Source organism: Streptomyces sp. NPDC004065, assembly GCF_044903565.1.
GTDB lineage: Bacteria > Actinomycetota > Actinomycetes > Streptomycetales > Streptomycetaceae > Streptomyces.
This window is the reverse complement of record NZ_JBJDQT010000037.1, coordinates 20267-75815: the sequence shown is the minus strand read 5'-3', so window position 1 is coordinate 75815 and position 55549 is coordinate 20267. Positions and strand designations below refer to the sequence as shown.

The 55549-nt window shown below is 73.6% G+C and carries 59 protein-coding genes (1 of these 59 only partly in view); 17 read left to right on the top strand and 42 right to left on the bottom strand.

The window, feature by feature from the left end; genetic code table 11:
• From galE to ACI2LW_RS30145, 19 genes are all read right to left on the bottom strand, one after another.
• Window positions 1-200: the start of a UDP-glucose 4-epimerase GalE gene (gene galE / locus ACI2LW_RS30235; RefSeq protein WP_404734437.1), read on the bottom strand. It extends 802 nt beyond the left edge of the window; the window shows 200 of its 1002 coding nt (coding positions 1-200); its start codon is at window positions 198-200; its stop codon lies off the left edge, out of view.
• Between the two features lie 43 nt (window positions 201-243).
• Window positions 244-1266 (bottom strand): zinc-binding dehydrogenase, encoded by a 1023-nt coding sequence (locus ACI2LW_RS30230; protein WP_404734436.1) that lies wholly within the window; start codon window positions 1264-1266, stop codon window positions 244-246.
• A gap of 32 nt (window positions 1267-1298) precedes the next feature.
• The gene (locus ACI2LW_RS30225) at window positions 1299-2213 is read right to left on the bottom strand and encodes an inositol monophosphatase family protein (protein WP_404734435.1); all 915 of its coding nucleotides are present in this window, start codon (window positions 2211-2213) and stop codon (window positions 1299-1301) included.
• Entirely contained in the window at window positions 2210-3475 is a 1266-nt protein-coding gene (locus tag ACI2LW_RS30220; RefSeq protein WP_404734434.1) for an aspartate aminotransferase family protein, read from the bottom strand. The genes ACI2LW_RS30225 and ACI2LW_RS30220 overlap by 4 nt, the downstream gene beginning before the upstream one ends.
• A gap of 2 nt (window positions 3476-3477) precedes the next feature.
• Window positions 3478-4752: an MFS transporter gene (locus tag ACI2LW_RS30215; protein ID WP_404734433.1), complete on the bottom strand. Its 1275-nt coding sequence runs from the start codon at window positions 4750-4752 to the stop codon at window positions 3478-3480.
• A gap of 71 nt (window positions 4753-4823) precedes the next feature.
• Window positions 4824-5657: a hypothetical protein gene (locus ACI2LW_RS30210; RefSeq protein WP_404734432.1), complete on the bottom strand. Its 834-nt coding sequence runs from the start codon at window positions 5655-5657 to the stop codon at window positions 4824-4826.
• Window positions 5654-6961: a sugar efflux transporter gene (locus tag ACI2LW_RS30205; protein WP_404734431.1), complete on the bottom strand. Its 1308-nt coding sequence runs from the start codon at window positions 6959-6961 to the stop codon at window positions 5654-5656. Before ACI2LW_RS30205 ends, ACI2LW_RS30210 begins: the two co-directional genes overlap by 4 nt.
• Window positions 6958-7782, bottom strand: a complete 825-nt coding sequence (locus tag ACI2LW_RS30200; RefSeq protein WP_404734430.1) for an HAD family hydrolase — start codon at window positions 7780-7782, stop codon at window positions 6958-6960. The genes ACI2LW_RS30205 and ACI2LW_RS30200 overlap by 4 nt, the downstream gene beginning before the upstream one ends.
• Window positions 7779-8663 carry a glycosyltransferase family 2 protein gene (locus ACI2LW_RS30195; RefSeq protein WP_404734429.1) on the bottom strand — a complete coding sequence of 295 codons (885 nt, stop codon included), beginning with the start codon at window positions 8661-8663 and terminating at the stop codon, window positions 7779-7781. Before ACI2LW_RS30195 ends, ACI2LW_RS30200 begins: the two co-directional genes overlap by 4 nt.
• Window positions 8660-9622, bottom strand: coding sequence for a nucleoside hydrolase (locus ACI2LW_RS30190; RefSeq protein WP_404734428.1), 963 nt, complete (start codon window positions 9620-9622; stop codon window positions 8660-8662). Before ACI2LW_RS30190 ends, ACI2LW_RS30195 begins: the two co-directional genes overlap by 4 nt.
• Complete coding sequence (locus ACI2LW_RS30185; RefSeq protein ID WP_404734427.1) at window positions 9612-10124, bottom strand: NUDIX domain-containing protein; 513 nt, start codon at window positions 10122-10124, stop codon at window positions 9612-9614. The genes ACI2LW_RS30190 and ACI2LW_RS30185 overlap by 11 nt, the downstream gene beginning before the upstream one ends.
• Window positions 10109-10849 carry a PIG-L deacetylase family protein gene (locus ACI2LW_RS30180; RefSeq protein WP_404734426.1) on the bottom strand — a complete coding sequence of 247 codons (741 nt, stop codon included), beginning with the start codon at window positions 10847-10849 and terminating at the stop codon, window positions 10109-10111. The genes ACI2LW_RS30185 and ACI2LW_RS30180 overlap by 16 nt, the downstream gene beginning before the upstream one ends.
• A 2-nt stretch (window positions 10850-10851) precedes the next feature.
• Entirely contained in the window at window positions 10852-12012 is a 1161-nt protein-coding gene (locus ACI2LW_RS30175; RefSeq protein ID WP_404734425.1) for an ATP-grasp domain-containing protein, read from the bottom strand.
• A 75-nt stretch (window positions 12013-12087) separates the two neighbouring features.
• Window positions 12088-12630, bottom strand: a complete 543-nt coding sequence (locus tag ACI2LW_RS30170; RefSeq protein WP_404734424.1) for a hypothetical protein — start codon at window positions 12628-12630, stop codon at window positions 12088-12090.
• 988 nt (window positions 12631-13618) lie between these two features.
• The gene (locus tag ACI2LW_RS30165) at window positions 13619-14305 is read right to left on the bottom strand and encodes a hypothetical protein (RefSeq protein WP_404734423.1); all 687 of its coding nucleotides are present in this window, start codon (window positions 14303-14305) and stop codon (window positions 13619-13621) included.
• Window positions 14306-14385: 80 nt separating this feature from the next.
• Window positions 14386-16284: a hypothetical protein gene (locus ACI2LW_RS30160; protein ID WP_404734422.1), complete on the bottom strand. Its 1899-nt coding sequence runs from the start codon at window positions 16282-16284 to the stop codon at window positions 14386-14388.
• Window positions 16285-16574: 290 nt separating this feature from the next.
• On the bottom strand, window positions 16575-16787 hold the full coding sequence (locus ACI2LW_RS30155; protein ID WP_404734421.1) for a hypothetical protein: 213 nt from the start codon (window positions 16785-16787) through the stop codon (window positions 16575-16577).
• A 600-nt stretch (window positions 16788-17387) separates the two neighbouring features.
• On the bottom strand, window positions 17388-17627 hold the full coding sequence (locus ACI2LW_RS30150) for a hypothetical protein (protein WP_404734420.1): 240 nt from the start codon (window positions 17625-17627) through the stop codon (window positions 17388-17390).
• A 552-nt stretch (window positions 17628-18179) separates the two neighbouring features.
• A complete protein-coding gene (locus ACI2LW_RS30145) occupies window positions 18180-18680 on the bottom strand; it encodes a transcriptional regulator (protein ID WP_404734419.1) in 501 nt (166 codons plus the stop codon).
• Window positions 18681-18916: 236 nt separating this feature from the next.
• Between ACI2LW_RS30145 and ACI2LW_RS30140 the strand changes: the two genes are divergently transcribed.
• From ACI2LW_RS30140 to ACI2LW_RS30125, 4 genes are all read left to right on the top strand, one after another.
• Window positions 18917-19198: a helix-turn-helix domain-containing protein gene (locus ACI2LW_RS30140; protein ID WP_404734418.1), complete on the top strand. Its 282-nt coding sequence runs from the start codon at window positions 18917-18919 to the stop codon at window positions 19196-19198.
• A 150-nt stretch (window positions 19199-19348) separates the two neighbouring features.
• Entirely contained in the window at window positions 19349-19948 is a 600-nt protein-coding gene (locus tag ACI2LW_RS30135; RefSeq protein WP_404734417.1) for a sigma-70 family RNA polymerase sigma factor, read from the top strand.
• Window positions 19945-21057, top strand: a complete 1113-nt coding sequence (locus tag ACI2LW_RS30130; protein WP_404734416.1) for a BN159_2729 family protein — start codon at window positions 19945-19947, stop codon at window positions 21055-21057. The genes ACI2LW_RS30135 and ACI2LW_RS30130 overlap by 4 nt, the downstream gene beginning before the upstream one ends.
• 250 nt (window positions 21058-21307) lie before the next feature.
• Window positions 21308-21679, top strand: a complete 372-nt coding sequence (locus ACI2LW_RS30125) for a helix-turn-helix domain-containing protein (protein ID WP_404734415.1) — start codon at window positions 21308-21310, stop codon at window positions 21677-21679.
• A 24-nt stretch (window positions 21680-21703) separates the two neighbouring features.
• Here ACI2LW_RS30125 and ACI2LW_RS30120 read toward each other — a convergent pair whose 3' ends face one another.
• Genes ACI2LW_RS30120 through ACI2LW_RS30110 form a run of 3 tightly spaced genes read right to left on the bottom strand, consistent with a single transcriptional unit; the run spans window position 21704 to window position 22880 of the window.
• Window positions 21704-21961 (bottom strand): hypothetical protein, encoded by a 258-nt coding sequence (locus ACI2LW_RS30120; RefSeq protein ID WP_404734414.1) that lies wholly within the window; start codon window positions 21959-21961, stop codon window positions 21704-21706.
• 11 nt (window positions 21962-21972) lie between these two features.
• On the bottom strand, window positions 21973-22629 hold the full coding sequence (locus tag ACI2LW_RS30115; RefSeq protein WP_404734413.1) for an IS3 family transposase: 657 nt from the start codon (window positions 22627-22629) through the stop codon (window positions 21973-21975).
• Window positions 22626-22880 (bottom strand): transposase, encoded by a 255-nt coding sequence (locus ACI2LW_RS30110; protein ID WP_404734412.1) that lies wholly within the window; start codon window positions 22878-22880, stop codon window positions 22626-22628. Before ACI2LW_RS30110 ends, ACI2LW_RS30115 begins: the two co-directional genes overlap by 4 nt.
• A gap of 992 nt (window positions 22881-23872) precedes the next feature.
• On the opposite strand from ACI2LW_RS30110, the gene ACI2LW_RS30105 reads away from it, so the two are divergent.
• The 3 genes from ACI2LW_RS30105 to ACI2LW_RS30095 all read left to right on the top strand — a co-directional run bounded on the left by ACI2LW_RS30105 (window position 23873) and on the right by ACI2LW_RS30095 (window position 26288).
• Window positions 23873-24142, top strand: a complete 270-nt coding sequence (locus tag ACI2LW_RS30105; RefSeq protein WP_404734411.1) for a hypothetical protein — start codon at window positions 23873-23875, stop codon at window positions 24140-24142.
• 119 nt (window positions 24143-24261) lie between these two features.
• The gene (locus ACI2LW_RS30100; protein WP_404734410.1) at window positions 24262-25395 is read left to right on the top strand and encodes a hypothetical protein; all 1134 of its coding nucleotides are present in this window, start codon (window positions 24262-24264) and stop codon (window positions 25393-25395) included.
• Window positions 25396-25670: 275 nt separating this feature from the next.
• Window positions 25671-26288: a TOPRIM nucleotidyl transferase/hydrolase domain-containing protein gene (locus ACI2LW_RS30095; RefSeq protein WP_404734409.1), complete on the top strand. Its 618-nt coding sequence runs from the start codon at window positions 25671-25673 to the stop codon at window positions 26286-26288.
• A gap of 101 nt (window positions 26289-26389) precedes the next feature.
• On the opposite strand, the gene ACI2LW_RS30090 is transcribed toward ACI2LW_RS30095, so the two are convergent.
• A complete protein-coding gene (locus ACI2LW_RS30090; RefSeq protein ID WP_404734408.1) occupies window positions 26390-26521 on the bottom strand; it encodes a hypothetical protein in 132 nt (43 codons plus the stop codon).
• 409 nt (window positions 26522-26930) lie between these two features.
• Between ACI2LW_RS30090 and ACI2LW_RS30085 the strand changes: the two genes are divergently transcribed.
• Window positions 26931-27989 (top strand): PucR family transcriptional regulator, encoded by a 1059-nt coding sequence (locus tag ACI2LW_RS30085; protein ID WP_404734407.1) that lies wholly within the window; start codon window positions 26931-26933, stop codon window positions 27987-27989.
• Window positions 27990-28090: 101 nt separating this feature from the next.
• Entirely contained in the window at window positions 28091-28378 is a 288-nt protein-coding gene (locus ACI2LW_RS30080; RefSeq protein ID WP_404734406.1) for a metal-sensitive transcriptional regulator, read from the top strand.
• 148 nt (window positions 28379-28526) lie between these two features.
• On the opposite strand, the gene ACI2LW_RS30075 is transcribed toward ACI2LW_RS30080, so the two are convergent.
• Window positions 28527-28739: a hypothetical protein gene (locus ACI2LW_RS30075; RefSeq protein ID WP_404734405.1), complete on the bottom strand. Its 213-nt coding sequence runs from the start codon at window positions 28737-28739 to the stop codon at window positions 28527-28529.
• A gap of 53 nt (window positions 28740-28792) precedes the next feature.
• Window positions 28793-29716: a Ku protein gene (locus tag ACI2LW_RS30070; RefSeq protein ID WP_404734404.1), complete on the bottom strand. Its 924-nt coding sequence runs from the start codon at window positions 29714-29716 to the stop codon at window positions 28793-28795.
• Window positions 29717-29997: 281 nt separating this feature from the next.
• Between ACI2LW_RS30070 and ACI2LW_RS30065 the strand changes: the two genes are divergently transcribed.
• The 5 genes from ACI2LW_RS30065 to ACI2LW_RS30045 all read left to right on the top strand — a co-directional run bounded on the left by ACI2LW_RS30065 (window position 29998) and on the right by ACI2LW_RS30045 (window position 34187).
• Entirely contained in the window at window positions 29998-31356 is a 1359-nt protein-coding gene (locus tag ACI2LW_RS30065; protein WP_404734403.1) for a rhodanese-like domain-containing protein, read from the top strand.
• 270 nt (window positions 31357-31626) lie between these two features.
• Window positions 31627-31992 (top strand): rhodanese-like domain-containing protein, encoded by a 366-nt coding sequence (locus ACI2LW_RS30060; protein WP_404734402.1) that lies wholly within the window; start codon window positions 31627-31629, stop codon window positions 31990-31992.
• Window positions 31989-32732, top strand: coding sequence for a sulfite exporter TauE/SafE family protein (locus ACI2LW_RS30055; RefSeq protein ID WP_404734401.1), 744 nt, complete (start codon window positions 31989-31991; stop codon window positions 32730-32732). Before ACI2LW_RS30060 ends, ACI2LW_RS30055 begins: the two co-directional genes overlap by 4 nt.
• Window positions 32733-32850: 118 nt before the next feature.
• Window positions 32851-33435 carry a rhodanese-like domain-containing protein gene (locus ACI2LW_RS30050; protein WP_404734400.1) on the top strand — a complete coding sequence of 195 codons (585 nt, stop codon included), beginning with the start codon at window positions 32851-32853 and terminating at the stop codon, window positions 33433-33435.
• 125 nt (window positions 33436-33560) lie between these two features.
• Entirely contained in the window at window positions 33561-34187 is a 627-nt protein-coding gene (locus ACI2LW_RS30045; RefSeq protein WP_404734399.1) for an RraA family protein, read from the top strand.
• 70 nt (window positions 34188-34257) lie between these two features.
• On the opposite strand, the gene ACI2LW_RS30040 is transcribed toward ACI2LW_RS30045, so the two are convergent.
• From ACI2LW_RS30040 to ACI2LW_RS29960, 17 genes are all read right to left on the bottom strand, one after another.
• The gene (locus tag ACI2LW_RS30040; RefSeq protein ID WP_404734398.1) at window positions 34258-36186 is read right to left on the bottom strand and encodes a glycoside hydrolase family 5 protein; all 1929 of its coding nucleotides are present in this window, start codon (window positions 36184-36186) and stop codon (window positions 34258-34260) included.
• 165 nt (window positions 36187-36351) lie between these two features.
• On the bottom strand, window positions 36352-36729 hold the full coding sequence (locus ACI2LW_RS30035) for a fic family toxin-antitoxin system, toxin component (RefSeq protein WP_404734397.1): 378 nt from the start codon (window positions 36727-36729) through the stop codon (window positions 36352-36354).
• Complete coding sequence (locus ACI2LW_RS30030; RefSeq protein WP_404734396.1) at window positions 36729-36968, bottom strand: hypothetical protein; 240 nt, start codon at window positions 36966-36968, stop codon at window positions 36729-36731. Before ACI2LW_RS30030 ends, ACI2LW_RS30035 begins: the two co-directional genes overlap by 1 nt.
• Before the next feature lie 121 nt (window positions 36969-37089).
• Window positions 37090-37902: a hypothetical protein gene (locus ACI2LW_RS30025; RefSeq protein WP_404734395.1), complete on the bottom strand. Its 813-nt coding sequence runs from the start codon at window positions 37900-37902 to the stop codon at window positions 37090-37092.
• Window positions 37903-37929: 27 nt separating this feature from the next.
• On the bottom strand, window positions 37930-38307 hold the full coding sequence (locus ACI2LW_RS30020; RefSeq protein ID WP_404734394.1) for a PIN domain-containing protein: 378 nt from the start codon (window positions 38305-38307) through the stop codon (window positions 37930-37932).
• Window positions 38304-38567 (bottom strand): hypothetical protein, encoded by a 264-nt coding sequence (locus ACI2LW_RS30015; RefSeq protein WP_404734393.1) that lies wholly within the window; start codon window positions 38565-38567, stop codon window positions 38304-38306. Before ACI2LW_RS30015 ends, ACI2LW_RS30020 begins: the two co-directional genes overlap by 4 nt.
• Window positions 38568-38816: 249 nt before the next feature.
• Window positions 38817-39110 (bottom strand): DUF6087 family protein, encoded by a 294-nt coding sequence (locus ACI2LW_RS30010; protein WP_404734392.1) that lies wholly within the window; start codon window positions 39108-39110, stop codon window positions 38817-38819.
• 12 nt (window positions 39111-39122) lie between these two features.
• Window positions 39123-39275 carry a hypothetical protein gene (locus ACI2LW_RS30005; protein WP_404734391.1) on the bottom strand — a complete coding sequence of 51 codons (153 nt, stop codon included), beginning with the start codon at window positions 39273-39275 and terminating at the stop codon, window positions 39123-39125.
• Entirely contained in the window at window positions 39245-39706 is a 462-nt protein-coding gene (locus ACI2LW_RS30000; protein ID WP_404734390.1) for a hypothetical protein, read from the bottom strand. The genes ACI2LW_RS30005 and ACI2LW_RS30000 overlap by 31 nt, the downstream gene beginning before the upstream one ends.
• Window positions 39707-39778: 72 nt before the next feature.
• Window positions 39779-41296, bottom strand: a complete 1518-nt coding sequence (locus ACI2LW_RS29995; protein WP_404734389.1) for an FAD-binding oxidoreductase — start codon at window positions 41294-41296, stop codon at window positions 39779-39781.
• A gap of 175 nt (window positions 41297-41471) precedes the next feature.
• Entirely contained in the window at window positions 41472-42209 is a 738-nt protein-coding gene (epsC, locus tag ACI2LW_RS29990; protein WP_404734388.1) for a serine O-acetyltransferase EpsC, read from the bottom strand.
• Window positions 42206-43165: an isopenicillin N synthase family dioxygenase gene (locus ACI2LW_RS29985; protein ID WP_404734387.1), complete on the bottom strand. Its 960-nt coding sequence runs from the start codon at window positions 43163-43165 to the stop codon at window positions 42206-42208. Before ACI2LW_RS29985 ends, epsC begins: the two co-directional genes overlap by 4 nt.
• Window positions 43166-43185: 20 nt before the next feature.
• Window positions 43186-44121 (bottom strand): class I SAM-dependent methyltransferase, encoded by a 936-nt coding sequence (locus tag ACI2LW_RS29980; RefSeq protein ID WP_404734386.1) that lies wholly within the window; start codon window positions 44119-44121, stop codon window positions 43186-43188.
• The gene (locus ACI2LW_RS29975; RefSeq protein ID WP_404734385.1) at window positions 44105-45181 is read right to left on the bottom strand and encodes a pyridoxal-phosphate dependent enzyme; all 1077 of its coding nucleotides are present in this window, start codon (window positions 45179-45181) and stop codon (window positions 44105-44107) included. The genes ACI2LW_RS29980 and ACI2LW_RS29975 overlap by 17 nt, the downstream gene beginning before the upstream one ends.
• Window positions 45178-46365 (bottom strand): SUMF1/EgtB/PvdO family nonheme iron enzyme, encoded by a 1188-nt coding sequence (locus ACI2LW_RS29970; protein WP_404734384.1) that lies wholly within the window; start codon window positions 46363-46365, stop codon window positions 45178-45180. Before ACI2LW_RS29970 ends, ACI2LW_RS29975 begins: the two co-directional genes overlap by 4 nt.
• Window positions 46362-46994: a GTP cyclohydrolase II RibA gene (ribA, locus tag ACI2LW_RS29965; protein ID WP_404734383.1), complete on the bottom strand. Its 633-nt coding sequence runs from the start codon at window positions 46992-46994 to the stop codon at window positions 46362-46364. The genes ACI2LW_RS29970 and ribA overlap by 4 nt, the downstream gene beginning before the upstream one ends.
• Window positions 46991-49054, bottom strand: coding sequence for a repetative protein (locus ACI2LW_RS29960; RefSeq protein WP_404734382.1), 2064 nt, complete (start codon window positions 49052-49054; stop codon window positions 46991-46993). Before ACI2LW_RS29960 ends, ribA begins: the two co-directional genes overlap by 4 nt.
• A 378-nt stretch (window positions 49055-49432) precedes the next feature.
• Between ACI2LW_RS29960 and ACI2LW_RS29955 the strand changes: the two genes are divergently transcribed.
• From ACI2LW_RS29955 to ACI2LW_RS29945, 3 genes are read left to right on the top strand one after another with little or no spacing between them, the layout of a single operon-like run.
• Window positions 49433-53269, top strand: coding sequence for an ATP-grasp domain-containing protein (locus tag ACI2LW_RS29955; RefSeq protein ID WP_404734381.1), 3837 nt, complete (start codon window positions 49433-49435; stop codon window positions 53267-53269).
• Window positions 53266-53961, top strand: coding sequence for an NADPH-dependent FMN reductase (locus tag ACI2LW_RS29950; protein WP_404734380.1), 696 nt, complete (start codon window positions 53266-53268; stop codon window positions 53959-53961). The genes ACI2LW_RS29955 and ACI2LW_RS29950 overlap by 4 nt, the downstream gene beginning before the upstream one ends.
• A 23-nt stretch (window positions 53962-53984) precedes the next feature.
• Entirely contained in the window at window positions 53985-55280 is a 1296-nt protein-coding gene (locus tag ACI2LW_RS29945; protein WP_404734379.1) for an acetyl-CoA carboxylase biotin carboxylase subunit family protein, read from the top strand.
• Window positions 55281-55549: the final 269 nt, after the last annotated feature.

The window sequence follows — 55549 nt, the reverse complement described above, 5'->3', positions numbered from 1 at the left end:
ATGTCGGGGTGCTCGGTGAAGATCTGGTCGAGCAGGGCGCCGTCGGCGATGTCGCCTTCGTAGAAGGCGCGCCCCTCGGTGAACTCCCTTCGCCCGGTGACCAGGTTGTCGAGCAGGATGGGGGTGATGCCGGCGTCCGAGCAGGCCGAGGCGACGGTGCTGCCGATGTAGCCGGCGCCGCCGGAGATCAGTACTTTCACTGGCGGGACCTCTCTGTTCGCGGTGCGTGGGAGCTGTGGACGGTCAGTGGTCGTCGTCGCTGACGATGACGACCTTGGCTCCCTGGTAGCCGTGGCCGGTGACGCCGATGAGTTCCAGGGCCCGCTGGTGTTCGTCGAGCGGGATGTGGTGGGTGATGACGCGTTCCAGCGGCAGGTGCTCGGCCAGTGCGAGGGCGCGGGGGAAGGACGGCGCGTTGTAGTCGCCGGCGCCGACGATGCGCAGGCCGCGGCGGAGGATGTCCAGTGGCTGTACCGTCACGCGGGCCCGGTCGTCGAAGCCCATGATCACGACGGTTCCCGCGGTGTCCACGAGTCGCAGCGCCGTGTCGAGCAGGCTGCCGACGGTGTCGATGACCGTGCGGGAGCGGGGCGCCGGCCCGGCGGCGCCGGGCGTGGTGACGGTGAGGGGCGCGCGGGCCGGCAGGTCGTGCAGGAGCTTGGCCGCGAGTTCGCGCCGGAAGGGGTCCGTTTCGACGAGGAGGACGCCGCTGCCCAGGTGGAGCGCCGTCATCGCGGTGACCAGGCCGATGGGGCCCGCGCCGAGGACGGTCACGGTTTCACCGGGCACGATGGACGCCGCGTCGAGGTTGTTGAGGACGCAGGCCAGCGGCTCCACGACCACCGCGCGGTCCCAGCTCATGCCGTCCGGCAGCCGGTGCACGAACTTGTCGGGCAGGACGATGTAGTCGGCGTAGGATCCGTCGCGGTCCAGGCCCACTTCGGTCCCGGTCTTGTTCTCGCAGTGCTGGAACCGTGCCGCGGCGCACTGGGGGCAGGCCGAGCAGTACAGCGTGGGGTTGATCACGACACGGTCGCCCGGGGTGAACCGGCTCGCCGGGCCCGCGCTGTCGACCCGGCCGACGGCCTCGTGTCCCATGACCACGCCCGTCCTGGCCGGGAACTTGCCTGTCAGCACACCGCGGTCGGTGCCGCAGATGCCGGTCTGCACGACGCGGATGCGCACGTCGTCGGGTTCGGTGAGCCGGGGATCGGGCCGCTCGGTGCGGACGAGAGTGCCGTTCTCGCCGAGGGTGAGGGCACGCATACAACCTCCGTGTGGAGCAAGGGATCGGGGTGTCACCAGCGGATGGTGTCGAGCAGGTGGGCGTGCAGTTCCGCGGTCGAGGCGGCGACGCACGAGCGCTGGTTGAGCGGGGAGAGGTCGAGCAGGGCCGTTCCTTCCAGGCCCTGGCCGTAGGCGTCGGTGATCACCACGCCGGCCTTTTGGGCCAGGACCACCGCGGCGGCGATGTCGTAGGGGAACAGGTGGAGGACGTCGCCGCCGCCGACTCTGCGGAACTCGGGCTCTGTTCCGGGCCGGTCGCGCAGGATGCGGTTGCCGATGTCGACGTACGCGTCCAGTTGGCCGGTCACGATGCGGCTGATGGAGTAGCAGGCGCTGTTGAAGACGAAGACGCCGCCGGTGTTGGCGGAGGCGTCGACCAGGTGCGCGTACGCGTCCGTCATGAGCCGCATGGGGTGGCCGTTGAACTCCAGCGACCAGAACATGTGGCGTGGGGAGACGGTGGCGCTCAGGGAGGGGACGGGCGCGGGGAAGCCGTCGGCTTCGACGCCCTCGGTGCCGGGGCCGGTGTACATCCAGGCGCCGGTTGCCAGTTCCATGAGGAGTGCGTGGGTGACGTCGCCGATGGTGGGGTCCGGCTGGTCCAGTGGGGCGACCGCGAGGGAGACCATGGCCATCTCCAGGCCCGCCGACGCCGGCCGGGTGCCGTCGATGGGGTCGACGACGAGGAGGTGGCGTGGGTCGTCCCCGGTGTCGCGGCGGTGGTTGTCCTCGGTCTGCACGGCCAGGGGGACGCCGGCGTGGGCCGACAGGTGCTTCCACAGGGCCGCCTCGGCGACCGCGTCGATGTCGAACTGGGCGTCACCGCCCGGGGAGACGCCCAGCACCCGCCGGGTGAGCGGGGCCGGGCCGGCCGCCCGCAGGCTGTCGCGGATGGCCTCGGCCGCGCCGATCAGCAGGTCTTTCACGTCAGGATCTCCGTGAGCAGGGTGTCGAGGCGGTCGCACATGAGGGCGGCCTCCTGGAGCGTCATCGTGAGCGGGGGCCGGATCTTGAAGACGTTGCCGAAGCCGTAGCGGGAGCTGCGGATGATCAGGCCGTGGTCCATGGCCCGTCGCGCGACCGTGTTGGCGAGGTCGGCGGAGGGTTCGCCGGCGTCGTCCACCATCTCGACGCCGATCATCAGGCCGACGCCGCGCACGTCGCCGAGCTGGGGGAACCGTGTCTGCAGGGCGCGCAGGCGCCGCATGACGTACTCCCCGACGGCGGTGACGTTCTCGAGGAAGCCGGGGCGGCCGATGATCTCCAGGGTGGCGTTCGCCGCCGCGGCCGCCATGACGTTGGCCCCGTAGGTGAAGGAGTGGTGGTGTGCGTCCAGGCCGGCCAGTCGGTCGTTGGTGAGGATCGCCGCGACCTGGGCGCCGGAACCGCCGAGGCCCTTGGCCACGGTGATGGCGTCCGGTTCGACCTCGAAGTGGTCGGCGGCGAACATGTGGCCGGTGCGGCCGATGCCGGTCTGTATCTCGTCGAAGATCAGCACGATTCCGCGTTCGTCGCAGAATTCGCGCAGTCGCTGGAAGTATCCCGGCGGGGGGACGATGTTGCCGCCGTTGCCGGATATCGGCTCCACCATCACCGCGGCGATCTGGCCGGTGCTGGCGTATTCGATGAAGTCGTCGATCCTGTCGACGCACATCATGGCGCAGCTCGCCGGGGTCTGGCCGTAGAAGCAGCGGTAGCAGTACGGGTCGGGGACCTGGAGGCCCGCGGGCAGCAGGGCGGGGAAGGGTTCCTTGCGGAAGGCGTTCCCGGAGAGGGACGCCATCATCATGGTCTGGCCGAGGTGGCTGCGGAAGAGGGTGATGACGTCCCGCTTGCCGGTCGCCACCTGGGCCATTTTGATCGCGCCCTCGTTTGCGGCGGAGCCGCTGGAGACCTTCAGGTGGACCTTGGTCAGGTTCTTCGGCGACACGGAGACCAGGCGGTCGACGAGTTCGTTGACGGGTTCGCTCTGGAAGGCCGAGGTGACGTGGACCAGTTGGCCGGCCTGCTTCTGGATCGCCGCCACGACGTCGGGGTGGCTGTAGCCGAGGCTGAGGTTGAACGTGGCGGCCGCGCAGTCGATGTAGTCGCGGCCCTGGTCGTCGTAGAGGTAGACGCCCTCCCCGCGGGTCATCCTGTGTTCGGAGACCGGGTAGTACAGGCCTTGCGGTGCCTGCCTGTCGGGCATGGTCATTTCTCTCCCGAGGGTTCGGTCGTGCGGTGTGTCGCGGGGGGCGGGCCGCCGGTGGCCGCTGCCGGCGTGTCGGGGTGTGCGGCGGGGCCGGCCGGCGCGGGGGTGGGCGCGCTCGCGCCGGCGCGCCGGATCAGGGGGCCGCTCAGCGCGACGGTGACGGCGAGCAGGAGCGGGGTGAGCAGGGCGGTGGACAGGCTGGTGCGGTCCGCCAGTGAGCCGACGAGCGGCGGGCCCGCGAGGAAGCCGAAGTAGCCCAGTGTCGCGGCGCGGGCGAGGGCTGCCCCGGACTGGTCGGTGCTGAGGTTGCCGGCGGCCGTGAAGATCTGCGGTACGACGGTCGACACGCCCGCGCCGGCCAGCAGCCAGCCCAGCAGGATGGGCACCAGGTGCCCGGACCACACCACCAGGGCGAGGCCCGCGGCGGCCGTCGTGCCGCCCCAGCGGACGACCATGACCGATCCGTGCCGGGCGACGATACGGTCGCCGAGCGCCCGGCCGGTGGTCATGGCTCCGGCGAAGGCGGCGTAGGCGAGGGCGGCCACGCCGTTGTCCGCGTCCACCGTCTCCTGGAGGTGGACCCCGCCCCAGTCCGCGGCCGCTCCTTCGACGACCATGCTGCTGAAGGCGACGCAGCCCAGGAGTGTGGCGAGCAGCGGCAGCCGTCCCTTGGCGCGGGTCTTGTCCTCGTCGGCGTCGTCGGTGTCCGAGGGGGCCGGTTTCGGCAGCAGCCTGCTCCTGAGTGCCACGGCTGCCGAGCCCAGTATCAGGGCCGCCGCCGGCAGGGAGATCTCCCGGGGGACGTCCAGGCCGAGCAGCAGGGCGCCCGCTCCCGCGCCCGCCACCCCGCCGACGCTGAACACGGCGTGGAAGGCGGACATGATGGGTCTGCCGTAGCGCCGTTCGACCTCGACGGCCTGCCCGTTCATCGAGACGTCCATCAGGCCGTTGGCCGCGCCGAGCAGGGCGAGTGAGAGCACCAGCCAGGGCAGTGAGGGGGCGAAGGCGGGGCCCAGCAGGGTCAGCGGGAGCGCTGTGCCGCCGGCCCGGGTGACGGCGGCCGAGCCGGCGCGGTCGATGAGCCGGCCGGCGATCTGCATGGCGGCCAGGGCTCCGCCGGCCACCACGAGCAGCGCCGCTCCCAGTTGCAGGGAGCTGAGGTCCAAATCCCGCTTGATGTCGGGGATGTGAGCCACCCACAGGGCGAGCGCCGTGCCGTTGATGCCGAAGTATCCGAAGACCGCGGCGCGGGCAGCCGCAGCTGTGGGTTCCATGCGGTTTTCTCCTGTCTGGTGGGTGTGGGCCGCCCTGCGGTGCTGTGCCGGGAGCCGGGAGCCGGTGTGCGCTATCGGATGGTCTTGAGCAGGGGGACGAGTTCCGGCCACGGGCGGTAGTCGGTGTAGGCGCTGCCGCAGCGGTGCAGCCGGAGTTCCTGTGCGGTGACGTCGATCCGTCCGCCGTTGGCGTCGAGGTGCTGGAGCATACGGCGTGACTCGTCCACGGTGTCGGGGTAGGTCAGGTGCCAGTCGCCGGACGAGTACGCCTGTTCCCGCTGGACGAGCCGGGCCAGCACCGTGTCGTTCCATTTGAAGTGGTGGACCTGGGGGAAGGCCTCCTCGGCGGGCATGGGGCGTCCCGTCTCGGCGCCGTGCTGGCCGAGGTGCAGTCGTACCTCGCCGCGGGCGAGGGTCACCTTGGAGGAGCCGGCGCCCGGCAGGCGCAGCGTCACGAGTCCGGCGAGGGGGTACTGCGCCCAGATGGACTCGTGCGGTTTCAGCGGCGTCAGACTGCCGTCGGCGGACACCCGGTCCAGCAGGGCGCCCTTGACGTAGTCGTACCCGCCGGCTTCGCACGCGGCGATGATGTCGGTCAGGGGCCGGTCGTAGACATGGAACTCGTCGAGGTCCGCGACGACCCACCAGTCCTTGGGGTGGCGTCGCATCTGTGCCCGGATCAGATATCCGTTGAGGTCCTCGTCCCAGGGCCCCTGATGCACCGCGGCGAAGGAGATGCCGTGCTGGGCGGCCACCTCCTGGGAACGGCGGAAGTCGGGGTCGTCGAACGTCTCGATGTGCCGGGCGATGTGGAAGGACTCGACGCCGAGGGCGCGGTAGTGGGTGAGGGCGGCGTCCAGCAGGCCGGTGTCGGCGCCGACGACGGATACGAAGCGGATCGTCACGTCAGGTCTCTCTCGTTGTCGTCTGGTTCGTCCGGGCGGTCCGGCCGCCCCTGGCCGGCGGGGACCAGGGGGGCGGCGCGGCGCCGGAGGAGGAGGAGTACGGCGGCGAGCGCGCAGAGTCCGGCGCAGATCCAGAAGACGCTGCGGTAGCCGGCCTGCGCGGCGACCACCCCGGTGATGGCCCCGGCCAGCAGCTGGGCGACCGGGAAGGTGGACGAGTAGAGCGCGGACACCGTGCCGGTCCCGCCGGGTACCTCCTGTTGCACCACCACCATCGGGATACTCGTGATCACCGCGATCCACATGGCGTTCGGCAGCTGGAGGGCGAGCAGTGCGGGTGCCGAGCGGGCCATCGGCAGCAGGCAGAAGAAGACGACGGCGAGGGCCACGGCGGCGGCCATGATCCGTACTTTCCCGACGCGGTCGGCCAGACGGCCCACGGTGATCATCAGGGGGATCTCCAGGGCCGCGCAGGCTCCGGCCATCAGGCCGACCAGGGAGGCCGGCAGCCGCAGGTCCTTGGTGACGTGCAGCGCGATGGTGATGAGGTACATCTGGTTCGCCACGTTGACCGCCGTGACCGAGCCGAGCAGGAGCCAGGAGCGGGGCGGCACCGTGGTGAGGGCGCGGCGCAGGGCCGGACGGCGGTTGCCTGTCCTGTCGTCGGGCTCCGGCCGGGGCGGCGGCTGCAGGGCCGGCAGGAACCAGCGGCCGAGGACCACGGTCGGCACCAGCAGGGCGGCCGCGACCGCGTACATGCGGGCGAACCCGGCGTGGGTCAGCAGGAAGAGGCCGACGGGCGGACCGACCACCCACCCGGCGGAGAAGACGGACCGCACCGCGGAACTGAACGGGGTCACCTCCCTGCCGGTCGTGTCGGCGAACTCCTTGACGTACGCGAACAGCTGGGAGATGTACGCCTCGTTGAGGCCGAGGAGTACGGCTCCGGTGGCGAACACCACCGCGTAGGTGCGGGCGCCCGTGAGGATCAGCGCGCCGGCGCTTCCCGCGAGCGCGGTCGAGGCGAGGGCGATCCTGCGGTCGGGCAGCCGGTCGGACAGACGGCCCATGGCCAGGTTGATGCCGATGCCGGCGACGGCACAGCCGGTGAAGTACAGGCCGATGAGTCCGGGTCCCGCGCCCACGGCGTCCGCGAGGAACAGGCTGAGCGTGGTGCCGAACACCGACATCGCCAGGGCGTGGCATCCGGCGGCGACGCCCAGGGACGTCGCCGTCCTGCCGAACCGGCGTCCCTGAGGGGCGCCCTGCGTGTGGACGGGGGGCGTGGGACGCGCGAGCTTCACGTCGTTCCCCCGTCGGCCGGGTGCCGTGCGGGCCGGTGCTCGCCGTGCGCTACCGCCAGCCAGGTGCCCACGGAAGCCGCGGAGGGGAAGACGGAGAGGCCGGGTTCGGTCGGGTCGCCGATCACGACGGCCTCGCCGACGGATTGGAGCATCGGTATGTCGTTGGCCCGGTCCCCGAACGCGAGGGCCTCGGCCGGCGTCAGGCCCGTGTCCCGGAGGATCCTGCGGACCGCGTGTCCTTTGGAGGCGAGGGGTGAGAGCACTTCGACCGGTCCGCCTTCCTCGGGCCGGCAGGAGTAGGTGACGGTGACGGCATGCCCCAGGGCCTGCGCCGTACGGGCCAGGTCCCCGGCGTTCAGGGCGGCGCTGCGGCACAGGAGTTTGGTGACGGGCAGGGTGCTGCCGGTCAGGTCCGCGAGGTCCGCGCAGAAGCCGTCGGCGCCCGTGTCCGTGGCCGGCCACCAGGCGTATCCCGGCTCGTAGCCGAACGCGGACTCGAACTCCGTGGCGAAGCTGACCTTGGGGTCGGCTGTGCGGAGCGCGTCGGAGAATTCCCGTGCCCGCTGTCCGGCCAGGGGCGCGAGGATCCGCGTCCGGCCGTCCACGACCTCCGAGGCCCCGTTCGAGGTGACGATGTGGCGGGAGAGCCCCACGACGGCTGCCGGCAGATCGGACAGACAGCGTGCGGGGCGTCCGGTCACGAAGACCAGACGGGCTCCGCCGGCGGTCGTCCGCCGCAGCTGGTCGATGTCCTCGTCGAGGACGTGTCCGCCGGGGCGCACGAGGGTCCCGTCGAGGTCGCAGAAGACGATCCTGATCACGTCGCCTCCCCTCGGCGCCGTAACGCGGCGGCGCGGCTCGCGACCACCAGGAGGTTCCTGAGCGCGGCGTAGGCCCCCGCGCCGGGTTCGCCGCGCCGCACGCCTCTCCACGCCACTGCGCACGCCTTCCTGAACTCGTGGTGCAGGGACATGGCGGGCAGCACCTTCAGCGCTTCGCCGTGCGCCTGGCCCGCTCCGTAGGCCCGGACGCTTCTGAGGTCCTCCCGTACGCTCAGGGGCTTGTGCCGGATGACCGCCTGGGGGACGAGCCGCACCGGCAGGTTCGACCTGCGCCGGCGCAGTTCGAAGTCGCGGTCCTCGCGCCACTTCATGGCGGTGCTGAAGTGGTAGCCGCCCATCTTCGCCACGATGTCCGTGCGGTAGAGCAGCGGTGGGCTGTAGGCGTTGACCTTCTTGGTGACCAAGGGGTCTTCCGTCAGTCGTCGTGCCGCGGCCACCAGCCGGCTGCCGCGGCCCGCGGTTTCGAACCGGACCCGTCCCTTCACCAGCCCGGAGGACGCTTCGGCCAGCATCGAGGCGATGGCTCCGGGCTCGAAGGCGCAGTCGGAGTCCATGAGGAGGACCAGCGGCGTGAGCGCCTGCGTGATCGCGCGGTTGTAGGCCAGGCCGATTCCGCTGTCCGGGGTGCTCAGGACGGTCACGTGGGACGCGGCCTTCGCATACGTCGTCAGTCCCTTGAGGAACCAGTCCGGTGACCCGTTGGCGGAGATGATGACGGGGCAGGGGACGTCGATGGACGCCAGGCACCGATAGATCAGCGGATCGTCGCGCACCGGGATGACGATCGTCAGGTCCTGCGGGGACATGGGCGCGGGCGTGGGCGGGACGGAGGGCGAGGAGTCGGGGGAGCCGGCGTTCAAGGGGCGCTCCTCGGCCGGCTCACCGCTGCTTCGAACCGCTGGAGGACGGCGTCGGGGTCGATGTGCGTCACCAGACGGTGGGGTCCGTCGCCCTGCCGGAACCGGACGGCTCCGCGGTGCGCCGGATCGGTGTCGACGGTGATGGTTCCCGTCTCCTCCTTGTGCGGCAGGGCCGGGTCCGCCATGAGGGAGGCCGCGACCACGTCCCAGATGGGTTCGCGGTCCGTGCTCTCGCCCCGGGGCGATTCGCGTTCGAGCTTGTCCAGAGCGGCGCCGAGCGGGGTGCCGGTGCGCCGGATCCGCTCCACCGCCGCCGGCACCAGCCGCGGGGCCTCGAGGACCTCGAGCGGGACCATCACCGCGGTCTCCCACCCCGCCGACAGGCACTCCTCGAGGGCTTCGGGGTCGGCGAACGTGTTGAACTCGGCGTGTTCCGTCACGTTTCCGCTGCTGAGGGATCCGCCGGAGATCCACAGACGGTGCCGGGCCGGGACGGAGGGCGCAAGCCGCCGCAGGGCCCGGGCGATGTTCGTCACGGGGCCGAGGGCGAGGACGTCGGCCCCCGGGGATCGCGTCAGGGCCGCGGCCAGCGCGTCGGGGGCCGGCCCGTCCTCGGTGCCGGTGTCCCAGAAGCCGTCGTTGTCCGGGCGCAGCGAGGCGACGTACGTGTCCGCCGGCAGGGCCGCGACGGTCTCGCGCACGCCCTGACGGACGGGCTCGTACCACCACAGCGGTTTCTCGCACCCCCGGACGACCTCGATGTCCAGACGGTGAGCGCGCGCCAGGGCGTGTGCGTGTCGCGCCGAGATGGTGGCAGTGGTGTTCCCGAAGACCGTGGTGATCAGGCGGGGGATGCGCGCCAGGGCGAAGAGATGGTGGAGCGCGAGGGCGTCGTCGTTGATGCCCAGGGTGTCGGTGTCGACGAGCAGATCGCGTGGGGTGTCGTGCTCAGGACTCAAGGGGGGCTCCCAGGCTCATCCAGTACCGGAGCGCTTGTGCGTAGCCGCGGCCTTCGTGCTCGAGGAGGTCCACGGCGTCCCGCGGTCGCAGCACGCTGACCGAGGCGACCTGTTCGGCGCCGGCGGGGTTCGTGGGAGGACCGGCGAGTTCTCCTTGGACCGCTCCCCACAGCCAGGCCTTCAGCGGGAACGGGGCGTAGGGCTTGTAGGGGACGCGGTTGTAGCAGACGCCGCTGTGCGCGGCGAACCAGTGGGGTCGCCCCTTCACGAGGAAACCCGCCTCTTCGGCGAGTTCGCGGCGCAGGCACGCGTCGACGGACTCGCCGTCCTCCCTGGTTCCGCCGGGGAGGAAGGCCGTGCCGTCGGAGAGCCGGCAGACCACGACGCCGTCCTCCGCCAGGGGGATGGCCCGGACGCTCTGGACCACCTGGTCCGGGGGCCGCCGGTCGGTGAACCTGACGACGGTCTGGGCCCACTGCCAGTCCTCTAGGTGTTCTCGCACGCCGGCTCCCGGGTTCCCGCCGCCTCGGCGATGAATTTCAGGTCGGTCCGGTAGGTCACGAACGATTCCGCGTAGGGGACTCCGATGGCGGCTCCCTGGACGGCGTCGGCCTGTTCGATCCCGCTCATGGACCGCGGGTGGGGGTCCGGCTTGGTCTGGTGCCGGTAGCAGGCGACCGCGGCCTGTTTCTGCCCGTAGTGCTCGGTGATGTCGAGGGTGGCCGTGGCCTGCTCCGGCTGCGAGCTCCAGGAGTCCTCGGGGCACTGGTAGCCCAGGATCACCGACGGGGTGTGATGTCCGGCTCCGCGGTTGCGGCATGCGGCGAACGCCGCTTGGTGGGCCACCTGGTGGTCCTGGTGGAACGCTCCGCGGGCCGGCAGCAGCACGAGTTGGGGCCGCACGCTGTCGAGGGAGATCGGGGAGGTGGACTCTATCGACTCGACGAGTCGCGCGGTCTGTGTGTGCAGGGTGTCCCGGTGATCGCCGTCCTGGATCATCACGTGGTAGTCGCTGACGCCGAGCTTGCTGCATGCCAGCGCGAACTCGGTGCCCCGGTCGGCGGCCACCCGGGCCGCGGCCGGGCCGCCCGTGTTGATCCCGTGCTGGACGATGAGTTCGACGTAGACGTCCATGCCGGAGGCCGCCAGTGTCGCGATGGTGCCTCCGCACCCGAACGTCTCGTCGTCGGGATGCGGCGCTATGACGAGCACGCTCCCACGCGCCATGTCTATTCCTCCCCCGTTCGTGGCTCCATGGAAGTGGTGGATTCCATGGAAGTGGTGGACTCCGTGGAAGTGGTGGACTCCGTGGAAGTGGTGGACTCCGTGGAGGTGGTGGACTCCGTGCAGGTGGTGGACTCCGTGGAGGTGGTGGACTCCGTGGAGGTGGTGGACTCCGTGGAGGTGGTGGGCTCCTTCGTCTCCGGCCCGGCCTGGAATGTGGTGTAGCCGGGAACGCGCACGAGCACGGTCGTGGTGAAGGAGCGCTGTCCGTGCAGCCCTTCGGGCAGCTTTCTCTCGTTGCTGGTGAGCAGGGCGAGGTACTGCTCCACCAGATGCGTCGTGCCCCAGAAGGCGGCCGCGCATCCGCCTCCGAACCGTACGTTGACCTCGGTGAGGACGATGCCGTCGGGCTGCAGGAATCCCTGCACGCAGGAAGGCCCTACGACCCGCAGTTCCCGCAGCAGGCCGGCGACGAGCTGTTCGAGTCGCGGGTGGTGGAAGGTCTCGGTGACCGTGGACATGCCCGAGCGGGTCCGCAGCCGCCGCCGGGTGACGACGAGCGGCAGGTCCGCACCCGTGTACAGACAGTCCGCGGAGAATTCCTGTCCCGTCAGTACTTCCTGGACCAGTCCGTCCGGATGCCGGGCCAGCCAGGCGTCCAGCTCGGGCCGGCTGGAGCAGACCATGGAGTCCGTCCCGCCGCTGCCCGAGCGTGTCTTGACGAACACGCCGGCGGCCGGGAGGGGGCCGGCTCGCAGGTCGTCCGCCGAGTAGGAGAGCGGTGTCCGGAATCGGGGGTCCCCGCTCAGCCGGCGGGCGAACTCCGCCTTGTCCGAGCACACCCGGACGGTTTCAGGTGAGGGAATCCACTGCGTCAGGCCCAGCTCGCTCAGGGTCTCGGTCTCGTGGGCGGCGTAACGCACCTCGGCGTCCGTGTTGAAGCTGACGCAGCCGGCTCCGAAGTCCTTCGCGGCCTTCGCCAGTGCTTCGAGGTAGGCGCCGCCTTCCGACGCCGGAGGAAGCAGCCGGGCCCGAGGGGAGTTGGCGAGCAGTGCAGGGCAGAGGGGATCGGCGTCGGCCCAGAGGACTTCGTATCCGAGCTGCTCGGCCTGGAGCGCCACTGCGTAGCCGGATGCGCCGCCGGTTCCCGTGACAACTATCCGCATACGGTCCATTTCGTTCTCGAGCTCGCGGGAGATTTCGCCGCGGGGCGGGCGGAAGCGGTGCCGTCGAGCACGCGGCTAGTGCCACTCCCCTCGGGCCACGATCTCCCGGACGCGTTCGCCGAAGGTCGGGTCGGCGCCCGGGTACGGATTGGTGATGACGGTGCCTTCCGTGAGGAAGTGGGCCATCCCGCGGCCCATCTTGCGGCCCGCTTCGGTGTGGATGTCGAGCGCGTAGTCCGGGATGACCGGGCCGCGCAGATTCTTGTTCATCGTGTGGCGCGACCACATGCAGATCTCGTCCGTGGTCTCGTCCTTGGGGATCGCGACCAGGTAGCGGACGGCCTGCACGAGGAAGCCCCAGCGCTCGCCGGTGCCCCGCTGCATGCGCATGCCCACGCGCTGCAGGGACTCGACGATGAGCGTCTGCATGAACGTCCCGTCATTGCAGTCCGACATGGAGATCACCAGCAGCCGGTTCCACAGGTGCGTCTCCAGTTCCGGGCTCGTCTCGTACATCTCCCGGGCGACCAGAAGCGCCTCTTCCAGATTTCCCCTGCGGATGTATTTCTGAAGGGCCGATATCAGTTCGTCGCACTGAAAGCCGCGGACGCTCGTCACGTCTGCCCAAGGATCTCGCGTGGTCGGCGGAAGGGACATGTTCCTCCTTGTACTTCGAGCCTTTGCTCGCTTCCGAAGAAACTAGTGCGGTTTCACGGCGAATTGCTTCTCATTCCCACACGATTGCAAACGTAGATCATCGGCGGTGGGAGAGGACAGGAACTTTCGCGCCCCGCCCGCGGGGGTGAGATGTCCTGGTTCGGTGGTCAATCAGTGACCGTCGGCGGGTGGGGTGGCACGGGGTTCGCGCCGCGCGGGCCGGCGTGCGCGGCCGAGTAGCCGCAGCTCAGGGCGATGCGAGGACGGAGGGCTTCTTTCATGTTTTAAGTTAAGGTGTGCTTCGGGAGGGTTGGCTGGTTGATGACGATCGGGCAGGAGGCCTGGGTCCTGTGGTGGTGGCCCGCTGGACTGTGGCGGCCGCCTCGCCGGTACCGATGTACCGATGGGCGCCGCGGCCGACCGGGCGCCGGACGCGCCCGCGTGGGATGCAACCGTCCGTCAGACCCGCGGCGAGCACGGGCCGTTGACCTTCCAGGCGGCGGTGTGCGGCTTCGCTGAAGCCACCGAGTACAGGTGGTCCCACGGCGCCCGGGTCAGTCGGGGTGGAACTCGTTGCCCTTCATTTTCCCGGGTGGATCCGGCGGCAGCGTTGCGGGAGCGCGTTGTCGGATCCTGTGCTCCCGTTCGGCGCAGACGGGTGTCGGCACTGTTTCGGGGGGTTCACTCGGAAATCGGTCCTGGCATGCGCATCTGGTGGGGAGCAGGTAGTTCTACTCGTACCTACCCGTTTCTCTCCAAGGAGCTTGAAATGCTGACCACCATCCTCGGTTCCGTTGGCGAATTCCTGGGAATCGTCGTCGGCGCTCTCTTCTGAGCGGTGCGGGAACGGGTCGAGGCCGGGCTGTGGGCCCGGCCTCGACCGACGGTTCGCGTGGGGTGGGGCTCAGGGCTGGGGTGGGAGAGTCCGCAGCCCTGAGCGGTTCGGGGGTCAGCGGACGTAGCGGTGCATGGTCACCGTGGGCGCGAAGTCGGCCAGTTGGTCGTTGCCGGGGGTGCGGGGGGCGCGGGGGGCGCGGGCGGCCTCGTGGTCGAGGATGCTCTTGACCTGGCGGGCGAGTTCGTCGGCGTGTTGGCTGATGCGGGCGATGGACCACTGGGAGGTGCGCAGCGCGTCGACCTGGCGGTTGATGTGGGCGAGTTGGCCGCGTGCCTGGGCGCTGAGGGTGAAGCGGCGCGGGGTGGCCACGATGAACTGGTAGGCGGCGGAGTAGGTCTGGCACGCCGGGCAGTGTTCGTTGACGGACCTGCTGAGGTTGGTGGCGTTGATCAGGCGCGCGTTCGCTCCGGCCGTGGTGACGATCTGGTACGAGAGCGCGATGGACCGGCAGGGGTTGTCCGGGGAGCATCCCGCCGATACGGCGGTGGCCCGGTTGTTCGCGGTGACGGCGACGGTGGGGCCGTACTCGTGGATGGCGAAGTTCTCGTCGAATTGGCGCACGTGAGTCCTGTCTGCGTGGCTGCGGGCCGAGTCGACGGCGATGGCGACGCGGGGGAAGCGGCCGGCGGCCTGGGTCGGGGTGGTGGCGGCCGTCATGACCGCGGTGGTCGTGGCGGCGATGCCGAGGCCGAGGGCGGCTTTGGTGGCGGTGCGGGTGCGTGGTTTGCGGTGGTGCATGGGGGCTCCTGTCGGTGAGGGTCAGGGGAGTCGGAGGGTCAGGGGGTCGGGGGGGCGGGGGTCAGGGGGGGTGGGGGGTGTCAGGAAAGGGTGAGGGTGGGGGTGGGGGAGGTTGGTGGGGGTGAGAGGGAGGGGGTGGGTGTGGGGGTCGTGGAGGGCGTGGGGGTGGTGGAGGGGGACGGCGAGGGCGTGGGGGTGATGGGGGGTGTCCGGCTGGTGGAGGGGGGTGGTGTGGGGGATTGCGTGGGGGTGGCTGTGGGGGGTGTGGGTGAGGGGGGCGGCGGGGTGGTCGGCTTGGGGGTGTGGGGGACAGGTGGGGTGCTGGGGGTCGGTGTGGGGGGTGGGGTGGTGGTCCGGTGGGTGGGGGCGGGAGGGGTCGGGCGGGGTGGTGGCGGGGTGGGTTTGCCGGGTTGGAGGGCGGGGGTGACGGGTGCCGCTTCGGGGAGGGGGCGGGGGGTGAGGCCCTGGATCCATGCGGTGGCCAGGACGGCCAGGCCGACGGCGGCCGCGGCGGCCAGGGTCAGGCGCAGCGCCGGTTTTCCGCGGGTGGCCGTGGCGGCGGCCTTCCAGAGGCGGGTGGTGATCCGGCCGGCGAGGTAGGCGCCTCCGGCCACCGGGCACAGGAGCATGAGGGTGCCGATGACGGCCATGAGGCCGGCGGCGAGGTGGCCGTCGGCGAAGGCCGTGTAGGTTCCCGTGCTCTGGTCGCGCAGGCTGCGGGCGGCGGTGATCAGGAGGCGGGGCAGGTTCCACAGGGCGTAGGCGGCCTCGGCGAGCAGCAGCGGGATCATGGTGAGGACCCAGGCCGTCACGGTGATGCGGGCGGAGCGTTTGAGCTCGGCGGCTCCGGCGGTGCGGCGGGTGCGCCGGCGTCCGGGCAGCAGGCCGAGCAGGATGGGCTTGACCTTGCCGTACAGGTCGGGGACGCCGGCGAGGTCGCCCAGGATGTAGTAGCCGTCCAGCCGGACCACGGGCATGAGCTGTTCGAGGATCTCGAAGTGGGTCAGGTAGACGGCGGCCAGGAAGAAGGGTTGCCCGGTGGCGAGGTAGCCGGCGGCCAGGGCGAGCATGAAGATGCCGTTGAAGTAGACGCCTCCCAGCCCGGTGCGCAGGCGGCCGGTCCTGCCGACGCGGTAGACGTCGGTGACGTCGGTGTACATGGAGGGCCAGATCAGGAAGATGCCGCAGCCGATCTTTCCCGGGGTCGCTCCGCTGTAGCGGCAGGCCGAGGCGTGGCCGAACTCGTGGAAGAGGAGGGAGGCGACGGTCAGGGCGAAGAGGATGAGCATCCACAGGGGCTGCTGGAGGACTTGCAGCAGGGGGGTGATGGCTCCGTGGACGGCGAACAGCCACACGTCCAGGGCGGCGATGCCGGCCAGGGTGAGGGCGACGGCGGCGGGGTGGTGCAGCCAGGCCAGGGCGGCGGCGATGCGGGCCACGTGGGGTTCGCGGAAGATGACCTTGTGGCCGCGCAGGGCCAGCAGCAGGTCGGTGCGGGGCAGGGGGGCCTCCGCCTGCTGGGCGCCGTCCGCCGGCGGGGCGGTGATGCCGAGGGGGGCGAGCTTGTGCTCGATGAGGTAGTGGATGTCGTCGGTGGTGACCTCCGCTCCGTGGCGGCCGCTGACGCGGTGGGAGATCGTCTCCGTGTCGCGTACGCCGTCGATGGAGCTGACGACGAGGTAGAGCAGCCGGGAGAGCTGGATGACCTGTCCGTCGCCGCGGCGGACGAGGTATTTGCGTTCGGTGAAGCCTGAGCCCTGGTATTCACCCAGTCGTTGCAGGCCCTCGCTGAGCCGGGGCGCGGGTGCGGCGCCGGGGGCCGTCGGGGCCGGGGAGGCCGTGGGGGCCGTGCCTGGGGGCGGGGGGTCGCTGCCGGCGGGCAGGGTGGCGGGGGCGGGAGCCGTTGCGGGGGCGGTGGCGAGGGCCGTGGCGGGGGCCGTGGCGGGGGTGCCGGTGGGAGTGTCATCGGGCGCCGTCATGGGCTTCTCCTGGCGCGTGGGAGGGTGGGCGCGTGGGCGCGTCGGCCGGTCCTGGCCGCGGATGCTGCACGTCGGCCGGTCCTGGCCGCGGATGCTGCCGGCGGTCGGGTGCGGGGGCCGGTGAGCGCGCTGTGCCTTCTCGCGTACGGCGCCTCGCAGGCCGGCGGCAGGGCTGCGAGCGGACGGGTGCCGGTGTGCCGCGAACAGCCCGTCCCGTGCTGGAGTCCGTGGTGCATGGCGAGGGGGCGGGGTCCGGGTCGGTGGAGCCGGGCCCCGCCCCCTCACGGCTGTTACTGCTGCACGCTGATGGCCTGGGTGGCCTCGGACTGCGCGACCGCGTACGGCGAGCACTGGTTCAGCGCGGCCGACTCGTTGTGCGCGTCCACGTGCGCGATCTTCTTGGTGACCGTGGACACCTTGGAGAAGTTGAACGAGAACCTCCCGAGCGCCTCACGGCCGGGGAGCAGTTCGGCGGATTCGGCCTGCAGCTGGTCCATGTTCATGGGCAAACTCCTTTTCGGATTCGGATGGATCGACAAGGGATGAGCGAGCGAAACGTGTGCCGTTGCGGCGTGGCCGGGACGGGGACTGTGGTGTCCGGGCGTCCTTACGGCCCTGTTTCGCGCCTGCCGGCGGCTTTCGGCTGACGGGTGAGCGAGCAGCACGGGTGTCAGCGCGGTCGCGCCGGAAGGGGAATTGGACGGTCGCCCTTCCGTCCGGTGCGGCCGGGCCATGCGGAAACCCGGCCGCTCCTGGCGGACGCGGTGGTCGTGGGGGCGACCACCGCCAACCGTCCAAAATCTCCGGACGTTTTGTTCGGAGGTCCTGGACGGTAGCCGAAGCGGATGGAAAAACGCAAACAATCCATATGCAACATTCGTTCAGAAGCGTATGGATGTTCTGGCAAGTGGTGTCATCAGGGCCGATGACGTGGCAAGGCGGGGCTTCGCGGTGTGTGCGGGGCGGGTGCGGCGCGCGTCGGGAGCGGGGCGTCGCGCGTGGGGCGGGGGATCGTCAATACCCGTCGCATCAGGGGGAGTTGGGCGGGGTGAGGGGGGTTGCCGAGGCCGGAGAATTGTTTCTTCGGTGAGCCGGGGATGTGCTCATGTGACGGGGAGCCGGTAGACGGCCAGGACGTCGCCGCCGACGCGGACATGGAAGTCCGCCGGGCCGTCGCCCAGCCGGCCGGCGACCTCGGCGACGGCCTCGAGTTCGGCGGCGCTGCACACGGCGGCGGCGGCCTTCAGTACGTCGGTCAGCGCCGCCTGCGAAAGGTGCCGGTGCGTGTCGCCGGCGAGCAGAATCACCGGCTCGCCACTGCTGCCACGCACGACCGCGGTCACGGAGGTTCCTTGTACGACGAGCACCTGCTACCCCTCTCGCCAGCGCGGCGTTTCGCCGCCGGCGGGTCCTGGCAACGGCAGGAGGATATCCCCGGCTTTTCGGAATCGGCCGTCAACGGCTGGCGCCGACACCGCTCTTCGGCCGAAGGTCTGGCCGAGCTTAGCGGGAGGGTCGGGGCCGGGCGGAGCACCCGCCGGGCGTGCATGTGCTCGAATGCGCAGGGTGGACGGGCAGGGGCGGGTGCGCGGGGTGGATGCCCAGGGCCGGTCCCGCACGGTGAGTTGGGTGTGGGGACGCTGTAACGGAATGCCCCGGCGTCGGGCGGGACGCCGGGGCAGGGGGTACGCCGGGGCAGGCGGGACGCCAGTGGCGGGACGCGCTGCCGGTCTAGTGCTGTGGCCGGAAAGGTTTGCCGGAAAGCTCGCGGCGTCCGGTGCGGTGCATCGCAAGGCGGAGCATCACCCGCGTACTGGACGTACTCGGGTGATGCGACAACGCGGCGAGGTGCCGTGCCGGGCGTCGTGAGCCGGTGAACCTTTCCGGTCGCAGCACTAGCCGCGGGCGACGGCGTCCCGGTCCTCGGTGGCGCGGTCCCCGGCGGCCCGGTCGATCTCCTCCTGGAGCTCGATGGCGTGGACGATGCTCCCGGTCAGTGTTCTGCGGATGATGGGGTCGGTGATCCCCCACGCCGTCACCGCCTCCTCCGGGGAGAGAGCCCCCGAGGTGGTCCCACGGTGTGCGGCCGGCGGGTGGGGCCGGCGCTGCTCGGGCATGAGGCCGCTCTCCACCCACATGCTGCGGTGGTCGAGGTTGAGGACCGTCGCCCATGTCGTCAGCTGCGAGGGCAGCGGCAAGGTCTTGCCGTCCAGCGTCCGGCTGATGGTGGTCAGGCTCAGGCCGGTCGCCGCGGCCAGCTGCGCCCGCCCGCCGGCCCGCCGGCGGACGTCGTACCCGGCCGCGGTCGCGGCCGCCGTGAGATACGCGCCGACTCGCCTGGCCTGAGCCTGCCGCTCGGCCCGGCGCGCGTGGGGGGAATCTTCCATGCTCCGCATGTCCGGAGCGTAGCGCGCAGGAAAGGGCGCACCCATTTGTTGCACGCGTGCACTTTTGCAGGTCACACCCTAGATCGGGTATTTGCGCAGGCCACATTGTCAATGTCGTATCTGTGTGCGAATCAAAATACCCTTGCGTCACTTATGTCTGGCAACTTGCATATGTTGCGTGCGTGTGGGTTAGCCGCACGGCTGCACGTCGCTGAGGGGGTCTTTCGACCATGCTTCGCCTCCACATGGCCACGCTCCTGGTAAAGGCCAGGGAGCTCGGCGACGTGAGCGTCGCCGACATGGCGCAGCGCACCGGTATCAGCAAATCCACGCTGCACCGGCTCGCCGCCGGAACGAAACAGCCGAGCCTTTCCACGTTGTGGACACTGCGCGACGCCTACCGTATCCGGCTCGACGCGCTCGTCTACGACGATCCGCACACCCTCCAGGCCACCACCCCGGCCCGCGCGCAGCGCATGACCACCCGTCAGCCGCACCATCCCCCGCGGCGGCAGGCGGCCGGCTGACGTCCCGCCTGCCTCCTGCCTCCTGCCTCCTGCCTCTTTTCCCATTCCCTTTCCCTTTGTTCTTTTCCGCCCCGCACCGCGTGCGGGCGACGGCATCCGCCGGAAGTCCACGCAGGAAAAGCCTTGTCCACGTCTCATCGGGAGCACGCCTTGACCACCCCGGCACACACTGCCCTGACCAGCCACGCCAAGACCGAGCCCGTTCTCATCGCCCGTGCCCAGCAGGGGGACAGGGAGGCGTTCGCCGAGCTGTACCTGATGCACCACGACGTCGTCGCCACGCTCATCGGTCAACGGGTGAGATCGAACCCGGCCGTGGCCGAGGACCTCACCGCCGATGTCTTCATGAAGGCCTGGGCCAAGATCGCCACCTTCACCTGGACCGGGACCTCGATCCGCGCCTGGCTGTGCACCATCGCGCGCCATGTGGTCGCCGACCACTTCAAGACCGCCGCGACCCGCCGTCTGACCTTCGTCGACCACATCACCCAGCTCACCGACACCTGGGCACCGCCGGTGAACAACAACCCCGAGGACACCGTCCTGTCCCATCTCGCCGTCGCCGACCTCCACCACGCCCTGTCCGAGATCACGCCCCGTCAGCAGATCGTGATCCGGCTGCGGTTCCTGGACGAGATGACCATCAGCGAGACCGCCCGCACCATGGGCACCACCGACGCCGCCGTCAAGACCCTCCAGTGGCGCGCCCTGGACTCCCTGCGCAAGGCCTACGCGGGAGCGGTCGCATGACCGGCCCCGATCCCCACGGCACCGGCGCCGGCGCCGACGCGGAGCAGGAGCTGACCGCGCGGCTGCGCGAACTGGCCCGCGCCTTCATCGCCGACCTGCGCGCCCAGGGACGCCTCGTGGAGAACGGCGGCGGCACGGCGGGTGCGGACGTCGGCGGCGGCGTGCCCGGTGAGCCTGGTGCGTCCGGCGACTCCGGTGCGTTCGGTCGCTCCGGTGCGTCCGGTTGCTCCGGTGCGTTCGGTGACGCGGGGAATTCCGGTGACGCGGGTACGTCCGGTGACGCCCTGCGGCCCGCGCCGCCCAGCGGGGTCCTGGACAGCAGTCACCCGCTCCATCTGCTCTACACGCTCGGCGCACCCGGTCTGTCCGCCGACGCCGACGCCGACGCCGAGCCGGTGGCGCAGCCGGCGCCGGATCCCGAACCCGCCGCGCCGCCCGCCCGGCCCGCCACGGCCTCCGACTGGCCGCCCGCCGTCACCCCGTCCACGCTCGTCCCGTCCGCACTCGTCCCGTCCGCACTCGTCCCGTCCGCGCTCGTCCCGTCCGCACTCGTCCCGGCCCCCGAGGCCGTGCGGGACGCCGCGGCCCAGGACCCGGAACCCGGCCCGGCCCAGCCGCCCACCGCCCGTACCGCCGCCCGGCTGCGTGCCGAGCACGCCGGCCGGCTCGAGGTCACCCGGATCACCTGGGACCAGGAACGCGTCACCGTCCGCATCCACGCCCTGTCCCTGGCCGACTGGGACTACTGGCTGACCGCCGTCGGCGCGCCCCTGGACGCCCCCACCCAGCGCACGGCAGGCGCTCAGACCGTCACCGGACAGCTGGACGGCGTGGAGATCCACCTCACCGCACATGACGTGCCCCGTCTGCTGGAACAGGCCGCCCGCCGCGCCGCGGAACCCTTCTGCCTGGCCGGCCGCGTGTACGACCTCGCCCAGGACCACACCGACCGGCACGGCCGGCGCTGGCTCTACCGGGGCCGGAGCCGGGACGACGAGACTCCCCTGCTCGTCCTCGCCGGCACCGACGGCCCGTCCTACCCCCTCACCACGGTCGTCACCGCCAACGGCCCCCTCACGCCCGCCCCGCGCCACAGCACCGACGACTGACCCGGCGCCCGGCACCCCCGCCCGCGGGCACTCGCGCCTCCGGCATGACCGGTTCCACCGCCCTCCCCTTCTTCACCGCCCTCCCCTGCTTCACGCCCTTCCTTCCACCGCCCCCTCTCACCGCCCTCCCGGACGCAGGTGCCCGCACCGCGTCCGAGCAGCCGTGGGCAGGAGACGCGGAACGCCTTGCGGAGACGGCCGTTAGACTCACTGACAGGCGGCCACTGATCCTCCACAGGAAGCACCGGCGGTGACCAACACACTGCAGGACATGATCAAGCGCAAGCTGGACCAGAACGGCTGGTCGTACAGCGACGTGGCACGTCGCGGCGGCATCTCCCGCTCCACGGTCCACCATCTGGCCACCTCCCCGCGGCTGGCGCAGATGCCCCAGCAGACCACTCTCGAAGGCCTGGCCAAGGGACTTGGCATACCCGTGGCGCCGGTGCAGAGGGCCGCCGCCCGTGCCGCGGGCGTCAATCTCTATCTGGAGGACGCCCCCCACTCCACCGACCCCGAGGTGGAGATCCTCATCGCCAGCGTCCAGCAGCTCAGCCCCACCGACCGCCGCCACGTCGCCGTCCTCGTCGAATCCCTGCTGCGCGCAGACGCGTCCCGGTGAGGGCGGCCGGGGGCACCGTCCGTCTCAGGCCTCCGTGCGCTCCCCCAGCCGCCGGGCCGCGCCGATCCAGTCGATGACGGCCTGCACGGTCACGCTGTCCAGTTCGGCCAGGCGGAAGACCGCCTGCACATCTCCCACCTCCAGGGGCACGCGCACCGCCTCCAAGGCCCCGTACAGGCGCACCCGGTGCGCGTGGGGCACGGAAGCGGCGGCCGCCTGCCCGTGTACGCCGGCGCCACGGCCGGCGTCGGCGTCGGGCGCGAACAGTGGTGGTGTGTCCATCACGCGGTTGATCACCCCTCGTAGTCGGGCAGGCACGTCGGCCGGCCGCTCACCGATGCGCCGAGGGCCTGGCCCAGGGCCGCATCGAGTTCCTTTTTCGGCGCCTGTGCCCGTCGCCCGGCCGCGGGCGCCGGCCGGCGGCCGACCCCCGCCCACAGCGCCTCCGCGCCGGTGCCGGTGCCGTGCCGTACCGCCGCCTCGCCCGGGGGCTCCCCACGGGCGTATCCGGTGTCGAAGCCCACCGGGTGCCCGGACACGGCGTCCAGCACGACCGCCGCGTACACACGGCCGTCCACCGCGGGCACCACCCGCACATCCACGACCCACCGGCCGCCGGAGCCCCCCGCCGCCCCGCGCGCACCCTCCTGAGGCACCCGCCCCGCCCTCCCCCTGATCCCGGCGGCGTTCATCAGCCGCTGCACCGTCCGGTCGCCGACGCCTGCGCCGTACACCTCGGCGAGCTCCCGCCGCACCCGGCGGTACCCGAACCGGCCGCCCGAGGCACGGTGGATGTCCCCCACCAGCCCGGCCAGCCACATCCCGCGCAACGACCGCGCCGGCGGTGCCGCCGCCCGTGCCCGCCACGCGTAGTAGCCCGACTCGGACACCCCGAGCAGCTCGACCACCCGCTTCACCGGGAAGCCCTCCCCCGCCATGCGGGCGGTCACCTCGTACCGCCTTTTGGGGGCATCCCCTCCCGCATCACCCGGACCAGCCGGCGGCACAGCACGACCTCCCGCTCCAGCGCCTCCACCCGGCTTCCCCCCGCCGCCCCGGGCGCCGGGCCGTCCAGCCGGCGCCACCGGTAGACCGTCTGCGCGGACACCCCCACCCGCCGGGCCACCTCCTTCACCGGCACCCCCCGCGCCAGCAGCTCCATCGCGGACGACCGCCGCCCCACGCCCTCGAGGCCACCCACGGCCGATCACCTCCCACACCAATCAACCCACCAGCCCGGCCCCGCCGTCGACGCCCCGCTGCCCTGTTGCCCTGCCGCTCTGTTGCCCCGCCGCTCCGTGCCGCGGTTGCGCACGGCATCCCCCTCCCCCGCCGGTCCGGACGGCACCGGCCGGGTCGGGGCGCATCGGTGGTGCGGGCCGGGAGAGCGGCGACGGCCCACGGTCGAGGCGGGCCCGCCATGGGGCAGGTGGGGGAAGGACCGGCCGACCGACCGTCAAGGCGCCGATTGCCGTGTGCGGCCGGCCCACCCAAGCGCCGGCCGCACACCGCCCCGGACGGCCCGGTCGCCGCTCCCAACGACACACAGCCACGCGCCAACCGGGGCCGTCCAAAGACTCCGGACGATCCGTCCGGAGAGCCTGGACAGTAACCGAAAGCTCCCAGCCAACGCAAACTTCATAAATGCGACACGCGTTCACGACGCTCGGCCCGCCCCCACCCCCACCCCGACACGCCCACGCACCCCCGGCCGGCACCCGCACACCGCCGCCCCAGCCGCCCGCCGCCCGCGCCACCCCTCCCCCGGCGCCGTCCCCGGCTCCGCCGCACACGACGCACCACCGCACCCCGGGTCGCCCTCGCCGCCCGACGCGACCACCCGCTTTCTCGCGACGGCACTACGACCGGTCGTCAGCAATTGAAATGTGAATTCACGCCGCCGCACACAATTCACGACACCCGGCAATAAACCGGCACAGCCAATTGAATTCACCTGACCGGACGCCGTGCGCAGGCTCCGCGGCAGCCGCACTCAATAGACCCTCGCCGAGAGCGCGAGAACGGCGCTGAGCTGCCCTCTTTTCATCTGCCGTCCGTACGGCGCGGACCGGACCGGAAAAGCGCCGCGGCCCACGGAATGCCGTCCGCCCTGAGATAGCGTCACATCCATGCGGGGCGTCGATCCGAGCCCCCTGACATTCGGAAGGAAACAAGGTGAACACCCTCGCCAAAATGGCTGCGGGCGCAATCCTCACGGCCGGCGCCGTCGTAGTGCCGCTGTCCACTCAGGCAGCCGCCGCCCCCCTCACCCACACCACGGCCGCCCGCCACGCCGGCGACTTCGGCCGCCACTGCCACGACCACTGGCGCGGCGACGACCGGCGGTACTGGCGCGACGACGACTGCCGTACCCACAACCGCGCCTCCTACTGGAACCGCTTCCGCCACAACGACTGGAGGCACCACCACAACCACGACTGCGACCGCTACTGGCGCTACTGATCCCGTCGCGCTCCTCTCCGACCACCACTGACACCGCTCACCGTGCCCCCACCACCGATGCGGGGGCACGGTGAGCACAGTCATGTCCGCTGTCACAGGCCCCTTCTACGCTGCCGGTCATGAGCAGATGGATGGGGAACACCCAGGTCCTGGCGGAACAGGCGGCGCAGTACCGGGAACTGGCCGGGCGCGGGGATCTGCCGGGGCTGTCCCGCGCCGTGATGCGGGCCGCCTGCGCCAACGGCTCCATGACGGGCGTGGGGGCCGAGAACATGGAGCTCCTGCGGCAACTGCCCGACGGGGACCGGCTGGAGCTCGCCGGCCTGTGGGCACACTGGTACGCCCACGTGGAGGACGACTGGTCGGCCGAGGAGTTCCGGCGGGACCGGGAACACCTCCGCGGCGAACTGCTGCTGACCGCCTCCGGGATCGCCCGTGGCCTGGCCGGGAACCTGCTGGCCGCCGAACGCCGGGAAATGCTCCTGCCGTTGCGGGACCAGTTCCTCGTCTGGTCCACCCACCGGATCTGGGAACTGGCCGACGCGGAGATCGCGGCCGGGCGTGTTCCCGACGCGGCCGTGCTGGCCGCCTTCCGGCGTACGGGTGCCGCGGCGCACCTGCCGGGTTTCCGCCGCACCCAGGCGGCCGCGAACGGGGCGGAGCCGGGGATGCGGGACCTGCTGGCCCGTTTTCCCGGGCCGGTGCTCAATCCCGGTGAGCCCTGGGCCGACTTGGCGATGAAGGACGCGGCCGCCGCGGGAGCGCCGTGGCAGCGGCTGCTGGAGCATCCGGCTCCCGCGACGGCCGGCGCGCCGTCGGCGAAGTGGCTGCGGACCGCGTCGGCCCTGCTGGACGCCGCCGGCCGGGAGGAGGCGCGGCGGGCGTTGGTCAGATGGCTCGACGCCGCTCGGCTCGACCGGACCTTCCCGCTTCTCGGCCATCCGCACCTGCCGTTCGATGTGAACGCGGGCTTCGACCCCTACAACGCCCAGGTGCTCCGCGGGCTCGCCTGGATGCTGTCCCTGCTTCCGCCCGGGCCGGACACCGTCCATGCGCTCGCCGGACTCGTGGAGACCTCCCTGGAGCACCGGTCCCAGGACGCGCCCCGCTCGCCCCGGGTCGCCGAGGCGGGCATCGTCGCGCTGGCCCTGCTGGAGGACGGCGCGGCGCGGGCGGAGCTGGAGACCTTCAGCGGCTGGGTCACCCACAAGGGCGTGTCGCGGTGCCTGGACCGGGCGCTCGCACGGGTCTGATCAGGACCCCGGCGTCTGATCAGGGCCCCTCCGTCTCGTCAGTACCCCGGCGTCTGATCAGGGCCCCTCCCTCTCGTCAGGACCCCGGCGTCTGATCACGACCGGTCAGGGCCCGGGCCCCGGGATCCGATCAGGTCGACGGTGCGCCCGCCCACCGGTGCGGGGCGGTTCCGCGGCCGGCGCCGGCCCCTCGACCTGGTGACCGGCGGTCCCGCCCGTCGCCGGCCGCGGAAATCTGCTCGCGTCGTGGCCGGAGGTGGCCGAGACTCGGACTCATGGCAGACATGGGGGCGTTGCGGGACGCGGTCACCGCGTGGGCGGCTGGCGGCTCCGGCGCGCCCGCGAAGGAACTGGCCGCGCGGCTGCGCGTGCGGGCGGCCGTCCTGCTCGAAGGGCTGAGCGACGTCGCGGCGGTCGAGGCGCTGGCGGGCAGCCGCGGCCGGGACCTGGCGGCCGAGGGGATCTGCGTGCTGTCGATCGGCGGGGCGATGAGCGTCGGGCGCTACGCGCGGCTCCTGGGTGCGCCCGGTCTGGGACTCCGCCTCGCCGGACTGTGCGACGAGGGGGAACGCCCTTATTACGCCCGCGGTTTCGAGCGGGCCGGCGCGGCGCGGCAGGACTTCTTCGTCTGCGCGGCGGACCTGGAGGACGAGCTCATCCGCGCGCTGGGCGTGGCCCGGGTGGAGGAACTCATCGGCGAGCAGGGCGACCTGCGGGCCCTGCGGACCTTTCTGCGCCAGCCCGCGCAGCAAGGGCGCGCCCCGCAGCAGCAGTTCCGGCGCTTCCTCGGCACCAAGAAGGGACGCAAGATCCACTACGGCCGTGTGCTCGTCGAGGCCCTGCACCCCGACCGCGTTCCGGCCCCCCTCGACGGTCTGCTCGCCGGCCTCTGACCGGGCCGCCCGCCCGCGCGCCTGTCGGTCCGCAGCCGCACGCCCATCCGTGCGCAGCCGCACGCCCGGTCGCGGCCGGCCGTGCGCCGTGTGGCGGGCGGTCACCCGTGCCGCAGGTTCCCGGTGGCCGCTCGCATGCGCCGCCGGTCCCGGCGGACGAGGGCGGCCGTGAGGGCCGCCACGAACAGCGCGGCGGTGGCCGTGGGGATCAGGAATGCCGTCATTGCCGTCATCGCTCCTCCTTCCGCCCGGCGGTGTGCCGGGCGCGCGCGTCGGTGGCCGTCGTGCGGGGGCCGGGGGCGTGGTGCGGGGGCCGGTGGCCCGGGTGATGGCCGACTCCACGGCGGCGACCCGGTCGGCGAGCAGGCCGAGCGCGGCGACCGCGCGGCCGCTCGTGCCCGGCACGGGCGCGTCCCGGCGAGCGCGTCCCGACGGGCGCGTCCCGGCGAGCGCGTCCCGACGAGGGCTCCGGTGCCGGGTACCTGCCGGTGTCCGGCACCGGAGCCTTCCGTAGTGCTCCCCCGACGCATGCTGCCCGATCCATCCGGGCCCGCGCATTGCCGGTCACCGGCAAAGTTGTCTAGGGTCTGCTTGCCGGTGCACCGTCAAAAGCGGCGCGGTGCCGGGACACGGGGGATCGGGATGGCGCAGCGAGATGTTCCGGAGCAGTACCTGGACGGGTACGACCGCATTCTGATGGAGGTGTCGGGCACCGGGCGGCGCCTGACCCGTGAGGAACTGGACTCCCGGCGGGCCCTGGGCGAACAGGCCGCCGAGGCCGGGTACGGGCTGCGGGCCCTGGTCGGCGCCCACCTCGCCGCGACCCGCGCCGTCTGGCCGGGCACACCCGGCTCCGCCGACAGCACGCTGGCCGCGGTGCAGCAGGCGATCGACGCCTTCGCCGAGGGATACGAGCGAGCCCAGCGTCTGGCGGTGCGTCAGGAGGAGGCGGCCCGGCGGGAGTTCATCGACGACCTGCTCTACGGCCGCAGCGACCTCGGCCGGCTCGCCGAGCGCGCCGAACGCTACGGCCTGCGGCTGTCGCACACCCACGCCGTCGCCGTCGCGCAGGGCCCCGCCGCCTACGAGGAGGGCTCGTCGGTGCCCCGGCGGGTGGAGCAGGCCCTGCTGGCCCGTTTCGGCAACCGCGACGTGCTGCTCACCACCAAGGACGGCCGCCTGCTGTGCGTCGCCCCCGGTCACGAGGAGGAGGTGCTGCCCTACTTCGCCAAGCAGGCCTACGCCGCGACGGACGGCGGCCGGGTCGCCATCGGCCGCCCGCAGCCCGGCCCCGGCGGTGTCGTCCAGTCGTACGAGGAGGCGCTGAACGCCCTGGAACTGGCCGAGCGTCTCGATCTCGACGACCCCGTGCTGCACGCCGCCGACCTGCTGGTCTACCCGGTCCTCACCCGCGACCGGCAGGCCATGGCCGACCTGGTCCGCAACACCCTCGAACCCCTGACGGCCGCCCGCGGCGGCGCCCAGCCGCTCCTGGACACGCTCACCGCCTACTTCGCCTGCGGCTGCGTCGCCGCGGAGGCCGCCCGCCGGCTGTCCCTGAGCGTACGGGCCCTGACCTACCGTCTGGAGCGCATCCACCGGCTCACCGGCGCCAACCCCGCGGACCCGGCCCACCGCTACATGCTCCAGACCGCCACGATCGGCGCCCGGCTGCTGGACTGGCCCGCCAAGGAGCTGTGAGCGGGGCCGGTGATCCCTGTTGGCCGACTTGGCCCACTTGGTCGACGCCGTCCCGAACCGGGACGTACAGTACCCCCAGGGGTATTTTTGGAGGAGTGGCCGTGGAACTGGAGTTCGAGGGCACGGAGCTCAGGGCCGTGCTGAACCGGCTGCGCCGGGCACAGGGGCAGATCTCCGGAGTGATCCGGATGATCGAGGAGGGGCGCGACTGCGAGGACGTGGTCACGCAACTCGCCGCCGCCTCGCGCGCGCTGGACCGGGCCGGTTTCGCGATCATCGCGACGGGGCTGCAGCAGTGCGTGACCGACATGGAGTCGGGCCGCGTCGGCGGCGAGGACCCGGGCGCGATGCGGGCTCGCCTGGAGAAGCTGTTCCTGTCACTCGCGTGATCGTGGGCCGGGGTGCGGTGGTGCGTGAGGGTGCAGTGGTGCGTCGGGGTGCAGGTGGTGCGTCGGGGTGCGGTGGTGCGGCCGTCCGCGGGCGGCCGGGCGGGGAGCGTGGGCCCGTCCGCGGCCGGGCGGCGGGCGTGCCGTCCGGTTACGGCCAGGTGGCGAGTGTGCGGCCCGTCTGTTCGTCCACCAGCGTGATCCTGGCGCCGTGCAGGTTGCCGTACTCGCCCACCCAGCCGCGGAACTTCCTGCGTGCGCTCGCCTCGCCGGCCCACCAGCCCTGCTGCACCGTCCGGCCGCCGGCGGTGAGGGTCAGGTGGTAGCGCTCCGCGTCATGGGCGCCGGTGCCGGTGCCGGTCATCGTGCCCCGGATCGCCGCCGTCGCCGGCGGCGGCAGGAGCGGCGGGTGCGCGGCTAGGCACTGCGCGGCCTCCGGCCCGCCGTCTTCTTCGCCGCCGTCTTCTTCGCGGCGGCCTTCTTGGCCGGCTGCTTCTTCGCGGCCGCCTTCTTCTTCGGGGCCGGCATCTCGTGGACCTCGGCCCGGCCGCTCTCGCCGCGGGAGGCCCTGGCCCGGGCCACCGACTCGTTGAGCGCGGCCATCAGGTCCAGCACCTTGCCCGGCTCGGCCTCCGGCTCCGGCGGCACGGCCGGTTCCCGGTGCTCGCGCTTGGCCTCGATGATCTCCTCGAGGGCCTCGGTGTAGGTGTCGCGGAACTCCGGGTCGTCCAGGTCCTCCCGCGTCATGGTGTCCATCAGCGCGAGGGCGCCCTCGATCTCCGCCTCGCTCACCTCCACCGGCGGCGGGGCGACCTGCGAGGGGTCGCGGATCTCGTCCGGCCAGCGCATCAGGTGCAGCACCAGCACGTTGTCCTTGACGCGGAGGATGCCCAGCCGTTCCCTGCCGTGCCAGGCCCACTTGGCGACGGCCACTCTGGAGGACCTGGCCAGCGCCTGGCGCAGCAGCTTGTACGGCTTGGCCGCGACCTGCCCGTCGGGTGCCAGGTAGTAGCCCTCGCCGATGCGGATCGGGTCGATGGACCCCAGCGGCACGAACGCGTCGATCTCGATCGCCTTCGCCGTCGGCAGCGGCAGGTTCTCCAGGTCGGCGTCGGTGATCGGGATGATCTGCGTCCTGGAGACCTCGTACCCCTTGCCGATCTCGTCCTGCGCGACCTCGCGGTCCTCCAGCTCGCACACCTTGCGGTAGCGGATCCGGCCCATGTCCGTCAGGTGGTACTGGCGGAAGTGGATGCTGTGGTCCTCGGTGGCCGACTGGACGTGGATGGGCACCGTGACCAGGCCGAAGCTGATCGCACCGGACCAGATGGTTCGGGGCATGGCAGACCTCCGCGGCAGGCCCCGAGCACCTTCAGGCTACGGGCTCGCCCCCGCCGCGGCATCCAGGCAGGCGGGAACCGGGCGGCTCGCCGTGGGCGGGGCGGGGAACGTACGGGTCGAGCGGCCCGGCCGGCGGGCGTTTCCGCGGCCGGGGCGGGGCCCGGCGATCCGCCGGGGACGGCCGGGCGACACCACCCTGAATACCCCCGGGGGTACTCGTGCTACGGTGAAACGCATACCCCAGGGGGTAATCGGGACACTCCGTGGAAGGGAACGTCTCCGTGTTCTTCATCGACACCATCGAGCTCAAGGGCCTCGGCAACCGGCACTACCTGGCCGGCGGCGGGCGTACGGCCGTGGCGGTGGACCCGCCGCGGGACATCGACCAGGTGCTGGCCGCAGCGGCCCGGCGCGGGGTGCGGATCACACACGTGGTGGAGACCCACATCCACAACGACTACGTCACCGGCGGGCTGGAACTGGCCCGGCTGACGGGCGCCCGCTACCTGGTCCCGGCCGGGGCGCAGGTGTCGTTCGCGCGGGTGCCGGTGGCCGACGGCGACACGGTCGCCGTGGACGCCGGGCTGGAGCTGCGCGCGGTCGCCACCCCGGGTCACACCCCGCACCACACGGCGTACGTGCTGCGCGAGGAGGGGCGGCCGGTGGCCGCGTTCACCGGCGGTTCGCTGCTGATCGGGACGGTGGGCCGCCCGGACCTGGTCGAGCCGCGGCTGACCGAGCGGCTGGCCCGCGCCCAGCACGCCTCCGCGCACCGTCTGGCGGCCGAGCTGCCGGACGAGACGTCCGTGCTGCCCACCCACGGCTTCGGCAGCTTCTGCTCCTCCGCGCAGGCCGAGGGGGACGCCACCACCATCGGCGTGGAGAAGAAGGTCAACGCGGCGCTGACCCAGGACGTGGACTCCTTCGTCGCCGGACTGCTGGCCGGCCTCGACGACATCCCCGCCTACTACGCGCACATGGGCCCGGCCAACGCGGGCGGTCCCGCGCCGGTGGACCTGACTCCCCCCGCCGTCGCCGACGCCCGGGAGATCGCCGCCCGGCTCGCGGCCGGCGAGTGGGTGGTGGACCTGCGCAACCGGGTCGCGTTCGCCGAGGGCCACGTCGCCGGGTCGTTCAACTTCGAGGCCGACGGCAAGATCGCCACCTATCTGGCCTGGATGATCCCGTGGGGCAAGCCGGTCACGCTGCTGGCCGAGTCGCCCGAGCAGCTGGCCGCCGCGCAGCGGGAACTGGTGCGCGTCGGCATCGACCGGCCCGCGGCCGCCGCGACCGGCGCGCCGGAGCAGTGGGTGGCCGAGGACGCCGCGCTCGCCTCCTTCCCCCGCTCCACCTTCGCCGGGCTGGCCGCCAGGGGCACGGACGGCATCGTCGTCCTGGACGTACGCCGCGACTCCGAGCGGGCCGGCGGACACCTCCCCGGCTCCGTGCACATCCCGATCCACGAGCTGCACCGGCGGCTCGGCGAGGTCCCGGCGGGCACGGTGTGGGTGCACTGCGCCGGCGGCATGCGGGCCGCCATCGCCGCCTCCCTGCTGGACGCCGCGGGCCGTGACGTGGTCGCGGTGGACGACGGTTTCGACGCCGCCGCCCGCGCCGGGCTGACCGTCGTCACCGGCTGACGGTCGCCACCGGCTGACCGTCGTCCCCGGCTGACGGTCGCCACCGGCTGACCGTCGCCACCGGCCGACGGTCGCCACCGGCCGACCGTCGTCCCCGGCTGACGGTCGCCACCGGCTGACCGTTGTCCCCGGCTGACCGTCGTCCCCGGCTGACGGTCGCCACCGGCTGACCGTCGCCACCGGCCGACGGTTGCCACCGGCCGACCGCTCCCGTCGTACCCCTTCTCCTCCGAACTGCCGAACTGCCCGAACTTCCCGAGAGGTTGTCCGATGTTCCTCCTCCGCAGCGGCCCGGACCGCGTCGGCGTCGACGAGGCCCGCCGGCGCACCCGGGGCGCCGACGCCCCGGCCGTCCTGCTGGACGTGCGCGAGCGGGACGAGTGGAGTGCCGGGCACGCGCCCGGCGCCGTCCACGCGCCGCTGTCCGGCCTGACCCTGGGCGAGCCGCTGCCGGGCGCGGCCCACGGCCGGCCGCTGGTGGTGATCTGCCGCAGCGGGTACCGCTCCCGGCGGGCCGCCCGGCTGATGGCCGGGCGCGGCGCCGAGGCGGTGGACGTCGTGGGCGGCATGAAGGCGTGGGCCGCCGCCGGTCACCCCGTCGTCGACGAGCACGGGAACGACGGCTTCATAGCATGACCGCTCTGATACTCGCGCTCCTCGCCGGCGCCGTGGTCGGCCTGGCCCTCGGCGGCCTCGGCGGCGGCGGCAGCGTGCTGGCGGTGCCCGCACTGATCTATCTGCTCGGTTTCACCCCGGCGCAGGCGACCACCGCCAGTCTGCTGATCGTCACCCTGACGTCGGTCACGGCGCTCGTGGGACACACCAGGGACGGCCACGTGGTCTGGCGGACGGGGCTGTTGTTCGCGGCGGCCGGCATCGTGCCCGCGATGCTCGCCGGGGCCGCCGCCGGGCACCTGCCGCAGACCGCGCTGACCGCGGCGTTCGCCGTGATCGCGACCGTCGCGGCGCTGCGTATGCTGCGGCCCTCACGCGCCGCGGCCACGGGTCCGGTGCGTCCCGGCAGGGCCGGGGCGGCCGGCGCCGGGCTCGGCGCGGTGACCGGCTTCCTGGGGGTGGGCGGCGGCTTCCTGGCCGTCCCGGCCCTGGTGGGCGTGGTCGGCGTGCCCATGCGCCGGGCCGTCGGCACCAGCCTGCTGGTCATCACCGTCAACTCGCTGGCCGCGCTGGGCGCCCGGGCCGGCACCGGTACGCATCTGGACTGGGCGGTCGTCGCGCCGTTCACCGCGGCGGCGGTCCTGGGCGCCTGGGACGGCAAACGCCTGTCGGCCCGGCTCGACGGCGACACGCTGCAACGGCTGTTCGCCTATGTGCTGCTCGCGGTCGCCGCCTTCATGCTGATCGACGCGCTCGCCTGAGCCGGCAGGCAGTCCCCCCGGCCCCCCGGCGGACATCAGCACGTTCCACCGGAACACCACCTCTGACACACACGCACTGACCAACACGCACTGAGACACACTGAGGACCACTCTCACCATGACCACTCCCGCCCCCACCGCCCTCGCCCCCGCCCAGGCGCACTCCCGGCTGCACGAGCTGACCGTCATCGACGTGCGCACCCCCGGCGAGTACGCCGGCGGGCACCTGCCCGGTGCCCTGAACATCCCCCTCGACCAGCTCGACCGTGCGCTGCCCGACATCCGCGACGCCGCCGAGCGCGGCGAGGTCCTCGTCGTCTGCGCCTCCGGGGCACGCTCCGAGAACGCCTGCCGGATGCTCGCGAAGAGCGGTGTGCGCACCGCCACCCTCGTCGGCGGCACCAGCGCCTGGGCCGCCCAGGGCCACGACCTGCACCGGCCGGCGGCCTGCGAGGCGCGGCCCGGCTGGGCCATGGAGCGTCAGGTCCGCCTCACCGCGGGCTCGGTGGTCCTGCTGGGCCTGGCGCTGGGCGAGTTCGTCCACCCGGCCTTCCGGCTGCTGTCCGCGGGCATCGCCGGCGGCCTGGTCTTCTCCGCGGTCACCAACACCTGCGGCATGGCGGCCCTGCTCGCCCGGCTCCCCCACAACCGGCCCCGTACGGCCGACCTGGAGGCGGCACTGACCCGCCTGCGCAACAGCTGACACGCCGCCCGGCGGCGGGCCTCGATCGCCACCAGGTCGGGGCTGGAGTCGCCACCAGGCCGGTGCTGGATGTGAGCCGCGGCTTAGGGTTGACGGCGGATGTGGCCGCTGAGGGATGGGGAGACATGGTCGGGGATGCTGACGGGTTCGCGGGGATCGCGACGACCACTCTTGCCGATGTGGTGGGGCGGGAGCGGGTCATGGACATCGGCATCCGTCCGTTGTGGCAGCCGGTGGAACGGGTCGCCGGGCCGGCGTTCACCGTGCGCTGCCCGCCCGGGGACAACCTCATGCTGCACGCCGCCGTCCACCGGGCTCAGCCCGGGGACGTCATCGTCGTGGAGTCCGGTGATCTCGACTACGCGCTGGCCGGCGGCAATGTGTGCGCCGTGGCGCGGCGACGGGGGGTGGCCGCCTTCGTGGCGGACGGGCTGATCCGCGATCTCGCCGAGGTGCGGCAGATGCGCTTCCCCGTCTTCGCCCGCGGGGTGATTCCGGTCCCGGGTGCCAAGAAGGTTGTGGAGCCGCTCAATGCGGAGGTGCGCTGCGGCGGTGTCGCGGTGAACCCCGGTGACGTCGTGGTGGCCGACGAGGAGGGTGTCGTGGTCGTGCCCGCCGCCCGCCGCGACGAGGTGCTGAGCGCCGCGCGGGCCAAGCTCGACAAGGAGGCCGGGGAGACCCTCGACGCATGGGAGAAGGCCCACCGCGCCCGCATCGACTCCCTCCTGCGGGCGCGGGGCTTCGAGGGGTGACGCGGGCGCGGGGCTGCGAAGGGTGATGCGGGCGCGGGGCTTCGGGGGGCGACCACCGGAGCCCGCCGGCTCAGGGGAGCTTGCGGCAGAGCAGGGCCGCGGGGCCGCGGGGGCTGCCCAGGCGGGTGGTGAAGGCGATTCCGGCGGCGTACTCGTCGTCGGCGCACTGGCCCTTGTAGTCGCCGTGGGCGAAGTCCCCGCCGTTCGCGCCGGCGGGGCGGTTGTCGGAGCGGTCGAACCAGACGGTCCGGCCCGTGCCCGCCAGTGAGGTGCGCGCGGGCACGCACAGGGCGGCCGACAGGCGTTCGCCGCGGCGGCTGTAGCCGATGAGGTACTGGCCCGGGGGGCACTGGAGTTTGGTGTAGCCCGAGGCCCAGTCGCCGCCCGCGGGGACGTGGCGCTCGTCGGTGACGACCGTCCGACCGGTGCCGTCGGCGCGCAGGTCGCCGGTGGTGACGTCGGTGCACAGGCCACGGCCGGCCGTGTGGCCGAGGCCGGTCAGCCGCAGGCCGTCGGGGCAGACGGCCTTGTAGGCGCCCACGTCCCAGTCGCCGCCGGCCCGCACCCGCAGCGACTGCACCTGGTCGCCGTGGTCGGTGGTGAGCATGCGCCAGACGGGGACCGCGGCGACGGGCCCGGTGCGGGTCGGCGCGGTCATGAGGTGGTTCCACGGGCCGGCGCGCCAGTCGCCCTGGTCGAGGATGCCGTGGCGGCTGCCGTCCGTGTCGTAGCGCAGCAGGGCCCAGTCGTCGTGGCCCTCCCATCCGACCAGCGGCCAGTAGGCGAAGTCGGCGTCGTGGTCGGCGAAGTAGTCGGTGATGTCGCCGAACCAGGTCCGGGCGGCGGCGCCCGTCTCCCCGGCTCCGATGCCGAACTCGCTGATCCACACGGGTGCGGTGTAGTGCCGGCCCTCCTCCTGCACGAAGAACGCCTCGTCGGCGAGGGCCTGGTACAGCTGGTCGCGGGTGAGGTCCTGGTAGCGGGCGTCGTGGGTCTCGCCGATGCCGGTGGCGCCGCTGTGCCGGGGGCCGGTGTAGCCGTAGAAGTGCGCGGAGTACACCAGTTTGTGGCTCGCCACGAGGGTGTGCGAGAGGGTGCGCGCGGGGGTCAGCACCGGGCGTCCGTGCGGGAGGCCGTCGACGGGCAGGCCGGTCCAGTTGATGCCCTCGACGACGATGAGCAGGTCCGGATCGGCCTCGGTGAGAATGCGGTCGGCGGCGAGCTGGGCCGCCGCGTACCAGTCGTGGTCGTCGCCCAGGCCCCAGTTGGGGTCGTCCCAGATGTCGCGGCGCACCTCGTTGTAGAGGTCCGCTCCGACCACGCGGGGGTCGCCGGCGTAGCGGCGGACCATGAACACCCAGTCGTCCGCCCACTGCTGGGTGGACTGCCCGCTGTTCCAGCGTTCGTTGCCGTCGATGCCGCAGCACCAGCGGGAGGTGTTGGTGTGGTTGTTGAGGACGACCGCGAAGCCGTCGCCGGTGAGCGCGGCCACCACGGCGTCGTAGACCTGGAGGGGTGTCCTGCCGCGCAGTTGCGGGTTGGCGGCGACGGCGGCGTCCGGGACCGGGGCCGTGGTGTGGATCATCTCGTTGGAGAACGGCAGCCGGACGCTGTTGATGCCGAGGGAGTGGAAGTCGGCGAGGAGCCGGGGCAGGGGGGCGCGGTCCAGGCCGAGGGGGATGCCGTACGAGTTCTGCCCGGCGTGGTGGTGGGCGGGGTCGGCGGTGCTGCCGCTGCCCGTCCACGATCCCTGGGCGCCGTCCCAGTTGGCCGACCTCAGCCGGAAGCGGTCGCCCCGGGCGTCGACGACGTACCGGCCGCGGGTGGACAGGGGCGGTTGCCAGGTCGGGGCGGCATGCGCGGGGGCGGCGGCGGGGGGCGGGGGTTCGGGGGCGGGGGCGGCGACCGCCGCGGGGGCCAGGGTCAGCAGGAGGACGGCCGGGGCCGTGCCCGAGACCAGTCCTGTCAGGTACTTGACAACTCTGTCCGTGATCGGCATGCGGCCCTCTGTCGGGGACTGGTGCACCGCGTACGCGGTGCACGAAGGGGGGGTGGCGGCCGCGTCGAGTCTACGGAGAAACGGGCGACGTGACACGGCTGCGGGCCGTTCAGGCGGTGGTGGGGGCGTTCAGGCGGTACGGGGCGTTCAGGCGGTACGGGGCGTTCAGGCGGTGCGGGGCCAGGTGCGCAGGAGGGCGGCGATCGCGGTGGCCGTGCAGGCGGGGTCGCGCAGCAGGTCGCGCAGGGCGACGGCGTCCTCCCGGGTGGGCTTGACGGGGACGCCGGAGGCCTCGAGGTACATCACGCCGGTGGCGGCCGCCACGGCCATGTTGGAGCGCTCCAGCCAGCGGCAGCGGCCGAGGATGTGCACCAGGGCGGCGGCGCGCGCGTAGGGGCCGTCGTAGACGGGCTGGTCCAGCAGTTCGGCGCGGTGGCAGGCGACCGCGGCCACCGGGACGCCGTAGTCGTCGGGCGCGGGGTCGTCCGCGCCCGCGAGTTCGGCGACCTGAAGGATCCAGGGCACGTCGATGTACAGGTCCATTACGCGGCGTGCGCCCCCCGTGCGCGGCGGTCCGCGTCCTCGGCCTCGTCGAAGAGGGCCTGGTGCTCGTCGAGGAAGCGGCGCGCCGCGTCCAGGCCGCGCTGCCGCAGGCCGTCGGCGTCCTCCCGGACGAGGGAGGCGATGTAGTCGCCCAGGCTCAGTCCGCGGTCCTTGGCCCGGGCCTTGGCCAGTTCCGCGATCTCGTCGTCTACGCGGGCCCCCAGCTGTGTCTTCGCCATGAGAGGGATGGTAACAGTTGTTACCAGGTTGTGCATCGGCTCGGGTCGTCGTGGGCTCATCGTCGGCTGGTCGTCGGCTCACCGTTCCGGACGCTGGTGCGGGCGGCCCGCGTTCCGGCCGCTACGTGGGGGTGTCCGTCCGGTCTCGCGCGCGCTCGGCGGCGCGGCGGGCCTCCTGTGCGGCGCGTTCGGTCCGGGCGGCCCGGTCGCGGGCCCGGTCGAGGTCGTCGCGCACGCGACGGCGCAGTTCCGCCGTGGCGTGGAGCTGCTGGGCCAGTTCGGTCGCGCGTTGCTCCAGGGCGCGCAGGGCCGCTTCGGTCCGCTCGACCTCCGCCCGGGCCCGCTCGTGCTCCTGCTGCCGCAGGCGGGCCCGCTGCTCGGCCGTGCGCGCCGTGCGCCGGGGCCGGGCCCGTCGTCCGCCCGGGCGGGCGGGTGGCTCGGGCGCCGGGGCGGGCGGGGTGAGGGCGGTGGGCGGGGGGAGGGCTCGGACCAGGCGGCCCGCGGCCCATCTCCCGGCGGCCGACGGATCGGCCAGGGCCGCGTACAGGGTCTCCTCGACCTTGCGCCGCGCGGCCTGGCCGATGGGGTGCCCGGCCTCGGCCGAGAGCGCGTAGGCCCGCTCGGTCAGGGTGCCGACGAGGGTGCGGCGCCGCCGGTTGAGACGGGTGAGGCGGGCACGGTCCGGGTGCGGTTCCCGGTGGGCCCGGCGCAGGTCCTCGCCCAGCCGCAGCAGGCGGGCGGCCTGCCGGGGCTCGGAGTGGACCAGCAGGTTGCTCGCCCAGGCGGACAGGGACGGGCGCTTGAGCGCGGCGATCTCGGCGGCCAGGGCGGGCTCCTGGGCGTTCAGGGCCTCCGCCACCCACGCCGCGCGGGCGGCGGCGAACGCCGTGGGATGCACCGTGTACAGCTTCGCCGTGATGCGCTCCGCGTCCACGTTCCCTCGCCGTCCTCTCCCGTGCGGTCAGGGGCTCAGTGGGTTGAGAGGGGTCACGCCCGTGCCCCGGTAGAGGTCCGGGGTCAGGGACAGCAAGGTGGCGTCCTCTCCCGTCTGCTGGGCGACGATCAGGGCGGACGCGGGGTGGAGCACCCGCCAGTCCGCATGCTGCCAGGCGCCGGCCACCGCCGCGTGGGCGGTGCCGAAGGCGGTGGTCGTGACGAAGCGGCGGTTGAGGACGTGCTGTCCGGTGCCCGGTCGCTCGCGTTCGGCGACGGCGGCGGACAGGGCGGGGACCGTCAGCTCGGCGTAGCCGTGACCGGCCTCCACGTACAGGCCGTTGAGGAACTCGTCGCCCTCGGCGAGCGCGTGGACGCAGGTGTGGTCGAGCAGGACGCGGATCACGCGACGTGGTGCTCTCGTCCCAGGCCCCGCAGGAAGGCGCGGGCACGGGCGCGGGCCTCGTCGGAGACGCTCACGCCGGTGGTCCGCCTGATCTCCTCCAGGGCCTGCTGGGCACGCTGCTCCTTCTCCTCCTCGGTGAGCTCGCGTGCGACCAGTTCGGCCAGCAGCTCGTTCATGGTGGTGCCGCGCTCACCGGCCAGCGCTTTCAGGCGGTCGCGGACGGCCTTGGTCGTCTTGATGCTGGTGTCCTGCTCTGCCATGGGGCCACTCTACCGTCGGTAGAACGGTCTGGGGCAGGAGTGCGGGGCAGGGGCCGGGCAAGGAGGTCGGACGGCGTCGGCGAGAACCGCACGGTTCGCTCGTCGACGTCGCGGACGAACAGGTCGGCCCAGGTGGCCGGGTCCTCGATGTCCACATCCGGAGTGGTCACCGGTAGTCCTTCCCCTCGCTGTGAGGGGCCCGGCGGCGGGTGCATCGGCCGGACGCGACCCGGGCCCGTTCGGTGTCACTTACTCGTCCGCGGCCTGGATGCCCGGGGCGGCCTCGTTCACCCACCGCTGCGCGGCGGGAAGGTCCGGCGCGGTGCCTGCCATCTCGTACGCGAAGCCGGTCCAGCGGAGCAGGGCCCTCGGCTCGTCGGGACGTACGTGTCCACCGCCGCCGTGCAGCGGCTGGTGCTTTCGCCAGACGTCCATCGGCGGGCGCCGCCGGCGGTGGTACGCGGCGAGCGGGTCGTCGGCGTCGAGACGCGGGACAGCGCGGGAGGGCTGGTCGGGAGGTCCGGGACGCGAGTGCTTGCCCATGCGTCGATGGTCTCAGGCGACGATCGTGGTCGGGCGGGCGGCGGCGAGTTCCCGTGTCCTGCTGCGTACGTCGTCCACCGCGGCGGTCTCGTACGGGCGGGCGGCGTCCAGCAGGGTGTTGAGCCGGGCCTCAGTCAGCGGGCCGGGGCGCCGGAGAGCAGCCACTTCCAGCGTCGGCGCTCCGTGACGGGGACGGCGGCGGCCAGCAGTGTCACCGGGACCGCCGCCCACGCGGGCCAGGCCAGCCACGCGGAGACCACGGCCGCGACGAGCTGGACAAGCACCAGAAGGATGGTGACCCAGCCCGGGACCGCGATGATCACGCTCGCCTTGTCGCCCGGGGTGGACAGCACCGAGGGGAGCCCGATCAGGAGCACCACGGAGAGGGCGGCGAGCAGCCACGAGTGGCCGGCCAGCGCCCAGGGGGTCGCCACCCAGGCGACGAGTTCGGCCGCGAAGCGCAGAGCGGATGCGGTGCGGTCGTCGGGGCGGGCGTCCGGCTGGTCATCGAGTCGGGTGTCGGGTCGGTCGTCGGACCAGGCGTCGGGGCGGTCGTCGGGTCGCGTCGGCATCGTCTCCCCCGCGGCGTCGGACATCTGCCGAAGATCTCACGGGCCGCGGCCCCTGGCCAAGAGCCGGGCGGGGGGCGGCCGGTGGGCGGTGGGCGGTCAGTCGACGGCCTGGGCGAAGCGGAAGAAGCGGTACGGGTCGTAGGCGCGCTTGACGGTCCGCAGACGGCTGTAGTTGCGTCCGTAGTACGCCTGGCGCCAGGTGGTCAGGGCCGGGTCCATGTAGTTCTGGTACGACCCGTGGTTGGAGTACGCGCTCATCGTGGTGTGGGCGCCGTCGACCCAGGTCCGTGCGCGGTCGCGGTCCTCCTGGGCGGGGTCCGGGGTGAACAGGGAGAGGGCGAAGCCGGCGTTGAGGACGGCGTCGCGGTGGACGAAGGCGGTGGCCGTGGGCGAGATCTCGTTGATCCTGCCGCCGTAGGGGAACAGGCCCAGGAAGCGGAACTGGCCGGGCCGGGGGTCGGCGGTCAGGGCGGTGAGCGCGTCCCGGGCGGCCGTGGCGGTCCAGGGCCTGGCGAAGTACTGGTTGCGCTGGGCGGTGTAGTTGTCGCGGGGCAGCCGGGCCTCGGGGGTGAAGCCGATGCGGTGGCATTCGGGGACGGTCTTGTCGCCGCAGCCGTACACCTGCATCATCGCCTGCGCGTACGGCAGTTCGCTGCTGGAGCGGCTGGTGCCGGGGTGGCCGACGGCGCTGGTGAGACGGTCCAGGAGCCGGTCGCAGTCGCCCTTGGTGCCCTGGAAGGCGCCGGTGAGGACGACGTCGGGCTCGGTGCCGGCGTCGGTGCCGTACAGGAACATCAGCTCCGAGGCGAGCTCGCGGGGCCCGCCGGTCATCCAGTCCTGCCAGGCGAGGATGACCTGTACGGCGTCGCTGTAGCGGAAGTTGAGGTTGAACAGCGTCAGCACCGGGATCTGCACGGGCCGTACCTCGTAGTCGGTGACGATCCCGAAGTTGCCGCCGCCTCCGCCGCGCAGGGCCCAGAACAGGTCGCTGTTGTCCCTGTCGTCGGCGCGGACGACACTGCCGTCGGCGAGGACCACGCGGGCGGACACCAGCCGGTCGGAGCCCATGCCGTACTTGCGGGCGGCGTAGCCGAGGCCGCCGCCCTGGACCCAGCCGCCCATCGCCACGGTGGGACAGGTGCCGCCGGCGACCTGCAGGCCGAGCGGGGCGAGGGCGTTGCAGGCGTCGACGCCCTGGACGCCGGGGCCGAGGTGGACGGTGGAGCCGTCGGTGCGCACGGCGTTCAGGCGGGAGAGGTCGATGACCAGGCCGGGGCCGGTGGAGTAGCCGGCGGCGCTGTGGCCGCCGCTGCGCACGGCGGTGGCCAGGTGGTTGTCCTGGGCGAAGCGGATGCAGGTGGTGACGTCGGCCTCGGTGGCGCAGTAGGCGACGGCCTGCGGGTGGACGGCGTCGAACTGGGCCAGTTGGAGCTGGCGGGCGGTGTCGTAGTCCTGGTCGCCGGGCAGCACCAGCCGGCCGGTCAGGCGGCCGCTCAGGCTGCTCCACGGCACGGAGCCGCCGGCCGCGAGGACCAGGCCGCCGGTGCCGGTGGTGAGGGCCGCGGCGGCGGTGGCGCCTGCCGAGGCGCGTATCAGGGAGCGTCTGCTGAGCACGTGGATCACTCTCCGTTCCGTCCGTGCGGGACGTGGGTGTCCCGGCGGGCGGGACAGGGTGTGCGGGTGCGGAAGTGCCGTGCGGCGGCGCCGTGTCGGTGCGCGGCCGTGGCTCGTACTGCGGTGCAGCATCCGCGACGGCGGGGCGTAGGTGGCGCGAATTCGCCGTAGTCCGTCATCTCCGCCGCGGCGCCGAGGGGGTGGGACGCGCCGGCCCGGGGCGGCGGGAGGCCGGTGTGCGCGCCGGTACGTCGTGCAGGACCAGGGCATGTGCGGCGATGCGGCTGCCGTCGCCCACGGTGACCGGGCCGAGGACGGAGGCGCCGGTGCCGATCAGGACGTCGTCGCCGATGACGGGATGACGGCGGGTGCCGCGGCCGTCGTGCAGCCAGCCGCGGGAGCCGAGGGTGACGCCGTGGTAGAGCGTCACGTCGTCGCCCACCACGGCCGTCTCGCCGATGACGACGCCGAAGCCGTGGTCGATGAAGGCGCGCCGGCCGATGCGGGCGCCGGCGTGGATCTCCATGCCGGTCAGCAGGCGCGACAGGCGGGTGAGGAGCGCCGCCCGCAGCCGACGACCGCGCCGGTACTGGCGGTGGGCCAGCCGGTACAGGGCCAGGCCCTGCCAGCCCGCGTGCAGCAGGGCCTCCAGCCGGCCGGAGCAGGAGGGATCCCGGGCCAGGACCGCGTGGAGATCCTCGCGGACGAGCCGGAGGAGGGTGGGGGCGGCGGGCGTGGGGGGCACGGAGGGTGCGGGGGGCACGAGGGGCGCGGGAGGCGCGGGGCGTGCGAGCCGGGTGGGGGCGGCGGGCGTGGTCGTGGTGGGGCGGCCGGACTTGGTGGGGTGTTCGGGCGGGGCGGGGCGGTCGGGCGGGGCGGGGGCCCGGGGGGTGTCCGGGGCGGGGGCGGTCATCGGGGGGTGGACGCCAGGGGCGGGGCGTCCAGGCGGTTGATGCGGTACATGGTGCGCTGGAACAGCTCGTCGGCGGTCAGGGGGGCGAAGCGCAGGGGGCGGTCCTCGGCTCCCGGGATGCGCAGCGGGGTGAGGGTGGTCCACGGGGCCGGGTGGCAGAACTGCACCAGGGACAGACGGCCCTCGGTCCCGCCGGGGCGGGCCACCACGCGGTGGACGGCGGCGCGGGCCAGGCCGTTGGTGAGCCGGTCCAGGACCATGCCGACGTTGACGACGGCGTAGCCGCGGGGCGCGTCCACGGGCAGCCACTCGCCGTCGAGGAGGACCTCCAGGCCCGCCGCGGTCGCCCGGGGCAGCGCCGTGATCAGGTCGAAGTCCTGGTGCTCGGCCGCCCACACATGACGGTCGGAGGGGGCCTGGTCCATCGGCGGGTACCAGGTGGCCCGGTTGACGACGGGGCCGTCCTCCAGCATGTCGGCGAAGTAGTCGGGGTGGGCGCCGAGCGCGTCGGCCACGGTGCGTACGACGTCGTACTGGAAGTGCAGGGTGCGCGTGTGCAGTTCGCGCAGCGCCGAGCCGATGCCGGGCACCAGGTGGTCGGGGAAGTACGGGTCGGGGTAGCGGTCGGGGAAGCGCCTGCGCAGCGGGTGGGCCGGGGGCAGCGGCGCACCCCAGTGGAAGAGTTCCTTCCAGTCGGGCACGGTGCCCTTCTCGGCGTGCTCCACCAGCGGCGGGGTGTAGCCGGACTGGCCGTTGGTGCCGGGGATGCGGCAGGCCGCCTTGTCCGCGGCGGGCAGGGCGAAGAAGGCGCGCAGGAAGCCGTAGGCCTCGTCCAGGAGGCTTTCGGGAACGGTGTTGCGCACGAGGAAGAAGCCGTCGTGCAGGGCGCCGCGCAGACGGTCGCGGCTGCCGGGCCGGTCCAGGTCGATCTCCTTGAGCATGTGTCGTCCCTTCACGACGAGACGGTGGGGCGGTGTCACCCGTCGGCCTTGCGGAAGGCCAGTGCCAGGTAGAACAGCCGGTGGCCCCGGTACCGGAAGTCGCGGTCGATCACCGCGCGGCCGGCGGGGGCGAGCCCGGCGCCGGTGTACAGGCCGGTGACGGCCTGTTCGGTCAGCCACCAGTTCAGCCGGCCGTCCTCGAGCGGCAGCGCCGTGACCTCGCCCACGGGGCTGAGGAAGACGCTGACGATGAGGACGCCGCCGGGACGCAGCAGGCGGGCGCCGTGCGCCGCCCAGGCGGGCCAGTCGGTACGGCGCTGGTGGTGCAGGCAGCCGTTGTCCACCACCGCGTCCAGCAGGCCGGCGTCGGCGGTGTGGCCGAGGAAGTCGCCCCGGACGAAGCGGACCCGGCCGCGGGCGGGCGGCGGGGCGTCCCACACGTCGAGCAGGTCCACCCCGGTGACGTCGGCGTCCAGGCGGGCGGCGAGGTCGGCGCTCTGCCGGCCCCGGCCGCAGCCCACGTCCAGGAGGCGGAGGCGTCGAGAGGGGGTACCGGTACCGGTACGGGTATCTGCCCCTGCCCCTGCCCCTGCCCCTGCCCCTGCCCCTGCCCGGGGCCGTGCCTCCATCTGTGCCTGGACGAAACGGGTGATCTCCTCGCCGGTGGCGTCGCCGGTCCACGAGTCGCGGCCCTGGCCGTACCAGGCGCCGAAGGAGCGGGCGACGATCCGGCGGTAGGCCGGGTAGCCGGGGTCCTGGTCCGGATTCGCGGCCAGGTTCGGGGTCGGGTTCGGGGTCGGGTTCGGGGTCGGGTTCGGCTCCAGGTCCAGGTCCAGGTCCGGGCCCGGGTCCCGGTGTTCGGCTTCCTGGTCCGGGGGGCCGGGCGTGGAGTACGGCTCCGTGGGCCCTGCGTACGGCTCCGTGGGCGCGGGGGTCGGCTCGGTGGGCGCGGAGTCAGCCGGCGTTCGCACGGGCCCACTCCTCGGGGGTTCCGCGACCCGCGGCGACGGCCACGGCGTGGCCCTGGCGCGGGCCCTCGTCGACGATGCGGGACGCGGCGAGATAGGCGCCCGCGGCGCTGGAGCAGACGGCGATCCGCTGGGTGCGCCACAGTGTCCGCATCGCCTCCAGGGCGTGCGCGTAGCCGATCCCCGTGAAGTGGACGTCGTCCTCGTAGGGGGCGAGCAGGGGCTGTTTGAGGCCGTGGCCGAGGCCGCCGGTGCCGTGCATGCGGGGTGCGCCGTGCGGGGCGCGTACGTCGCCGTAGGGCGCCTCGGCGGGGAACACGGCGACGGCGCGGCAGCCGGGCCAGCGGGTGTGCAGGGCCTGGAAGGTGCCGACGAGGGTGCCCGCGGAACCGACCGAGGCGGCAAGGCCCAGCGGGGCCACGCCCTCCTGGACCAGCCGGGCGACGATCTCGGCGCCGGTGTGCTCGCGGTGCACGGCGGCGGCCTCGGGGGCGCAGTGCTGGAACAGCAGGTGCCGTCCCTCGTCCTCGGCGACGCGCACCGCCTCGTTCATCGCGCCGAGGAAGCCCTCGCCCTCCCGTCCGTGGCTGACCCGCGCCCCGTGCCGGCGCAGGGCGTCCACCAGGCGACCGGGGCTGCCGTGGGGCACCGCCAGGTGCAGGTCGATCCCGGTCGTCGCGCACATCTCCGCCAGGGCGAGGGCCAGGGACCCGCCGGAGTACTCCACCAGCCTCAGCCGGGCGGTGCCCGCGCGGGCCACGGCCGCGCACAGCAGCGCGTAGGCGGTACGGGCCTTGACGGTGCCGGTGAGGTTCGCGGCCTCCGCCTTGAGCCAGACGGTGCCCCGGCCGGCCAGGCTGGGCACCGGCACGAGGGGGGTGGAGCCGATGGCCCGGCGGATGACGGCCAGGTGCGGCAGCAGCCGGTGGGCGCGCCGCTCCAGGGTGCCGAAGGAGGCCTCGATGTCGGCCGGTTCGGGCCGGCGCTCGGCCAGTACCCGTTCGATCTCCCACCGCCGGGTGACGGGGGGCGGCGGCAGCAGGGCCGGGGCGGGGGCGGTCATGACGCACGCTCCTCGGGGGTCGGTTGGGTCGGTGACGGACGGTGCTCGTCGGTGGCCGGTGACGGGCGGGTGGTGGTGGCCGGTGACGGGCGGGTGCCGGTGGCCGGTGACGAGCGAGTGGTGGTGGCCGGTGACGGGCGGGTGCCGGTGGCCAGGCGGAAGCCGACCGGGTACAGCGGGCCGGGGAACGGGCCGTGCCGGCGCCGGGTGCGGGCCAGGTCGCCGAAGCGGGCGAAGCTGCCGCCGCGCGCCACCCGGTAGGAGCCCATCGACTCGGTCAGGTGGTCCTCGACGTGCCGTCCGCCCGGGTAGGGGGCGTAGTCGTCGGCGGTGAACTCCTCGACGTTGCCGCCCATGTCGTACGCCCCGAACGGCGACCTGCCGGCGGGGAACGCGCCGACCGGGGTGGTGGTGTGCACGCCGCTCTCGCGGGTGTTGGCGGCGTCGGCGTCGAAGCCGCCCGGCCACGGATAGGGACGTCCCTCGGGGCCCTTGGCCGCGTACTCCCACTCGGCCTCGGCCGGCAGCCGCCAGGGGTGGCCGGTGCGTTCGCTCAGCCAGCGCGCGTAGGCGTCGGCGTGCTCGGGGCGGATGCCGGCGACGGGGTGGTTGGAGCGGTCCCAGGGGTAGGCGCCCAGGTACCAGGTGGTGGGCCGGTCCTCGAGGCCGGTGTCGGCGAGGAAGGCGCGCCACTCGCCGTTGGTGACGGGGTAGCGGGCGATCCAGAAGTCGGCCAGCTCCACGGTGTGTTCCGGGGTCTCCTTGACGATCCAGGACTCCTCCACGCCCCGGTGGGCCCAGGCCCGGGTGACGTAGGGGACCTCGTCGGCGGGCAGGCCGACGGGCACCCGGCCGCCGGGCACGTGGCACACCGCCGGTACGGGCGTGATGCGCGGGTCGCCGAGCAGGGCCAGCACGCCCCCGGCGGCCAGCCGGACGGGCAGCGGCAGCGCGGGGTCCTCGACGGCGGCGGCCAGGCGCGGCAGGTCGGCCGCGGTGGGCAGACCGGTCCCGGCGGGCAGACCGGTCCCGGCGGGCAGGGCGGCCGCTGTGGTCGGGTCGGCCGCTGTGGTCGGGTCGGCCACTGCGGTCGGGTCGGCCCCGTACGGGTGGACGCGGGCCGGGTCGGCGAGGGCGGCGTGCTCCGCGAAGTGCGGTGAGCGGGCGATGTCCTGGAGGTTCATGCGCCGGCCCCCGTCAGCAGCTGCAGGGTGTGGCCGCTGCCGGCCTTGGCGGACAGGTAGCGGGCGTTGTCGGGGGTGAGGTGGACGCCGGTGGGCACGACCGCCTCGACGCGGATGCCGAGCTCGCGCAACTGCCGCACCTTGTCGGGGTTGTTGGTCAGCAGCCGGATGCGGGGCAGGCGCAGGGCGCGCAGCATGGCGGCCGCCGCCCGGTAGTCGCGTTCGTCCTCGCCCCGGCCGATGAGCCGGTTGGCGCGGAAGGTGTCGATGTCCTGGTCCTGGAGGACGTAGGTGTCGAGCTTGTTGTAGAGGCCGATGCCGCGGCCCTCCTGGCGCAGGTACAGCAGGACGCCGCCCTCGGCGGCCAGGGCGCCGAGCGCCTCGTCGAGCTGGGGGCCGCAGTCGCAGCGGGCGGAGCCGAGGACGTCCCCGGTCAGGCACTCGCTGTGCAGCCGCACCAGGGGCGCGGTGCCGGGGGCGTGGGGAACGACGCAGGCGATGTGCTCCCCGGCGTCGGGCAGGTCGTGGAAGGTGACCAGTTCGGCGGTGCGGCCGGCCGCGCGGTGCAGGGTGACGGGCACCCGGGCGCGGACGGCGGCGGTCTTCGGCAGTGCGGTGACGCGGTTCACGCGGCCCTGCTTTCCACGGTGGAGGCGGCCGAGGGGGCCGGCACGGTCGGATTCGGGGTGGTCGAGGTCGGGTGGGAGGTGGCCGAGGCCGGGTGGGAGGTGGCCGAGGCCGGGTGGGGGGTGGCCGAGGCCGGGTCGGGGGTGGCCGAGGCCGGGTCGGGGGTGGCCGAGGCCGGGTGGGAGGTGGCCGGGGTCCGGTGGGGGGTGGCGAGCAGGTCGTTCAGGTGCCAGGTGCGCTGGACGGCGGGGCGGCCGGCCGCGTCGAGGGTGACGAGCAGCAGGCGTCCGTCCCAGCCGGCGACGGCGACCCTGCCGTCGCGCAGGCGGAGCATGCACGACAGGCCCTGGCCGAACTCGGCCAGGAGGCCGCCCGAGGCGAGGGTGGTCTGCGCGTCGTCCCAGTCGATCTGCCAGGCGTACAGGCCGAAGTCGTAGCTCCCGGCGAGGACGACGGGCGCCTCCGCGTCGCCGAGGAGCGCCACGCACTTGACGGACTCGTCCGGGCCGAGCAGGGTCCGTACGTCCTCGGCGTGCCAGCCGCCGTCCGGCCGCCGGCGCAGCCTGCCGGTCTTGACGGTGTGGTCGCGCGAGGCGCTGGCGGCGACCTCGGCGCCGAGGACGGCGACCGCGTTGACCAGGTTGCCGTGCTCCCACAGCCGGGTGCGGGCCCGCGGCCCGCCGGCCTCGACGGTGCGGTCGGTGGCCGCCGACAGGAATCCGCCGGGCAGCGGGGCGAGGGACTTCACCGACCCGTCGTGCGCCCGTACGCGCCCGGTGACGCCGAGGGTGTGCGGGTCGAGCAGGAGGAACTCGCCGTTGTAGGTGCCCGCGACGACCGTGCCGTCGTGCACGGTGAGGGAGGGCACCGGGGCGCCGAGGGCCTCGCTGGTGCGGGTGCCGCGCTCGTCGTGGCGCAGGACGTGTCCGGAGTACGTTCCGGCGTGGACGACGGTGCCGTCGGTGGTGCCGTCGGTGGTGCCGTCGGTGGCCAGGGACAGCACGGGGCCGTCGGTGAGCCGGGTGACGCGGACATCGGGGCGGCCCGTGAGGCGTTCGGTGAGACGCAGCAGGAGTCCGGAGTCGGTGCCGACGAGGAGGTCGCCGTCCGCCGCCTGGGCGAGTGCGTTGGAGCCGTGGGTGGCGGCGGTGGGGGTGAAGACGGGCCGGCCGGTGGACAGTTCGTACAGGTGGGGGCCGTTCCAGAAGCTGCCGGCGGCCAGCAGTCCGTGGGCGGCGGCGACCGAGCGCGGCCACAGCCGGCGGTCCTCGACACGGTGCAGCAGCGTGCCGTCGGTGTCGAAGCAGTGCAGCGAGCCGTCGTAGGCCCCGACGACGAAGTGCGCGTCGTCCTCGGCCCAGGCGACCGCGCGGGCCGCCGAGGTGGACACGGCGACGGTGCGTACCGGTTCGAGGCGGGGGGTGAGCAGGTCCACCACGCCGTCGTCGCGGGCCACGGCCAGCAGCCGGCCGGAGTGGGACCAGGCGCAGCCCTCGATGGAGCAGTCGTAGCGGCGGACCGCTCCCCCGGTGCCGCCGTCGGGGTCGGCGACGGCGACCAGGCCGTCCTCGCCGACCGTGGCGACCAGGCCCTGCGCGCTGACGGACACCATCATGCAGTGCGCCTCGTGCGCGCCGATCTCGGCGAGGAAGCCGCCGTCGGCCGCCGACCACAGGGTGGCGCGGCCGTCCTCGGACACGCAGATCAGGCGGGCGCCGTCGGGCAGCCAGGCCACGGAGTTGACGTCGTCGGTGTGCCGGGCGAGCACCGTCTGCAGGCTGCTGCGGCCGCGGTCGTCCACCCGCCAGACGGCGACGGTCTTGTCCGCCGAGGCGGTGGCCAGGACCTCGGGGTCGGCCGGGTTCCAGGCGCAGGCGTTGACCAGCCGGCGGTGGCGCAGCCGGGCCAGGGGGGCGGGACGTGGGGGGTCGCCGGTGTCCCAGACGATCACCGTGCCGTCGTAGGAACAGCTGGCCAGGCGCTGTCCGTCGGGTCGGAACGCCACATGGGTGAGTGGAGCGGAGTGGCCTGCTCCACAGGCCGGGAGGTCAATGGTGCGCACGCCGTCTCGTCCTTTTCTCGGCTGTCGGGACTTCGGGGCTTCGGGGCTTCGGGGCTTCGGGGTTCGAGCTATTCGGCTTGGGGGCTTGGGGGCTTGGGGGCTTTGGGGCTTTTCGGCTTCGGGCCACTGGGCTTTGGGGCTCTGCGGCTTCGGGGCATGGGGGCATGGGGGCCGTCGGAGGCCGAAATTAGGCGGGCGCATTGGCCGGTGACGAGCCGGCGGCCGTCAATGTGGCAACTTCACGTATTCGCCGTTTCCGCCTTGACGGCCAGGTCCGGCGCCCACCTGACCGATTCCGCCGGGCGCGCTTGAGGGCCCGCGGCCGGTGGGCGGAGTCTTTCCCGACATCGCAGGAACCGGTCCGGGGAGCTGAGCGGCGTGCACATAGTGCTGGTGGAAACGGCGTCCGTCCGCGGTTTCGACATGGTCGCGGAGATGGCCGACGCGGGCATCGAGGTCAGTTTCGTCACCGCGGATCTCGGGGCCTACCGGGGAAAGCCGGGATTCGAGCTCTCCGCGCGTGCCGCGCGCCTGCTCGAGGTGCCCCTGACCGCCGGCGGCGCCCTGGCGGACCGGCTGCGCGGCAGGCTCGGACCGGTGCCGCCCGACGGGGTGATCTGCCGCGACGAGGTGCACCTGCGGGCCGCGGCCGGGCTCGCCCGGGACCTCGGTCTGCCCCACGAGTCCCCGGAGACGGCCCGGCTGCTCGGCGACAAGGCCGCCGTACGGGCCCGGCTGGCCGAGCACGGCATCGGGTCGCTGCGCTGGGGCGTGGCGGCCACCGAGGCCGAGGGGCTGGCCGCCGTGGACGCGATCGGGCTGCCCGTCGTGGTCAAGCCGACCGCGGGCGGCTGGTCGGCCGGGGTGAGCGTCGCCTGGAGCCGCGAGCAGGCGGCCCGGGCCCTGGCCGAGGTGCTCGGCGCCGAGGCCGGGGACGACGGCAGGCCGCCGCGCGCCCTGGTCGAGGAGTACGTGGTGGGCCGGCACGTCAGCGCGGAACTGCTGGTGCAGGGCGCGCGCACGGTACTGCTGGGGTTCGCCGAGCGGCTGCCGGCCCCGCCCGGCCTGACCGCCGAACTCGGCGGCCACTTCCCGGCCCGGATCGAACAGGAAGGAGCGGCGCGGGCGTTCGTGCTGGACGCCGTGCGCGCGCTCGGCATCCGCTGCTCCGCCGTCCACGCCGAGTTGCTGCTCACCCCGACCGGGCCCGAGCTGATCGAGGTCAACGGGCGGGTGGCCGGGCATGTGGTGGCCCGTCAGATGTCGCTGGCGCTGGGCCGCTCCCTCACCCGGGACCTGGTGGCGCTGGCCGTCGGCGAACCGGTGCGGGAGGCCGCGCCGGCCGAATCGGTGGTGGCGCTGCACCAGTTGTACTCGCCCGTGGACGCCGTGGTGCGCGGCGCCGCGCCGGCGGACGGGCTCACCCCCGAGGTGATCGAGACCGACCTCGCGGTCGGGCCCGGGGACCGGGTGCGGGCGCTGCGCACCAACCACGACCGGTTCGGCCACGTGCTCGCCCGCGGCCGCGACGGCGAGGAGGCCGCGCGCACCGCCGCACAGGCCGCCCGGCGCGCGCTGCACGCACTCCGGCTGGAGCCCCTGGCCGGGGAGGCCGGGCCGGGCGAGCCCGCCGGGCGGTACGGACCGGGCCTGCCCGCCGGTACGCGCGAGTCAGCCGGTCGGGGCCTGCCCGCCGGTCCGGGCCTGCCCGCCGGTACGCGCGAGCCCGCCGGGCCGGGCGGCGACCGGCTGGACGAAGCCGCCGGCGTCCCCTGCGGGGAGCACCTGCTGTTGCTGCTCGGGGACGAGGAGCCGGCCGAACGGATCCTGACCGCCGTGGGGGCGGTGACCGCGCGGGTGAGCGTGGTGTGGACCGGGAGCCCCGGCGGCGAGGAGGCGGCGCGGACGCTGTGGCGCGAGCGCTGCCGCGGGTGGTGGAGCGGCGCGGCGACGGCCCGGGAGGTACGGGCGGCCGCGCGCCGTATCCACGCCTGGCTGCCGGTGCGCGCCGCGCTCTCCTTCTCCGCGGTGCCGGTGGCCCGGCAACTGCGCGAGGACCGGTACGGAAACGTCACTGCGGCGCCGCCCGCCATCGGTGATCCGCCATTCGGTGATCCCCCGTCCGGCACCGGACGATTCCCGTACGTCGCCGGTGACTTGCCGCACGGCACCGGACGATTCCCGTACATCGCCGGTGACTTGCCGCACGGCGCCGGTGATCTGCCGTACGCCGTCGGTGACTTGCCGCACGGCGCCGGTGATCTGCCGTACGCCGCCGAGGACCGGCCGGACTCCGCCGGGGATCAGGTGCCCGGGCACACCGTGGTGGTGTTCGCGCACCGCGGCGACGTACGGGCCCTGGCCGTGATCGACGAGGAGCCGGACGCCCGGCTGTGTCCCTCCGCCCTGGCCGCCGCCGAGCGGGCCGGGCTCGCCGAGCGGGCCGTGCGCGCGGTGCGCGAGGCGGGGCTGTCGGGCGTGGTGCGCTGCTTCTTCCCCGCCGGGCGGGCGGCCACCGCGCCGCCGCTGCTGCGGCCGGGCCTGGACGCCGCGACCCTCGACCTGTACGACGCCGTGCACACCCGCGGCCTGGTCGCCGAGGCCGCCGGGGCCGCGCTCGGCCACCGTCCGCGCGGCCGTCGGCGCGAGGCCGTCGCGGTGCAGCGGAGCCTGCGCACGCCGGCGGGGCCGCTGCGGGTGGTGGAGGCGACGACCGAGGACCGGCTGCGCACCTGGCCCGGACTGTTCCGTGCCGAGGTCCTCGCCCCGGCCGGCCATGTCCGGCGGGCGCCCGGACCCGCCGTATGGCTGCGGCACACGGTCGTCGCGGACGGCCGCGAGCGGGCCCGGCGGGCCGCCGCCCGGCTGGAACGCTCCCTGGTGCTGCGCACCACCCCGCTCGGGCGCACCCACGTCCTGCTGCTGGACCGCGTCGGCGCCGCGACCTGGACCGCCGCGGACGGCTCGCGGCTGCTGCCCGCCGAGGACTTCCGCCTGTCGGTGCTGTCGGCGGCCGAGGACTCCCCCGGGACCACCGGGCCTGCGGGACCTGCGGGCCCCGCAGGTCCGGCCGGCACGGCAAACCCGGCAGGTCCCGCAAGCGCGGCAGGTCCCGCAGGCCCGGCCGGCGCGGCAGGTCCCGCCGACCTGACCGTACGCACCGATCTCGGCGACGAGTTCGCGCTGCGGGAACTGGCCCGGGCCGTCCACGCCGCGCATCCCGTGCACCGGGTGGCCACCCTGTCGGAGCATCTGCAGGAGCCCGCCGCCCGGCTGCGGGCGCTGCTCGGCACGGCGGGCGAGGGGCCCGAGCGGATCCGCCGCTTCGTGGACAAGGCGGTGATGAAGCGGATCGCCCGCCGGCACGGCATCCGCTGCGCCGACGGACTGCTGGTGCAGAGCCCCGAGGACGTCCTCGCGCTGTTCGACCGCCACGGCAAGATCGTCGTCAAGCCGCGGGCGGACTCCGGTTCGCGGGGCGTGGCGGTGCTGTCCGGGTGGTACGACGTCCAGGCCTGGCTGCGGGAGGAGTTCACCCCGGGCACGCATCTGTGCGAGGAGTTCGTGGACGCGCCGATGTGCCACATCGACGCCGTGGTGCACCGGGACGAGACGGTGTGGAACGTCTCCCTCTACGAACGCGACACCATGGCGCTGCGGCGCGGGCAGCCGCTGTCGTCGGCGACGGTCGCCGACCCCGCGCTGCGCGCCGCCGCCGGGCGCCTGCTGGAACAGGTGGTGGACGCCTGGGAGGTCGGCTCCGGGGTGCTGCACCTGGAGGCGTTCCTCACCGGGGACCGCCCGACGTTCTGCGAGGTGGCCGCCCGGCCCGGCGGCGCCGGGGTCGCCGAGGCGTTCCGCGCCACCACCGGCATCGACCTCGACCACGCCAAGATCCTCGCCGACGCGGGCGCCGATCCCCGCTCCGGCCGCCGCGACCCCGTGGCCGCGCACGCCGGCTGGACCGTGCACTACAGCGCCGGGGGCAGGCTGCTGGAGTTCGACGACTCGGCGGTCGCTCCGCACGCCTGGTTCCGCTCCGTGCGGGTCCGGGTCGGGGACGTGCTGCCCGTCTCCCGGTTCTCCGGCACCGGCGTCAGCACGCATGTCTTCGCCCACGACTCCCACGCCGAACTCGTCCGGCTGCTGGCCCGCGCCGAGCGCGAGGTGCGGGTCGTCACCGGCCCGGCCGGCCTGACGGAAGCGGCGCGATGATCCTCGGCATGCTCGGCAGCGCGGCGAAGGAGTCCGTGAGCCGGGAGGTCCTGCTGCGGGCCGGGGAACGCCTCGAGCGGGCCGGCGCGCGCTTCGACCTGGTCGACCTGGCCGTGGAGTTCCCGCACCCGCACGCGCTGGAGGACTACGACGACCCGCCCCCGGGCAGCCAGACCGCCCAGGTGCGCGCCCGCGTCGCCGGATCCGTCGCCGTGCTGCTCGCCACCCCCGTCTACCACGGCTCCTACAGCGCGCTGCTGAAGAACGCGCTGGACCACCTCACCGGCGAGGCGTTCGCCGGGCGGCCGGTCGGGCTGATCGCCGCCGGGGGCGGCCCGCGCGGCGCAGGCAGCGCTTGCGACCAACTGCGCACCGTCGTACGGGCGCTGGGCGGGTGGTCCACGCCCACGCAGGTCGCCACCACCGCCGCGGACCTGGCGCCGGGCGAGCCGCTGCGCTTCCTCGAGGAGCGGCTCGACGACCTCGTCGCCGAGCTGCTGGCCTTTGTCCGTACGGCTGCCGGTCCCGTACCCGGCCCGGTCCCCGGCCCCGTACCCGGCCTGGTCCACGGTCCCGTACCCGGCCCTGTACCTGGCCCGGTCCACGGTCCCGTACCCGGCCTCTTTCCCGGTGCCGTCCCCGGTTCCGTCCCCCGTCCCGTCGCCGGCGGCCCGTTCCCCGTCCTCAGCTGAAAGGCCTGATCACCATGGGCTCCATGGGCTCCCCCCACCTCGTACTCCTCGCCGGAATCGGCGGCCACGCCCCGGGCGAGGCGCTCGACTCGCTGTCCACCGTGACCGGCACCGTCAGCGTCGTCCTCGTCACGGCCTGGCGCGGTCCCGAGGAGGTGCGCGCCGACTACCGCAGGCGCGGACTCGACGGCGAGTTCCTGACCGCAGCCGACCTCGACGCCGCCGTCGAGGCCACCCTGCGCCTGCACGAACGCCGCCCCGTGGACGGCGTGGTGACCTACTCCGAGCTGCTGCTGCGCCCCCAGGCGGAGATCACCGACCGGCTCGGCCTGCCCGGCAACGCGCCCGAGGCGGTCGCCGTCGCCCAGTCCAAGGCCCGCCAGCGGCTGCTCTTCGCCGAGCACGGCATCCCCTCGCCCGGCTTCGAGATCATCACCAGTGAGCGGGACCTCGCCGCGGCCGCCGCCCGTGTGGGCCTGCCCGGGGTGTTCAAGCCGTCGCTGGGCGCGGGCAGCCAGAGCGTGCGCCTGGTGTCGACGTACGCGGAGCTGATCCACGCCTTCACCGCCGCGCGCGCCGAGAAGACCGCCTTCCTCCAGGCCGACGACGCCTATCTGCTCGAGGAGCGGCTGGACCTGGAGGCCGACGGCGACAGCGGATACGCCTCCTACTGCAGTGTGGAGTCGCTGCTGGCCGCCGGCTCCGCCCACCACCTGGCCGTCTCCGACCGGCTGCCGCTGGAGCACGGCTACGCCGAGGAGGGCCTCGTGCTGCCGTCCCGGCTGGACGAGGCGACGACGGCGGCCGTCGTCGACCTCGCCGACCGGGCCATCCGGGCGATCGGCCTGACCTGCGGGGCGGTCCACACGGAGATCGCCCTGACGCCGGACGGCCCCCGCGTGATCGAGGTCAACGCGCGCGCGGGCGGGCCGCTGCCGGCCATGTTCGAGGTGGCGGCCGGGTACGACTACGCCGCGCAGATCGGCCGCAGCGCGCTGGGTCTGCCGCCCAGTGCCCTGCCCGCCTTCCGGCGCGCGGCGCTGCTCAGGTTCCTGCCGATCCCGGCGGGTTCCTGGCGGGTGGCCGCGCAGCGGCCCGTCCAGGAGGTGCTGTCCGCCTTCCCCCAACTGGTGTACGTCTCCGCCAGGTTCGCGCCCGGGCAGCGGGCGAGCCGGCAGCGGACGCTGCACCTGGCCAGCTTCCTGGTGGCCGCACCCGACGCGACCGCCGCCCGTGCGCTGTCGGCGCGGGTGGAACAGGCGCTGGGCATCCGGCTGGTGCCCGCCTTCGACGCCCCGACGGGAGCGGACCGTGACTGAGCGGCCCGCGGCCGAGCGGGCGGGGGCGGGGCAGCCGGCGTCGGGGCAGACGCCGGGGCCGACGGCGGGCGGGCAGGCGGCGCCGGGCGGGCAGGTGGCGGGCGCGGCTCCGACGAGCGCGGCGGCGGGCGCGGCTCCGACGGACACGGCGGCGGGCGCGGCTCCAACGAGCGCGGCGGCGGGCGCGGCTCCAACGAGCGCGGCGGCGGGCGCGGCTCCAACGAGCGCGGCGGCGGGCGCGGCTCCAACGAGCGCGGCGGCGGGCGCGC

Bases quoted from the DNA above. Each gene is read 5' to 3' on its own strand.
- ACI2LW_RS30230 (WP_404734436.1), bottom strand. From the start codon at position 1,266: ATGCGTGCCCTCACCCTCGGCGAGAACGGCACTCTCGTCCGCACCGAG.
- ACI2LW_RS30220 (WP_404734434.1), bottom strand. From the start codon at position 3,475: ATGCCCGACAGGCAGGCACCGCAAGGCCTGTACTACCCGGTCTCCGAA.
- ACI2LW_RS30215 (WP_404734433.1), bottom strand. From the start codon at position 4,752: ATGGAACCCACAGCTGCGGCTGCCCGCGCCGCGGTCTTCGGATACTTC.
- ACI2LW_RS30180 (WP_404734426.1), bottom strand. From the start codon at position 10,849: ATGGCGCGTGGGAGCGTGCTCGTCATAGCGCCGCATCCCGACGACGAG.
- ACI2LW_RS30175 (WP_404734425.1), bottom strand. From the start codon at position 12,012: ATGCGGATAGTTGTCACGGGAACCGGCGGCGCATCCGGCTACGCAGTG.
- ACI2LW_RS30165 (WP_404734423.1), bottom strand. From the start codon at position 14,305: ATGCACCACCGCAAACCACGCACCCGCACCGCCACCAAAGCCGCCCTC.
- ACI2LW_RS30160 (WP_404734422.1), bottom strand. From the start codon at position 16,284: ATGACGGCGCCCGATGACACTCCCACCGGCACCCCCGCCACGGCCCCC.
- ACI2LW_RS30155 (WP_404734421.1), bottom strand. From the start codon at position 16,787: ATGAACATGGACCAGCTGCAGGCCGAATCCGCCGAACTGCTCCCCGGC.
- ACI2LW_RS30145 (WP_404734419.1), bottom strand. From the start codon at position 18,680: ATGCGGAGCATGGAAGATTCCCCCCACGCGCGCCGGGCCGAGCGGCAG.
- ACI2LW_RS30140 (WP_404734418.1), top strand. From the start codon at position 18,917: ATGGCCACGCTCCTGGTAAAGGCCAGGGAGCTCGGCGACGTGAGCGTC.
- ACI2LW_RS30130 (WP_404734416.1), top strand. From the start codon at position 19,945: ATGACCGGCCCCGATCCCCACGGCACCGGCGCCGGCGCCGACGCGGAG.
- ACI2LW_RS30120 (WP_404734414.1), bottom strand. From the start codon at position 21,961: ATGGACACACCACCACTGTTCGCGCCCGACGCCGACGCCGGCCGTGGC.
- ACI2LW_RS30105 (WP_404734411.1), top strand. From the start codon at position 23,873: ATGGCTGCGGGCGCAATCCTCACGGCCGGCGCCGTCGTAGTGCCGCTG.
- ACI2LW_RS30100 (WP_404734410.1), top strand. From the start codon at position 24,262: ATGAGCAGATGGATGGGGAACACCCAGGTCCTGGCGGAACAGGCGGCG.
- ACI2LW_RS30095 (WP_404734409.1), top strand. From the start codon at position 25,671: ATGGCAGACATGGGGGCGTTGCGGGACGCGGTCACCGCGTGGGCGGCT.
- ACI2LW_RS30090 (WP_404734408.1), bottom strand. From the start codon at position 26,521: ATGACGGCAATGACGGCATTCCTGATCCCCACGGCCACCGCCGCGCTG.
- ACI2LW_RS30085 (WP_404734407.1), top strand. From the start codon at position 26,931: ATGGCGCAGCGAGATGTTCCGGAGCAGTACCTGGACGGGTACGACCGC.
- ACI2LW_RS30075 (WP_404734405.1), bottom strand. From the start codon at position 28,739: ATGACCGGCACCGGCACCGGCGCCCATGACGCGGAGCGCTACCACCTG.
- ACI2LW_RS30070 (WP_404734404.1), bottom strand. From the start codon at position 29,716: ATGCCCCGAACCATCTGGTCCGGTGCGATCAGCTTCGGCCTGGTCACG.
- ACI2LW_RS30060 (WP_404734402.1), top strand. From the start codon at position 31,627: ATGTTCCTCCTCCGCAGCGGCCCGGACCGCGTCGGCGTCGACGAGGCC.
- ACI2LW_RS30055 (WP_404734401.1), top strand. From the start codon at position 31,989: ATGACCGCTCTGATACTCGCGCTCCTCGCCGGCGCCGTGGTCGGCCTG.
- ACI2LW_RS30050 (WP_404734400.1), top strand. From the start codon at position 32,851: ATGACCACTCCCGCCCCCACCGCCCTCGCCCCCGCCCAGGCGCACTCC.
- ACI2LW_RS30045 (WP_404734399.1), top strand. From the start codon at position 33,561: ATGGTCGGGGATGCTGACGGGTTCGCGGGGATCGCGACGACCACTCTT.
- ACI2LW_RS30040 (WP_404734398.1), bottom strand. From the start codon at position 36,186: ATGCCGATCACGGACAGAGTTGTCAAGTACCTGACAGGACTGGTCTCG.
- ACI2LW_RS30035 (WP_404734397.1), bottom strand. From the start codon at position 36,729: ATGGACCTGTACATCGACGTGCCCTGGATCCTTCAGGTCGCCGAACTC.
- ACI2LW_RS30030 (WP_404734396.1), bottom strand. From the start codon at position 36,968: ATGGCGAAGACACAGCTGGGGGCCCGCGTAGACGACGAGATCGCGGAA.
- ACI2LW_RS30015 (WP_404734393.1), bottom strand. From the start codon at position 38,567: ATGGCAGAGCAGGACACCAGCATCAAGACGACCAAGGCCGTCCGCGAC.
- ACI2LW_RS30010 (WP_404734392.1), bottom strand. From the start codon at position 39,110: ATGGGCAAGCACTCGCGTCCCGGACCTCCCGACCAGCCCTCCCGCGCT.
- ACI2LW_RS30000 (WP_404734390.1), bottom strand. From the start codon at position 39,706: ATGTCCGACGCCGCGGGGGAGACGATGCCGACGCGACCCGACGACCGC.
- epsC (WP_404734388.1), bottom strand. From the start codon at position 42,209: ATGACCGCCCCCGCCCCGGACACCCCCCGGGCCCCCGCCCCGCCCGAC.
- ACI2LW_RS29975 (WP_404734385.1), bottom strand. From the start codon at position 45,181: ATGACCGCCCCCGCCCCGGCCCTGCTGCCGCCGCCCCCCGTCACCCGG.
- ACI2LW_RS29970 (WP_404734384.1), bottom strand. From the start codon at position 46,365: ATGAACCTCCAGGACATCGCCCGCTCACCGCACTTCGCGGAGCACGCC.
- ACI2LW_RS29950 (WP_404734380.1), top strand. From the start codon at position 53,266: ATGATCCTCGGCATGCTCGGCAGCGCGGCGAAGGAGTCCGTGAGCCGG.
- ACI2LW_RS29945 (WP_404734379.1), top strand. From the start codon at position 53,985: ATGGGCTCCCCCCACCTCGTACTCCTCGCCGGAATCGGCGGCCACGCC.